Origin of the sequence: Falsiroseomonas sp., from assembly GCF_051859025.1 — a bacterium.
Taxonomy (GTDB): Bacteria; Pseudomonadota; Alphaproteobacteria; order Acetobacterales; family Acetobacteraceae; genus Falsiroseomonas.
This window is the reverse complement of the sequence record NZ_JBHYGL010000012.1, coordinates 119,201-173,633: the sequence shown is the minus strand read 5'-3', so window position 1 is coordinate 173,633 and position 54,433 is coordinate 119,201. Positions and strand designations below refer to the sequence as shown.

Genomic DNA, 54,433 nt, shown 5'->3' with positions numbered 1-54,433 from the left:
TGGCGGCGCCGGCGCCGATTCGCTGCTGGGCGGCGGCGGGGATGACCGGCTTCTGGGCGGGGCCGATGGCGATACGCTGGATGGCGGCGCGGGGCTGGACCTGCTGGCGGGTGGCGACGGCGCCGATTCGATCAGCGGCGGTGACGGCGTGGACCTCGGCTTCGGCGGCGCGGGCGCGGATTCGCTGCTGGGCGGCGCGGGCAATGATCTGCTGAGCGGCAATGACGGCGACGACTGGGCATCGGGCGGCACCGGGCGCGATGTCCTGTCGGGCGGCGCGGGCAATGACACGCTGGATGGGGCGGAAGGCGCCGACTGGCTGCAGGGCGATGCCGGCAACGACCTGCTGCTGGCCGGCACCGGCGGCGGGGACGAACTGCGCGGCGGCGCGGGGGCGGATACGCTGGATGGGCGGGCCGCGGATCGCCTCGGCTCGCTCCTCATCGGCGGCGCCGACAATGATGTGTACCTGATCGATTCGACGCGCGATGTCATCGTGGAGGAACCGGGGGGCGGCAATGACGGGGTGCATGCCGACCTGGTCGGCGGCGGCTACATCCTGCCCAGCCAGGTGGAGAATCTGCTGCTGCTCGGCACCCTCGTCTCCGGCACCGGGAATGCGCTGCCCAACATCATCCGCGGCAATGCGCTGGCGAACCTGCTGCTGGGGGCGGGCGGCGCGGATACGCTGCAGGGCGGCGGCGGCAACGATACGCTGGCGGGCGGCACGGGCGCCGACCTCTACCTGATGGAGGTCGCGGGCGGGCATGAGGTGGTGGAGGATTTCGCGCGGGGCGAGGATCGGATCGGCATACCGGCGGCGCTTTATGCCACGGCCGCCGCCGCGCTGGCGGCCTTCCAGTCGAGCGACGGCGGCGCGCTGCTGCCGCTCGGCACCGGGCACAGTGTGCTGCTGGCCGGGATCAGCCCCACCACGCTCGGTGCCGCGGACATCGTTTTGGTCTAGTCAGCGCACCAGGTCGCGATAGCAGTGCCAGGTCGCGTGCCCGATCAGCGGCAGCACAAGCGCGAGGCCGAAGAAGAACGGCACCAGCGCCATCGCCGTGAACACCACGATCAGCCCCGCCCACAGCGCCATGGCCCGCCAGTTGCGCAGGACGGCGGTGACGGAGACGGCGACCGCTTCGAAGGCGGAGATGTCGCGGTCGATGATCATCGGGATGGAGACGGCGGAGATGGCGAAGGACACGCAGGCGAGGACGAAGCCGAATCCGGTGCCGACAACCAGGAACGGCAGCAGGTTATCGGAGCGCAGCATGGCGATCGGCAGCGATTCGATGGCCGGGGAGAAGCCGAGCCCGAAGAACAGCGCGAAGAGCAGCCCCGCGATGCGGATCCAGAAGAGATGGATCAGCAGCAGCGCCGTGCCGATCAGCGCAAGCTGCGTGCCGTTGCGGCGGAAGGCGTAGGCGCAGGCGAGGAAGCCCGTCTCCTCCCCTGCCTCACGCCGGCGGCTGACCTCATAGAGGCCCGCGCCCAGCAGGGGCGCGACGACGAAGAAGCCCGCGGTGGCGGGCAGGATCGCCCAGGCGCTGCCGAGTTGCAGCAGCACCACCACCAGCGCCCATCCCGCGACGACGACCGCACCGCCATAGACGAAACCGAGATGCGGCACCGCCATCAGGTCCTGCCATCCGGCGGCGAGCCAGCGCCAGGGCCGGTCATTCGGCACCAGCGTGATGCTGGGCATCCCGGCCCTCACCTGTTCCGTCTTGGCCATGGGCGCGGTTTCGCCGTTCATCGGGGGGATTCCATCTTCCTGGTGCGGCTTCCTTGGACCGCAGCATAGGCACGGGACACCGCCGCGGTAATTGATCCGCATCAAGGACGCCCAGTCTGGGAAGGTGTCCTCTGCCCCGCATAGCGCCGGTCCGATCGCGACCGAGGCATGCGCAGGGGAGATCGATGCGATGGCTGTAGCAGGCTACGCCGCCAACCAGGCCGGAACGGCCGCGGTTGCACGGCACGAGGCCTATGTGGAGGCACCGATCCGTGCCTTCGCGATTGCGACCGTGTTCTGGGGGGTCGTCGGCTTCCTGGTGGGCGTCGTGATCGCGTCGCAGCTGGCCTGGCCGCTGCTGAACCTCGACCTGGAATGGACAACCTTCGGCCGCTTCCGGCCCGTCCATACCAGCGCGGTGATCTTCGCCTTCGGCGGCAACGCGCTGTTCTGCACCAGCCTCTACATCGTGCAGCGCACCTGCCGCGCGCGACTGTTCGGCGGGGAGCCGATGGGCTGGTTCCTGTTCTGGGGCTACCAGTTCATGATCGTCGCGGCGGCGCTGGGCTATGTGCTCGGCGTGACGCAGGGCAAGGAATACGCCGAGCCCGAGTGGTACGTCGATCTGTGGCTGACGGTGGTGTGGGTGCACTACCTCGTCGCCTTCGGCGGCACGATCCTGCGGCGGGAAGAGCCGCACATCTATGTGGCGAACTGGTTCTACCTGGCCTTCATCGTCACCGTCGCCATGCTGCATATCGGCAACAACCTGGCGCTGCCCATCAGCTTCGGCAGCGCCAAGAGCTACGGCCTGGCGTCCGGCGTCCAGGATGCGATGATCCAGTGGTGGTACGGCCACAACGCGGTGGGCTTCTTCCTGACCGCGGGCTTCCTCGGCATGATGTACTACATCATCCCGAAGCAGGCGGAACGGCCGGTCTATTCCTACCGGCTGTCGATCGTGCACTTCTGGTCGCTCATCTTCCTCTACATCTGGGCGGGCCCGCACCACCTGCACTACACCGCGCTGCCGGACTGGGCGCAGACGCTCGGGATGGTGTTCAGCATCATGCTGTGGATGCCGAGCTGGGGCGGGATGATCAACGGGATCATGACGCTGTCGGGGGCGTGGGACAAACTCCGCACCAACCCGGGGCTGCGCTTTTCCGTCACCGCCGTGGGCTTCTACGGCATGTCCACCTTCGAGGGACCGGTGATGTCCATCAAGGCGGTGAACGCGCTTTCGCACTACACCGACTGGACCATCGGCCATGTGCATAGCGGCGCCATGGGCTGGGTCGGCTTCATCACCTTCGGCGCGCTCTACTACCTGTTCCCGAAGCTCTGGGCGAAGAAGGGCGTGTACAGCGAGAAGCTGGTGTCGTGGCACTTCTGGATCGCGACGCTCGGCATCGTCCTCTACATCACCGCGATGTGGGTGTCGGGCATCCTGCAGGGCCTGATGTGGCGCGCCTATGACGAGCTGGGCTTCCTGCAATACAGCTTCATCGAGACGGTCGCCGCGATGCACCCCTACTACGTCATCCGGATGCTGGGCGGTGTGCTCTACCTCAGCGGTGCGCTGATCATGGCCTACAACCTCTGGATGACCGTGACCCGCGGCGAGAGCGAGGAGCCGGCCGCGCTGCCCGCCTTCGCCATGCCCGTCCCGGCGCCGGCTGAATAAGGAGGACCCGGCAATGCGCTGGTTCAATCATGGAATCATCGAAAAGAACCTGGTCCTGATGGGCGTGCTCACGCTCATCACGGTCTCCCTCGGCGGGCTCGCGCAGATCGTGCCGCTGTTCACGGTGGAGAGCACGATCGAGCGTGTGCAGGGCGTGCGCCCCTACACGCCGCTCGAGCTCATGGGCCGCAACATCTATGTGCGGGAGGGCTGCTACACCTGCCACAGCCAGATGGTGCGCCCCTTCCGGGACGAGCTGGAGCGCTACGGCCATTACAGCCTGGCGGCGGAGAGCATGTTCGACCATCCCTTCCAGTGGGGGTCGAAGCGCACCGGGCCGGACCTGGCGCGCGTCGGCGGCCGCTATTCGGATGACTGGCACGCGGCGCACCTCCGCAGCCCGCGCGCCGTGGTGCCGGAAAGCATCATGCCGCCCTACGCCTTCCTCGACCGGCCGCTGGCCTATGGGGACATCGCCGACCACCTGCGCGCCCAGCGCAATGTCGGCGTTCCCTACAGCGACGAGATGATCGCCAACGCCCGCGCCGACCTGGAGACCCAGGCCCGCCCGGACCGCGACGCGAGCGCCTTCGCCACCCGCTACGCCCGTGCCCGCCAGGGCGTCTTCGATGGCGATGCCGGCGTGGTGACGGAGATGGATGCGCTGGTTTCCTACCTGCAGATGCTCGGCACGCTCGTCCGCTTCAGCGACGTGACGCCCGACCAGCTGCGGCAGCAGTGAGGGGGCACGCCATCATGACGCTCACCGACCTGCAGCCGATCTTCTCCACCATCTGGGTCGTGTGGTTCTTCGTGCTGTTCACGGGAATCCTGTTCTACGCCCTGTCGCCCAAGCGGAAACGCCGGTTCGAGGAATCGGGAAACATCCCCTTCCGCGACGACCCGCGCGACCGCCTGTCCTGAGGAGTGTGACGCGATGCCTACCAAGATCGAGAAGGACAGCCTCACCGGCACCGACACCACGGGCCATGAGTGGGACGGGCTGAAGGAGCTGAACACGCCGCTGCCGCGGTGGTGGCTCTACACCATGTATGCCTGCATCGCCTTCGCCGCGGTCTGGGTCGTGCTGTATCCCGCCTTCCCCTTCCAGGGGGCGACGGGCGTCACGGGCTGGATCGCGCGGGAAGCGGTGGTCGGCGATGTGCGCGCCGCGCAATCGCGGATGGAGCCGATGCTGGCGCGCATCCGCGCATCCGATCCGCAGGCGATCGCGGCGGACCCGGAACTGCGTGGCTTTGCCGTGGCCGGTGGCCGCATCGCCTTCGCCAACAACTGCGCGGGCTGCCACGGCGCCGGCGGCCAGGGTGCCACGGGCGGCTTCCCGTCGCTGGCCGATGACGACTGGATCTGGGGCGGCACGTATGACGCGATCCGCCACACCATCGCCAACGGCATCCGCGCCGGCGAAAGCGACGACGAACGCACCAGCCAGATGCCGCGCTTTCTGGCCGATGGCGTGCTGACCCTGCCGCAGGTGAACGATACGGCGGAATTCGTGCTCTCCCTCACCAACCGCTCGACCGATGCGGCCGCGGCGGGGCGCGGTGCGACGCTCTACGCCGAGAATTGCGCGGCCTGCCACGGCGAGCGTGGCGAGGGCAACCGGGACGTCGGCGCGCCGCGCCTGTCGGACCAGATCTGGCTCTATGGCGGCGACAAGCCCTCCATCGCGCGCAGCATCGCCTATGCCCGCGCTGGCGTGATGCCGGCCTGGGGGCAGCGCCTGGACCCCGCGATCGTCAACATGCTCGCGGTCTATGTCCACGCGCTGGGCGGCGGCGAGAACTGAAGCAGCAGGGCCAGGACAATGAGCACGATCCAGGCGCCCGAGCGCCTCAAGCCAGACGCGACGCCGCCGCCATCCCTCTACGCGGATCGGGTGAAGGTCTATCCGAAGACCGTCAAGGGCCCGGTGCGACGCGTGAAGTGGGCCGTGCTCATCCTGTGCCTGGCGCTGTACTACGTGGTGCCGTGGCTGCGCTGGGACCGTGGTCCCGGCGCGCCGGACCAGGCGGTGCTGGTCGATATCACCAATGGCCGGCTGTTCTTCTTCTTCATCGAGATCTGGCCGCAGGAGGTCTATTTTCTCACCGGCCTGCTGGTGCTGGGCGCCATCGGGCTGTTCGTGGCCACCAGCCTCTTCGGCCGCGTCTGGTGCGGCTTCGCCTGCCCGCAGACGGTGTGGACGGACCTGTTCATGTGGGTGGAGCGCCTGGTGCAGGGCGACCGCAATGAACGCATGCGCCTCGACAAGCAGCCCTGGACGCTGGAGAAGCTGCGCAAGAAGGGCCTGACCCATGCGGCCTGGCTGGTGATCGCGGCGGCCACCGGCGGCGCCTGGATCATGTATTTCAACGATGCGCCGACCGTGACGGTGGATCTGCTCACCGGCGGCGCCTCGCTCGACGTCTATTTCTTCTTCGGCCTCTTCACCGCCACGACCTATGTGCTGGCCGGCTGGGCGCGGGAACAGGTCTGCACCTACATGTGCCCCTGGCCGCGCTTCCAGGCCGCGATGCTGGATGAGAATTCGCTGGTCGTGAGCTACCGCGACTGGCGCGGGGAGCCCCGCGGCAAGGCAAAGGCCGATGGCGTCGGCGATTGCGTGGATTGCCAGGCCTGCGTGAATGTCTGCCCGACCGGCATCGACATCCGCGATGGCCAGCAGCTGGAATGCATCGGCTGCGGCCTTTGCATCGATGCCTGCGACGACATCATGATGCGGCTCGATCGGCCCAAGGGCCTGATCGCCTTCGAGACGCTGTCGAACCTCGCCGCCTCCACCGCCGCGACGAAGGCCCTGCCGCCGTCCTCCGCGCGCTGCGGCACGGGCATGGAAGTGCGGCAGACGCCGCGCTTCATCCGGCCGCGGACATTGCTCTATGCCGGGATGCTGGGTGCCGTCGTCGCCATCATGCTCGGCGCCTGGCTGCTGCGGCAGACCGTGACGCTGTCGGTGCTGCGGGACCGCGCGCCGCTGTTCGTCACGCTGTCCGATGGCGGGGTGCGCAACGCCTATACGCTGAAGATCGCCAACAAGGACCGCGATATCGGCACCTACGCGCTGGTGCTGGACAGCCGCACGCCCCTGCTGATGCAGGTGCAGGAAGCGCCTGGCGAGCGCCCGATGGTCACGACGCGGCCGGACGGCATCACGCAATGGCGCGTGCTGCTGACGCAGCCGCCCGGCACGCCGACCCGCGCCTCCATCCCCGTCACCTTCCGCCTGGTCGATGGCCGGGGCCGGACGGTGATCAGCGAAAGCAGCATCTTCCTGGGACCCGAAGCACGATGAGCGACATGGTCATGAAGCCCGCCGCCCTGCCGCGCGGGCGCTGGATTCCCTGGGTCTTCGTTGGCGGCATGCTGCTCGTCGTCGTCGTGAACCTGGTGCTGGTGTTCTTCGCCCTCACCACCTTCACCGGCGTCACCACCGGGCGAGCCTTTGATCGTGGCCGCACCTACAACGACGTGATCGAGGCCGCGTCGCGCCAGGCGGCGCTGGGCTGGGCGGCCGATGTCCAGCTGCGCGGCGGCAGTGTGGTGGTGGTGGTGAAGGATCGCACCGGCATCGCCGTGCCGGGGCGGATCGAGGGCCGGCTGCTGCGGCCGCTGGAGGGCACGACGCTGCCGCTGGATTTCGTCGCCACCGCGACGGGCACCTTCCGCGCCGATACCGGAGCCCGCCAGCCCGGCCAGTGGGACGCGGTGCTGCGCTTCTTCGGGCCGAATGGCCAGGCGATCGACATCCGCCAGCGGATGATCCTGCCATGAACGCCAGCGTCGGCCTTCCGCGCCCCTTCACAGCGGGCCTGTCCCGCGCGCAGTGCGCGCATTGCAGCGCGGAACTGGCGCCAGGCCAGGGGGAGTTCTGCTGCCATGGCTGCGCCGCCGCGCATGCCCTGGTGCAGGGGCTCGGCCTTTCCGCCTTCTATGCGCGGCAGGAAGCGGTGGCCGGCGCGTTGCGGCCGGAGGATGTGCCCTCCGCCGTCGATTTCGCCTCCCTCGCGCAGCACGGCTCCGATGGCACGCAGTCTCTGGACCTCATGGTCAGCGGCCTGTCCTGCGGCGCCTGCGTCTGGCTGATCGAGCAGGCGCTGGCGACGGAACCCGATGTGCTGCGCGCGCGCGTCAACCTCACCGCCCGGCGGCTGTCGATCCGCTGGCGCGGCGATGCCGAACGGGCGCGGGCGCTGGCGGCGCTGGTGGCGCGGCTCGGTTTCCGCATCGCGCCCTGGTCCCCCGCCTGCCTGCGCGCGACGGAGGATGAGGAAGGGCGGCAGCTGATCCGCGCACTCGGCATCGCCGCCTTCGGGTCGATGAACGTCATGCTCGTTTCCGTCGCCGTCTGGGTCGGCGGCGACATGGGGGAGCATACCCGCGCGCTGATGCACTGGCTGGCGGCGCTGTTCGGCCTGCCGACGGTGCTGGTGGCGGGCATGCCCTTCTACCGATCGGCCTGGCACGCCATCCGCGCGGGACGCGCGAACATGGACCTCGCCGTGTCGCTCGGCGTGCTGGCGACCACGGCGATGAGCCTCAGCGAGGCGATCCGCAACGGCCCCTATACCTGGTTCGATGGCGCGACCGCGCTGCTCGCCTTGCTGCTGGCCGGCCGCGTGCTGGACAGGGGCATGCGCCGCCGCGCACGCCAGGCGGTGGCGGAACTGCTGGCGCTGCAGGAGGGCAGCGTGGAGCTGCGCCTGGCCGATGGATCGACGCGCGCCGTGCCGGTCGTCAGCGTCCGCGCCGGTGACATGCTGCTGGTCGCGACGGGTGATCGCCTGCGCCTCGATGGCGTGGCGGTGCAGGAGGTGCTGCTGGATACCAGCGCCACCACCGGAGAGGCGCTGCCACGTCGCATCGCGGCCGGGGACGCGCTGATGGCGGGCAGCGTCAACATGGGCAGCGCCTTCACGCTGCGCGTCACCGCCGCGGCGAAGGATGGCTCGCTCGCCGCGCTCGGCCTGCTGATCGAGAAGGCGGAACAGGGGCGCGGGCGCTTCGTTTCCATCGCCGATCGCGCGGCGCGCTGGTACGTGCCCATCATCCATGCGGTGGCGGCGGCGACCTTCCTCGGCTGGTGGCTCGGCATGGGCCTGGCGTGGCAGGCGGCGCTGGTGCCGGCCGTGGCGGCGCTGATCGTGACCTGCCCCTGCGGCCTGGCCATCGCGGTGCCGGCAGTGCAGGTGGCGACCGTGGGCGCGCTGTTCCGGCGCGGCGTGCTGGTGGCCTCCGCCACCGCGCTGGAGCGCCTGGCCTCCGCCGACCATGTGGTGCTGGACAAGACCGGCACGCTGACGATGGGCCATCCCACCTTGGTGGAGGATGCCGCGCGGGACCACGCGGCGCTGCGCCTGGCGGCCTCCATGGCGCATGGCAGCCGGCACCCGCTGGCGCAGGCCCTGGTGCGCGCCTGCCCGGATGCGCCGGCGCTGGAGGGTGTGGTGGAGGTCCCGGGCCAGGGGCTGCGGCACGGGGAGGTGCTGCTTGGCAGCGCCGTCTTCTGCGGGGTGCGGAATGCCGAGGATTCCGGCATGACGCTGTGCCTGTCATCGCCCGGCCAGGCGCCGGCGCTGTTCCGCTTCGCCGATGCGCTGCGCCCGGATACCGCGCGCGTCGTGGCGGAGTTGCAGGCGCTGGGCCTCACCACCGAATTGCTGTCCGGCGATGGCGCCGGGGCGGTAGAGGAAGCGGCGATCGCGACCGGCATCGGCCCCTGGCAGGCCCGCGCCACCCCCGCCGACAAGGCCGCGCGGATCGAGGCGCTGCGCCAGCAGGGTGCGCGGCCGCTGATGGTGGGCGATGGCATCAACGATGCCGCCGCGCTGGCGCTGGCGCATGTCTCCGCCAGCCCGGCCACGGGCACGGATATCGCGCAGGCGACATCGGATCTCGTGCTGCGCGGCGATGGGCTTTCCGCCCTGCCCGCCGCCATCCGCGCGGCGCGACGGGCGCAGAGGCTGGCGAAGCAGAACATCGCCTTCAGCCTGGCCTACAACATCATCGCCGTGCCGATGGCGGTGCTGGGCTTCGTCACGCCGCTGATCGCTGCCGTCGTGATGGCGAGCAGCTCCATCATCGTCATTCTGAACGCGCTTCGCGCGGGCAAGGAGACTTCCCAGTGAACGCCCTGGTCTTCCTGGTGCCGGCGGCCCTGTTCCTCGGCCTGCTGGCGCTCGCCCTGTTCCTCTGGACGCTGCGGAACCGTCAATACGACGACCTCGATGGCGCCGCGTCCCGCATCCTGTTCGACGATCAACCGCAGAAGGAGTCCCGCCGATGATCTACTTCCTGGTCTTCTCCGCCATCACCGCCGTGCTCGGCCTGGCCACCGCAGCGGCCGCGCATGACGCCGCCCTGGCCATCTTCGGCTATGGCCTGTTCGGCTTCGGCGTGATGTTCGCGCTGTTCCTGGTGAAGCGGCATTTCGACGAGGTCGACGCGGCACGCCACTGAGATGGTGGATGATCCCGCGCCACGGGGCGCGGGATCATCAGGCCGTCACGCCGCCGCGCGCTGTTCCGAGACGCCATAGGCGCCGCGTTCGCCGGCAACGGGCACCAGGCGGTTCGTCAGCCCCAGCACCGTTTCCGCACCGCCGAGGTAGAGGACGGCGTCAGGGTTCATACGCTTCGCCAGCGCGTCCAGCACCCGCGTCTTGGTCGGCGCGTCGAAATAGATCAGCACGTTCCGGCAGAAGATCGCGTCGAACTTGCCGACCGAGGACAGGTCCGCCAGCAGGTTCCGTTCCTCGAACCGCACCATGGCGCTGATATCGGGGTTGATGCGCCACTTCGCGCCATCCTGCTTGAAGTACTTCACCAGCGACCGGATCGGCAGGCCGCGCTGCACCTCGAACTGGGTGTAGACGCCCTGCTTCGCGCGGCCGATGACGTCGCCGGAGATGTCGGTGGCCAGGATCTCCACCTTCGGCCCCGGGCGTCCCGCCAGCGCATCCGCCACCAGCATCGCGATGGAATAGGGTTCCTGCCCCGTCGAACAGGCCGCGGACCAGATGCGCAGCGGCCCCGTGCGGCCAGGCGCCAGCATCCGTGGCAGCTGCTTCGCCAGATGGTCGAAGGGCTTGCCGTCCCGGAAGAAGGAGCTTTCGTGCGTGGTCAGCGCTTCCACCACCGCGCGTTCCAGCGTTTCATCCGGGCGCTGCCGCAGCTTCGCGCCGAGCGCGCCGATGGAGGCCAGCCCGAATTTCTGCAGAACCGGCCCCAGCCGCGTTTCCAGCAGATAGGCCTTGTCATCGGTCAGGACGATGCCCGAGCGGCGGCGAACCACGCCCGCGACGTCAGCGAATCCATCACTGCTCATGTGCGCCTTCCGTTTCCGCCAGCAGCGACAATGCGCTCCGCGATTTCATCGATACTCGTGATGGCGGCGGCGATCCCCGCCTTGGCGACCGCGCCTGGCATGCCCCAGACCACCGAACTCGCCTCGTCCTGCGCCAGCACCTGGCCGCCGGCGGCCACCAGGGCACGGCTGCCGGCCAGGCCGTCGCTGCCCATGCCGGTCAGGATCGCGGCCAGAACCTTGCCCTGGCAGGACGCCACCAGGCTGCGCAGCATCGGGTCCACGGCCGGGCGGCAGAAATTCTCCGGCGCCCCGTCCGACAGCTGCGCCACGAAGCCCTGCCCGGCCTGCTGGACCAGCAGGTGCCGGTCCCCGGGCGCCAGGTAGAAGCGGCCTGGCAGCAGCGCCTCCCCGTCCTTCGCCTCGCTGCAGGGCAGCGTGCCGATGCGGTTCAAATGGTCCGCCAGCAGGGTCGTGAACCCCGCCGGCATGTGCTGCACCGCCACCACCGGCACGGCGAGCGGCCGGTTCAGCTTCGCCACCAGCGCCGCCAACGCCTGCGGCCCGCCGGTGGAGGACCCGATGGCGATGACCCGCGGCTTCAGCGCCATGGCGCCCAGCGCCGAGACGGCGAGCGCCGGCGGCATCGCCGACGCCATCCGCATCGCGGGCATGGGCGCGGCGGTTGGGGCACGCCGGCGCATGCGCGCCCAGCCCTTCACCTTGGCCACCAGCTCCGCCTGGAACTGCCCGCCATTCATGCCGCCGGCGGCGGCGGAGGGCTTCGGCACATAGTCCACCGCGCCGGCGCGCAGCGCCTCCATCGTCGCCTTGGCGCCGCGCTGGCTCAGCGCGCTGGCCACGATGATGGAGGTCTCCGGCGCCACGCGCAGCAGATGCGGCAGGGCGGTCATGCCGTCCATGCGCGGCATTTCCAGGTCCAGCAGGATCACCTGCGGACGGTCCATCGCCTTCATCGCGGAAAGCTGGGCCACGGCCTCCGTGCCGTCGGTCGCCTTCGCGATGACCTCGATCGCGGGATCGGTGGCGAGCATCCGCGCCATGACAGCACGCGCCGCGGCGCTGTCATCGCAGAGCATCACCCGGACGGATGTCGCCAGCGTCACGCGGCCGCAGCCTGGATGAGGCCGAGCTGCGCCAGCTTGCCGCCGATGATCTCCGCGTCGAAGGGCTTCATCACGTATTCCTGCGCGCCGGCTTCCAGCGCCTCCAGGATCCGGTCGAAGCCGCATTCGGTGGTGCAGAGCACGATGATCGGCTCATTCGGGCCGAATTCGGCACGGGCGGCGCGCAGGAAGGTGATGCCGTCCATGACAGGCATGTTCCAGTCCAGCATCACCAGTTCCGGCATCGCCTCGCGGCAGGCCTCCAGCGCCTTGGAACCGTCCTCGGCCTCCCGCACCTCGAAGCCCAGGCTTTCCAGGATGCGGCGCGCGGCCTTGCGGACCACCTTGCTGTCATCCACCACCAGGCAGCCGCGCTTCGCCGGCATGGCGTTCGGCGCGCTCATCGGCCACCGCCGATCGTCAGCACGCGTTCGACATCCAGCACGATGAGGAGCTGGCCGTCGCGGCGGTGCACGCCGCGCGAGACCTCCCGCCACAGCGGGTCCAGCGTCGGCGGGTTGGGGGCGCTGTCCTCCGGGCGCAGCGGCACCACCTCTCCCACCCCGTCGGCCAGCATGCTGTAGAGCTCACCCGCCATCTCGACGACGATGCTCATCGGCTGCTGTTCCGCCGGGCGCGGCGCCAGGTTCAGGCGCCGCCGCAGGTCGATGGCGGTGACGATGCGGCCGCGCAGGTTGAGGCTGCCCGCCACCTCCGGCGGTGCCAGCGGGATGCGGGTGATGGTCTGCGGGCCGAGCACGTCGCGCACGACGAGGACCGGCACGCCACAGGTCTGCCCCGCCACCGTCAGTGTCAGGAACAGGTCGGCATCGGCGATGCTCGACTGGATCGACTGGGTTTGCACCGTTTCCTCCCCCGCCTCAGGCCGCGACCGGCACGTTGAAGCATTCCGCCAGGCTGCCGATCAGCGCTTCGCGGTCGAACTTGGCCACATAATCCGTGAAGCCGGCGGCACGGCCGCGCGCCACGGCGGCGGGTTCCACCCGCCCGGTCAGCGCGATCATCGGCAGGTCGGCCCAGGCGCCACCGGCGCGAACTTCCCTGGCGAAGCCGTAGCCGTCCATGTCCGGCATCTCGATGTCGGAGACGATGCCGTCGAAGACCTCGCCGCGTTCGCGCAGCTTCAGTGCCGTGGTGGCGCTTTCGACGGCGACGACCTCATACCCCTCCGCCGCCAGGGCGGGGACGACGAGTTCGCGGAAGAAGGCGCTGTCCTCCACCACCAGCAGGCGGCGCGTGATGGTCTGGGCAGGCGATGCGCGGAACCAGTCGCCGCCGGCCTGGCGCAGCCACCAGGCGGTATCGACCACATCCGTGACCTTGCCGGCGATGACGGCGGAACCCAGGAAGCCCGGGCGCCCTTGGCCGGCCTGCACGTTCAGCGATTCATCCACCACGTCCAGGATGGCATCGACCATCAGGCCCAGGCTGCGCTCGCCCTCGCTGAACACCAGCACCGTCTGGCGGCCGCGGCCATCCAGCGGCGGGCCGTAGTCGCCGGTCATGGACAGCAGCGGCATCAACTGGCCGCGATACTGCACCACCGGCGTGCCGCCGGATTGCTCGATATTCTCGACCGGGATGTCGTCGAGCCGCGCGATGAGGCCGAGCGGCACCGCCTTCGGCGTCCCGTCGCCAGCGCGGAACAGCAGCAGCGCCGTCTTGTCGTTGGACCGCACGCCGCCCGTCGCCTGGCCCGCCATCGCCCGCTGCTCCGCCCCGTCGCCGGCGACACCCGTGACGCGGGCGATGCCGTTGGGATCGAGGATCATGATGACGCTGCCATCGCCGAGGATGGTGTTGCCCGAAAACATGCCGATATGACGCAGGATCGGCGCCACCGGCTTGACGACGATTTCCTCCGTGTCGAACAGCCGGTCCACGATGATGCCGAAGACATGGGCACCCACCTGCGTGACGACGACGAAGCCCATGTCGCCGGAGGCGCCGCCCCCGCTGCCACTGATCGGCACCTCCTTCGGCTCCTCCAGCCCCAGCACGGCGCCGAGGGAGACGAGGGGCAGCAGCCGGTCTCGCAGACGCAGCACGGGCGCATCCTTGATGCGTTCCACCCGCGTATCCGCGCCGCCGCCGACCCGCACCAGTTCCAGCACGCCGATCTGCGGGATGGCGAAGCGTTCGCCCGCGACTTCGACGATCAGGGCGGAGACGATGGCCAGCGTCAGCGGGATCTTGATGGTGAAGCTGGTGCCCTTGCCCTCGGTGGAGGCGACGTCGATGGTGCCGCCGATCCGCTCCACATTCGTCTTCACCACATCCATGCCGACGCCGCGGCCGGAGACGGCGGTGACGGCGGCGGCGGTGGAGAAGCCGGCGCGGAAGATGAAGCGATGCACCTCCCGCTCGCTCATCGCCGCGATCTCGGCTTCCGTCGCGAGGCCCTGCGAAAGGGCCTTGGCGCGGATGCGGTCGGTGTGCAGGCCCTTCCCGTCATCGGCGATCTCGATGAGGATGTGGCCGCCTTCGTGATAGGCGTTCAGCATGATGCGGCCGGTCTCGGACTTGTTCGCCCGGCGACGGTCCTCCGGCATCTCCAGCCCATGGTCGCCGCTGTTGCGGACCATGTGGGTCAAGGGATCCTTGATCAGCTCGAGAACCTGGCGATCCAGCTCGGTATCCGCGCCGCGCATCTCCAGGTTGATCTTCTTGCCGAGTTCGATCGAGAGGTCGCGCACCAGGCGCGGCATCTTCGCCCAGGCATTGCCGATCGGCTGCATGCGCGTCTTCATCACGCCGTCCTGCAGATCGGAGGTGATGTGCGACAGGCGCTGCAACGGCACGGTATAGGCGCCATCGCCCCGCGCGCGGGCCAGCTGCATCAGCTGGTTGCGCGTCAGCACGAGTTCGCTGACCAGCATCATCAGGTCTTCCAGCACATCGACCGAGACGCGGATGCTCTGCGGCGGCGCGCGGCCGCCGGAGGAGGCTTCTTCCGCATGCAGCTCTGCCGGCGGCGCGGGCGGCGCGGCGGCGGCCCTGGGGGCCGGGGCTTCCGCGGCAACCGGCATGGCCACCTCAGCAGGCGCCTCCGCGGCCTTCGGCGCGGGCGCGGCTTCCGCCGTGATGGCGGCCATGTCGCCCGTCGCGGCCGCATCGAGGCGGCGGATCAGCTCGACATCGTCGCCGACCGGTTCCGTGCCGCCGGCCTCGAGCCCGCTCACGATCTCCTTGATGCGGTCGAGCGCGTTCAGGATCAGCGTGACGCCATCGGGCGTGACGGCGAGGACGCCGTCGCGGTACAGGCCGAGGACATTCTCCGCGGCATGGGCCACTTTCTCAAGCCGCCCGAGGCCGAGGAAGCCGCAGGTGCCCTTGATGGTGTGCACCAGGCGGAAGATCTCGGACAGGGTGGGCTTGTCCTGCGGCTGCTTTTCCAGCCGCAACAACGCGGCATCGAGCGCCACGAGGCCCTCATGCGTCTCAGTCAAGAAATCTGCGAGCAGATCGTCCATGGTGGCTCCGGCGCCTCTTCTCGCCCGGAGCTTGCGGCATCTGCCCGAATAATCGGTAAATGGCGGGCGGTGATTCGAACCGCCGCGCCTTTTGGTGCGGGATGCGCCTCAGTTGCGGGTGAAGGCCGTCATCAGCAGGGGCGCGGCGACGCCGGTGCGGCCGTGCAGCATCTCAAGCCGGATGCCGGAGCTGGCGGCGACGGAGACCAGCAGGGGCACGGACACGTTGCGCGCGGTGAACTGCATCGCCTCCCCCGCCAGGCCGGCGGAGAGGAGGGGCGGCCAGGCGGCGGAAGGCCCGTCCGGCCAGATGGAGATCCCGCCTTCAAGGTCGCCGCCGACGCGCACGGCGCCGCCGCGGGGCAGGCCCTCGATCGCGGTCCAGAGCGCCAGCAGCACCGCCTGCGCCACATGGGCGGGCAGCACGATGGTGGCTTCCAGGTCGTTGAAGTCGATGATGGCGCGGCGGCCGAGCGTCAGCCCCTCCGCCGCCTGGGCCAGTTCCTCCACCCGGCAATCGCCGGATCCCGCGCCCACCGCGGCGCGGTAGAATCGGATCCGCCGGTCCATGATGGTGGAGGCGTCGCGCGCGACATCCATCGCATCGCCCGGCGCGCCATCCATCAGGTCCAGCGCATTCGCCAGCGCCCCCACCGCGCCGCCCAGGTCATGGCAGAGGCGGGTGCATACCGCTTGGGCGAGGGCGATCTTGTCAGGCAGCATCCATTTCCTCCGACAAACGACGCGGCAATCCGGGCACGCGTCGGGAATGCCCTTGCCGGCCGGGCTTCCCGGGGGGGGTCGGTCCCCGGTTTCGCAGGCCGGCAAGGAAAAACGAGATTGCGCCCGGCAGGCTAGTCTTGAAGCCGTAAATCTTGGTAACGCTGGACCATGAACAGTGAGCTTTTCCCCGGCAGCCGGGTCATGAACCCGGCGAGGCCGGATTGGGGGGCCGGCCAGGTGCAATCCGTGGTCGGCAATCGCGTCACGGTGAATTTCGAAAACGCCGGCAAGATGATGGTCCATATCGACCACGTGACGCTAGAGCCCATCGATCGCGACCCAGAATGAGCGGGCTTCCGGCCGAGATGGCGGCGCTGCTGGGTGACTGGCGCTTCTACGCCGCGGCCCTTGTCACCGCCCTTGCCGGGCTGATGCGGGGCTATTCGGGCTTCGGCACCGCCGTGCTGCTGGCACCGGCCTATTCGGTGCTGTGGGGGCCGCGGATCGGCATTCCCGTCATGCTGCTGATGGAACTGGCCGTCTCCCTCCAGCTGCTGCCCAAGGCCTTCGGGGACGCCAACCGCCGCGTGATCCTGCCCATCGGCGCCGCCGCCTGCCTGGCCACGCCGGTCGGCGCCTTCATCCTGCTGACGGCGGACCAGGACCTGCTGCGCCGCTTCATCGGCGGGTTCGTGCTGGTCTTCGGCCTGCTGCTGATGTCCGGCTGGCGCTACACGGGGTCCCGCCCCCTGCCCCTCAATATCGGGATCGGCACGCTGGCGGGGCTGCTGAAGGGCGCGACGGGGATGAGCGGCCCGCCCGTCATCCTGTACCTCCTGGCGGGGCCTGAGGCCGCGAAGCAGCACCGGGCCAATTTGATCCTGTTCTTCGCCACCATCGCCGTCATCTCCGTCATCCCGCCCGCCATCGGCGGGCTGATGGGGTGGATGGTCTTCGCCAAGGCGCTGGTGCTGCTGCCGGTCCTGCTGTGCTGCGTGCCGATCGGCGCCCGGCTGTTCCATGTGATCCCGGATCGCTGGTACCGCCGCGCCGCCCTGACCTTCCTGGTCATCACCGGCACCATCACCCTGTTGATCTAAGGGGCGCCACCCCCCCCGGGGGGCTTGCACCACAAGGGGTCGGCGGACCAAATGGCCGGAAGCGCCCCGCCTGCGGCGCCTTCACCGTGCTCCTTGATGGGGGATTGGCCACATGATCGATCCGTTTGGCCGACGGGTCAGCTACCTGCGCGTCTCCGTCACCGACCGCTGCGACCTGCGCTGCGTCTACTGCATGGCGGAGGACATGACCTTCCTGCCCAAGGCGGAAGTGCTGAGCCTGGAGGAGCTGGACCGCCTCTGCGGGGCCTTCATCGGGCTCGGCGTGGACAAGATCCGCCTGACCGGGGGGGAGCCCCTGGTGCGCAAGAACGTCATCTCCCTGTTCCGCAACCTGGGCGCGCGCCTGGGTGCGGGAGGGCTGAAGGAGCTGACCGTCACCACCAACGGCACCCAGCTGACGAAGATGGCCGGGGACCTGGCTTCCGCCGGCGTCCGCCGCATCAATGTCAGCCTGGATACGCTGGACCCCGCGACCTTCGCCGCTGTCACCCGCTGGGGGAAGATCGAGCCGACGCTGGACGGCATCTTCGCCGCCAAGGCCGCCGGGCTGCATGTGAAGATCAACGCCGTCGCCATGAAGGGCGTGAATGAGGGCGAGTTCGACCGGATGATCGCCTGGTGCGGCGAACACGGGCTCGACCTCTGCCTGATCGAGACGATGCCGCTCGGCGAGATCGATGGCAGCCGCAACGACCAGTACCTGCCGCTGTCCACCGTCCGCGCGCAACTCCGGCAGAACTGGACGCTGGAGGAGACGGATTATTCGACCGGCGGCCCCGCCCGCTACTTCACGGTGAAGGAAACCGGCCAGCGGATCGGCTTCATCACGCCGCTGACCCATAATTTCTGCGAAAGCTGCAACCGCGTGCGCGTGACCTGCACCGGCACGCTCTACATGTGCCTCGGCCAGGACGATGCCGCGGACCTCCGCAAGCCGCTGCGCGACGACACGCTGGACGATGAGGGGCTGAAGGCGGCGATCCTGGAAGCGATCTCCCGCAAGCCCAAGGGGCATGACTTCGTGATCGACCGCCAGGCGCGGGCGCCCGCCGTGGCGCGACACATGAGCGTGACGGGCGGCTGATGCTTCAGGAGATCCTGGGGGCCCTGACCATCCCCGGCCTGCCCGACTGGGTGGGCCTGGTGCTGCTGGTCTGCCTGCTGCTGGTGGGGCTGGCCTATCTGCTGATGCCCTTCAGCGTCTTCGGCCTGAAGGGAAGGCTGGACGCCATCGAGGCCCAGCTGGACGAGATCCAGACGGAGCTTCGCGGCCTGGCCCTGCGCGCGCCGGAAGCCGGCCGCCGCCGCCCGGCGCTGGAGGAGGATTGGGTGGAGCCGCCCCCCTCCCTGCGGCCTGCGGTGGAGAATACCCACCCCCGCGCCGCCCCCCCCGCGCCACCGCCGCCGGTCTTCCCGGAGAGGGACCGCAACCTGGGCGGCAGCCGGGCCGAACCGCGCCTCGACTGGCCGCGGTCGCCGCGCTGAACGTTGAAGGATCAGGGGGGCTCGCCTTGCGGGGACCTCCCCGGCAGGGCTTGATGGTTCCTGGCATCGAGGAGTGCGGCCGGATGAGCCTGGCAAGGGCAAGCGCGACGACCGCCCATCGGCGCCGGCAATGACCGAGACTGAGGCCGCCGCGCTGGCCGGGCGCATCGCGCTGGTGGCCGCGCCGACGGACCAGGCGGCGGAGGCGCTCGCGAAGCTCGAAGCGGCCTATGGCAATGCGGCGCTGGACGATGCGCGCATCGTGGTGGCGCTGGGGGGCGATGGGCTGATGCTGGAGACCCAGCACCGGATGCTGGGTCGCAACCTGCCGGTCTATGGCATGAATTGTGGCAGCGTCGGCTTCCTGATGAATGACTTCCGGCTGGAGGGGCTGATGGAGCGCCTGGCCGCCGCCCAGGCCGCCAGCCTCCATCCCCTGCATATGCGGGCCTATGTGGGCGATGGCCCGCCGGTGGAGGCGCTGGCGATCAACGAGGTCTCCCTGCTGCGGGAAACCAGGCAGGCCGCCAAGATCCGCATCCTGGTGGATGGCAAGGAACGGCTTTCGGAGTTGATCTGCGACGGCGTGCTGGTCTCCACCCCCGCGGGCAGCACGGCCTACAACCTCTCCGCCCACGGCCCGATCATCCCGCTGGGCGCCAATCTGCTGCCGTTGACGCCGATTTCCGCCTTCCGCCCGCGGCGCTGGCGGGGCGCGCTGTTGCCGGCGGAGGCGGAGGTCGTGTTCGACGTGCTGGAACACGCCAAGCGCCCGGTGGCCGCGGTGGCCGACTACACGGAGGTGCGCGACGTGCGCCGCGTGGAGGTGCGGGAGAACCGGAGCGTGACCCTCACCATGCTCTTCGACCCCGACCACGGCCTGTCCGAGCGCATCATCGCCGAGCAGTTCACGGTCTGAAGACGGTCCAGGGGGGTCTCCCCCCCAAATCTTCCAGAGGGGGCGGGCAGGGTCTGGGAAAGGCAGCGCCTTTCCCAGGGGTCACCCGCGCGGCCCCGCCCGGTTGACGCCGCCCCCCTCATCTGCGATCCGCCCCGCGGTCGCACACCGCCCCCCGGCGCCCGACCCCGGCAACATCGAGTCCCGCGCGCCCATGACCGCCGCCCCCGCCCCCCTTGTGCTGGCCCTGCCGAAAGGCCGCATCCTCAAGGAACTGCGCCCGTTGCTGAGCCGCGCGGGGATCGAGCCCTGTGCCGATTTCCGGGACGAGGACAGCCGCCGCCTGCGGTTCGAGACGAACGACCCCACCCTTGATGTCGTGCGGGTCCGGTCCTTCGATGTCGCGACCTTCGTGGCGCATGGCGCGGCGCAGATCGGCGTTTGCGGCGCCGATGTGCTGATGGAATTCGACTACGACCAGATCTATGCGCCGCTCGACCTCGGCATCGGGCGGTGCCGGGTTTCGGTGGCGGAGCCCGTCGCCACGGCGGGGCAGCAGGATATGGGCGCCTGGTCCCGCGTCACGGTGGCGACGAAATACCCCACCATCGCCCATCGCCATTTCGCCGCGCGCGGCATCCAGGCGGAGGTGGTGCACCTGAACGGCGCGATGGAACTGGCACCTTCCCTCGGCCTGGCGCGGGTGATCGTTGACCTGGTGCAGACGGGGTCCACCTTGAAGGCGAATGGCCTGGTCGAGTCCGAAGTGATCGCATCCGTGACATCCCGCCTGATCGTGAACCGCACCGCCCTCAAGACCCAGCCGGAGGCGATCGGCGCCTGGATCGCCCGGTTCAGGGCGGCGCTGGCGGGAGGGCAGCCCGCATGAAGCGCCTTTCCACCACCGACACAGGCTTCGAGGCGTCGTTCGAGGCGCTGCTGGCCGAGGCGCGGGACACCACGGCGCGCGTCGATGCCGCCGTCGCCGGCATCATCCAGGCGATCCAGGCCGGGGGCGACGCCGCGCTGCTGGACCTGACCCGGCGCTTCGACCGCTGGTCCCCCGCCGATGCCACGGCGCTGCGGGTGACGGAGGCCGAGATCGACGCCGCCACCGCCGGTATCCCGGAAGACCGGCGGGATGCGCTCGCGGTCGCGGCCCAGCGGATTGAGGCTTTCCACGCCGCCCAGCTGCCGCGCGACATCACGCTGGATGACGGCGCGGGCATCGTGACGGGCATGCGCTGGGGCGCCATCGATGCCGTGGGCCTCTATGTGCCGGGCGGCAAGGCGGCCTATCCGTCTTCCGTCCTGATGAACGCGCTGCCGGCCCGGGTGGCGGGGGTGGGGCGGATCGCGATGTGCGTGCCGACGCCGGATGGGGTGCTGAACCCGCTGGTGCTGGCGGCCGCGCGGCTGGCCGGGGTCAGCGAGGTCTGGCGCATCGGCGGCGCCCAGGCCGTGGCCGCCATGGCCTGGGGCACTGCCTCCATCGCGCCGGTCGATCGCATCGTCGGCCCCGGCAACGCCTATGTGGCGGAGGCCAAGCGCCAGGCCTTCGGCAAGGTCGGCATCGACAGCATCGCCGGCCCGTCGGAGGTCGTGATCCTGGCCGATGGCACCAACAACCCGGACCATGTGGCGCTGGACCTGCTGGCCCAGGCCGAGCATGACGAGGCCGCGCAATCCATCCTCATCACCGATGACGCAGGCTTCGCTGACCGGGTGGTGGCGGCGGTGGACAAGGCGCTGGAAACCCTGCCCCGCGCCGCCATCGCGGCCGCGTCCTGGCGCGCCCATGGTGCCGTGATCACCGTGGAGTCCTGGGACCAGGCGGTGGAGCTGACGAACCGCCTGGCGCCGGAACACCTGCAGATCATGGTGGAGGCGCCCCGCGCGCTGTTCGCCCGCATCCGCCATGCCGGCGCCGCCTTCCTCGGCCGGCACTGCCCGGAGGCGCTGGGCGACTATGTGGCCGGGCCGAACCATGTGCTGCCCACGGGCCGCACGGCGCGCTTCGCCTCCGGCCTTTCGGTCTTCGACTTCATCAAGCGCACCACCTGGGTGGAGGCGACGGAAGCCGGCATCGCGGCCATCGGCCCGGCGGCGGTGACGCTGGCGCAGGCCGAGGGGCTGGACGCGCATGGGCTGAGTGTCGCAGCCCGTCTGCGCCTGAACGGCCCGGCCAGGCAGCGTCTCAACGGGCCCACCGCTTGACGAAACAGGACAACCGTCCTTGACCAAGGGCGCCGTGGCGCTCATGTTCCGCGCCGCCTTGCGCGCCCCCCCGCGCCGTGAACGGCCTTGTGCCTGATCCCCAGGGGTCGGTACTGGCCCCTACGACCATCCCGGCCCCTCGCGGGGCCTTACGACCCCCCCGAGGCCCGCATGGGTCCCGGCGACTCCGATGAAGGATCTGCATGTCGAAAGAGGACATGATCGAGTTCAGCGGCACCGTGGTGGAGCTGCTGCCCAACGCGATGTTCCGCGTGAAGCTCGACAACGACCACATGGTTCTCGCCCATACCAGCGGGAAGATGCGGAAGAACCGCATCCGCGTCCTGGCCGGTGACCGCGTGAACGTCGAAATGACGCCGTATGACCTGACCAAGGGGCGCATCACCTTCCGCTTCAAGTAGCGGCAGGCGGGCACTCCCGATGTCTCGCCCGCCTTTGGTCCTCGCCTCCGCCAGCCCGAGGCGGCTGGAATTGCTCGCCCGCATCGGCGCGACGCCGGACCGCGTGCTGCCCGCCGATATCGACGAGACGCCGCGCAAGGCGGAGCTTCCGCGCGCGCTGGCGGGCCGCCTGGCCGTGGCCAAGGCCGAAGCCGTTGCCGCGCAATGCCCGGATTGCCTGGTGCTGGCCGCCGATACGGTCGTCGGCGTGGGCCGCCGCATCCTGAACAAGCCGGCAGATGCCGCCGAGGCCGCGAAGTTCCTGGCGCTGCTGTCCGGCCGCCGCCACCGCGTGACCACCGGGCTCTGCCTGATCCGCCCCGATGGCAAGCGGTCGAAGCGGGAGGTCGTGACCATCCTCGGCTTCCAGCGCCTGACCGCGGCGCAGATCGAGGATTACGTCGCCTCCGGCGAATGGCAGGGGGCGGCGGGGGGCTACCAGATCCAGAAGCGGGCGGAATCCTTCGTGCGCTTCCTGTCGGGCAGCCATTCCAACGTCGTCGGATTGCCGCTGTTCGAAACGGCGCAGCTGCTGCGGGGCGCCGGCTGGCTCACGCCGTGAGGGGCGATCGCATCCTGGTCAGCGCCTCCCCGGGCGAACGCCGGGTGGCGGTGCTGCGGGATGGCGCATTGCAGGCGGCGGCGATCGACCGGCCGGACCTGCCTGATGGCGTCGGTGACCTTCACCTGGGCCGCGTCACTGCCGTCTCCGCGGCCATGAGCGGCGCCTTCGTCGAGATCGCGGGGGGCGAGGCCGCCTTCCTGCCGGAAAGCGAAACCCCTCCTCCCCGCCGCCCCATCGCCAAGGCGGTCAGCGAGGGCGATTGGGTGCTGGTGCGCGTGACGCGCGCCGCCCAGGGCGGCAAGGGCCCGCGCGTGACCATGCGGCTGGAGGATGCGCCGCCTTTGCCCGCGACCCGCAAGCCGCAGCTTCTGGCGCGCGGCCCTGGCGCCGCCGAACGCCTGGCGCGCGCCCTGCCGGACCTGCCGGTGGAGACCGACAGCGCCGCCGTGATGGCCCTGCTGGGCCGGGACCGCGCACGCCTGGCCCAGGGCAACGCCTTCGACGAGGCGACCGAATCGGCCTTCGCGGAACTGGCCGAGCCCATCGTCACGCTGCCCGGCGGGCTGCGCCTGCACATCCACCCGACGCCGGCTTTGGTCGCCATCGATGTCGATGCCGGCCGCGCCGCGGGGCTGGGGGACGCCAGCGCCCATGGACGGGTGAACGAGGCCGCCGCCGCGGAGGTCGTCCGCCAGATCGTCTTGAGAAACCTGTCCGGCGCCATCCTGGTGGATTTCGCGGGGCTGCCCATCCGCAAGCGCCCGACGGTCCTGCCGCCGCTGGAGAAGGCGCTGGCGGCGGACCTGCTGGCGCCGGCCCTGCTGGGCGTGACGCGAATCGGGCTGGTGGAGATCATGCGCCGCCGGGTGCACCCCCCCTTGCACGAGGTGCTGGGCAGCCCGACCTCCTCCGCAACGCATCTGCTGGCCGCACTCCGCGGCATGGCGCGGGATGCGGCCGCGCGGCCGCATGTGGCGCTGGCGCTGCGCGCGGCGCCGGAAGTGGTCGCCGCGGCCGCCGCCCTGCCCATCGCGCTGGCGGAATACCAGGCCACCACCGGGCGCCGGCTGGTGCTGCGCGCCGATCGCGCGCTGCGGCCCGGCGAGGCGCAGATCGAGGAGGATCGCCCATGATCCAGGACGTGCCCCACGCCCCGAAGGCCAAGCGCTGCCCCATCTGCAACCGGGCGGAGATCCGCCCCGGCAGTCGATTCTGTTCCGACCGCTGCCAGACCATCGACCTCGGCCGCTGGCTGAAGGGCGACTATGCCGTGCCGGTGAAGGCCGAGCCGGACCCGGACGCCGAGGACTGAATCCAGCGTGCCGGGGTGGGTGGACAGGTGAAAACGCTTCCGCTATCACCCGCCTCCTCTACGGTGGGCCGGCACAACCGGCCTCTCGCTTGGGCCCAGGTAGCTCAGTTGGTAGAGCATGCGACTGAAAATCGCAGTGTCGGTGGTTCGATTCCACTCCTGGGCACCATTCCCCCCTCGCCTCCAGCAGCCTCTTCAACAGCAGGGAATTTCCTTGCGCGGGCGCGACGCATCGCCGACCGTTCGGTGATCCGGGATAAGGACCAACCCCCTTGGCCTATGCGCTGCAACAGCTGATCAACGGTGTCAGCCTGGGGATGATCTACGGCCTGATCGCGGTCGGCTACACGATGGTCTACGGCATCATCGGCATGATCAACTTCGCCCATGGCGACATCTTCATGATCGGCGCCTTCGTCGCGCTGACCGCCATGGTGATGCTGGTCTCCGGCGGGCTGATGGAAGGCCCCGCCGCCATCCTGCTGGTGCTGGCGATCTCCATGACCTTCACCGCGCTGTATGGCTGGACGGTGGAGCGCATCGCCTATCGCCCGCTGCGCGGCAGCTTCCGCCTGGCGCCGCTGATCTCCGCCATCGGCATGTCGATCGTGCTGCAGAATTTCGTGCAGGTCAGCCAGGGCGCCCGCGTGAAGCCGCTGGAGCCCCAGCTGCCCGGGGGCATCGAGCTGATGCGGGAAGGCACCTTCGTCGTCCAGCTTTCCTACATGCAGATGCTCATCATCGTCTCGACGCTGACGGTGCTGGGCATCTTCACCTGGCTGGTGACGAAGACGCCGCTCGGCCGAGCCATGCGGGCCTGCGAGCAGGACCGGAAGATGGCGTCGCTCCTCGGCATCGACACGGACCGCACCATCAGCCTGACCTTCGTCATCGGCGCGTCGCTGGCCGCCGTGGCGGGCACGCTGTACCTGCTGCGCTATGGCGTGATCGATTTCTACATCGGCTTCCTGGCGGGGGTGAAAGCCTTCACCGCCGCCGTGCTGGGGGGCATTGGGTCGCTGCCTGGCGCCGTGCTGGGCGGGCTGCTGATCGGGCTGATCGAGACCTTCTGGTCAGCCTATTTCTCCGTCCAGTACAAGGATGTCGCGGCCTTCTCCATCCTGGCCATCGTCCTGATCTTCATGCCGACGGGCCTGCTCGGCCGGCAGGAGGTCGAGAAGGTATGAAGGCCCTCGGCCCCGCGCTGCGGGACGCCGCCAAGGCCACCGCCGTCGCCTTCGGGCTTTTCGTCGTGATGGTCGGGCTGCGCACCGATGTCAGCCCGACCGGCGCGCTGTTCCTGCGCACGCGATGGGCGGAGGTCGCGATGCTCTGCGGTGCCATCTTCGCCGCGCGGCTCGCCATCGGGCTCTGGGTCACGCCGCGATTCATGAAGACGGCGGGTTCGTCGATGGCCGGGCCGCTGGCGCGCATCGGCAGCTTCTTCGCCATCGGCCTGCTGGTGGTCGCCGTCATCCTGCCCGCCATCCCGGGGATCGACCGCGGGCAGATCGACCTCGCCATCCTCGTGCTGACCTACATCATGCTGGGCTGGGGGCTGAACATCGTGGTCGGCCTCGCGGGGCTGCTCGACCTCGGCTACGTCGCCTTCTACGCGGTCGGTGCCTATTCCTACGCGCTGCTGGCGCAGTATTTCGGCCTGTCCTTCTGGGCCTGCCTGCCGCTCGCCGGCATCCTCGCGGCCTTCTGGGGCATCCTGCTCGGCTTTCCCGTGCTGCGGCTGCGGGGCGACTACCTGGCGATCGTCACGCTGGCCTTCGGCGAGATCATCCGCATCATCCTGCTGAACTGGGTGGATTTGACGGGCGGGCCCAACGGCATCAGCGGCATCCCGCGCCCTACCTTCTTCGGCCTGCCCTTCAACATGTCGGGCGACCCCGGCACCTTCGCGCATTTCTTCGGGCTGGAACCCAGCCCGACGCATCGCGTGGTGTTCCTGTACTATCTCATCCTCTGCCTGGCGCTGCTGACCAACTGGGTCACGATCCGCATCCGCCGCCAACCCATCGGCCGGGCGTGGGAGGCACTGCGGGAGGATGAAGTCGCCTGCCGCGCGCTGGGCATCAACGTCACCACCACCAAGCTGACCGCCTTCGCGCTCGGCGCCATGTTTGGCGGCTTCGCCGGCGCCTTCTTCGCCACCCGCCAGGCCTTCATCAGCCCGGAGAGCTTCACCTTCATCGAAAGCGCCATGATCCTGGCGATCGTCGTGCTCGGCGGCCTCGGCAGCCAGTTGGGCGTCGCCGTCGCGGCCATCGTGATGATCGGGGGGTTCGAGCTGTTTCGCGACCTCGGCGAATGGCGGATGCTGGTCTTCGGCGCGGCCATGGTCGTCATCATGGTGCTGCGGCCGCGCGGCCTCGTCGGCTCTCGCACCCCCACCGTGGCGCTCGGCCAACGCCGTGCCATCGGCGCCGAATTCGTGGGCGAGGGTCGGGGATGAGCGTGACGACCGCCGACATCCTCCGCGTCGATGGCCTGACCATGCGCTTCGGCGGCCTGCTGGCCGTGGATGGCGTGAGCTTCGAGGTCCCCCGCGGCACCATCACCGCCCTGATCGGCCCGAACGGCGCCGGCAAGACCACGGTCTTCAACTGCATCACCGGCTTCTACCGCCCGACCGGCGGCGCCGTGCATCTGGCCACCACGGATGGCCGGGACGTCGTCCTGAACCGGCTGAAGGACCACAACATCGCCCGCGCCGGCGTCGCCCGCACCTTCCAGAACATCCGGCTTTTCGCCGGCATGACGGCGCTGGAGAATCTGCTGATCGCGCAGCACGGCCCGCTGCACAAGGCGACGGGCTTCGGCATCGGCGCGCTGCTCGGCATCTCCGGCTACAAGGCCGCCGAGGCCGCGGCCATCGAGCGTGCCGCCGGCTGGCTGCGCGCCATCGGCCTGCTGGCCCGCGCGGATGACCCCGCGGGATCCCTGCCCTATGGCGACCAGCGGCGGCTGGAGATCGCGCGCGCCATGTGCACAGGGCCCGCGCTTCTCTGCCTCGATGAACCCGCCGCCGGGCTGAACCCGCGCGAATCGGACGATTTGGCCAAGCTGCTGCTGGCGATCCGGGACGGCACGGCGACCGCGGCCGCCCCCACCTCCATCCTGCTGATCGAACACGACATGGGCATCGTCATGCGCATCTCGGACCATGTCGTCGTGCTCGACCACGGGAAGAAGATCGCGGAGGGCCGGCCCGCCGCCATCCGCCAGGACCCCCACGTCATCGCCGCCTATCTGGGGGAGGCGGAGGAGGAATGACGAGGTTCACCCACCTGTCGAACCTGCGGCCCGTAGGGCCGAGGCCGCGAATGCGGCCCGCGGCTTATGCGTCACGCCGCAGGCGTGCCTTCGGCACGACGAAGCCAAGGGCCGCGGATGCGGCCCGCGTCACGCCGCAGGCGTGCCTTCGGCACGACGCGTCTGAGGGGCACGAAGGCGAAGCCTTCGTGCAAGAGAAATGACCCCCGCCGCACCCATGCTGGAAATCCAGGACCTCCGCACCTTCTACGGCGCGGTGGAGGCGCTGAAGGGCGTCTCCCTCCATGTCGATCCCGGGGAGATCGTGACCCTGATCGGCGCCAATGGCGCGGGGAAATCCACGCTGCTGATGAGCCTCTGCGGCGATCCCCGCGCCAAATCCGGCCGCGTGCTGCTGGATGGCGACGACATCACGGCGATGCCCACCCACCAGATCATCCGCCGCGGCGTCGCGCAGTCCCCGGAAGGGCGGCGCATCTTCCCGCGCATGACCGTGCTGGAAAACCTCATCATGGGCGCCCAATCCATGGGCCACGACCCGGGGCCGGAACTGGCGCGCGTCTTTGCCCTGTTCCCGCGCCTGAACGAACGCCAGGCGCAACGTGGCGGCACGCTGTCCGGCGGCGAACAGCAGATGCTGGCGATCGGCCGCGCGCTGATGTCGAAGCCGCGCCTGCTGCTGCTGGACGAACCCTCGCTCGGCCTGGCGCCGCTGATCTCCCGCCAGATCTTCGCCGCCATCAAGCGGCTGAACGAGACCGAGGGGCTGACCGTGCTGCTGGTGGAGCAGAACGCCAACCAGGCCCTGCGCCTGGCCCATCGGGGCTACGTGCTGGTGACAGGGCGCATCACCATGAGCGGGACCGGGGCGGAACTGCTGGCGCGGCCGGAAATCAGGGACGCGTATCTGGGCGGGGGGCACTGACGGCCCGCGGGGGAACGCTGTTCCCCCGCACCCCCTTGCCAGGGGGGAGACCCCCCTGGACCATCTTCAAAAGCCCGCCATCGCCCTCACCTCGGCCGAAGACCGGCCAGCCTCGCGCAGCGCGCGGACGGCCAGGGCGCCGTCGCGCTTCGCCAGGCGGCGGCCCGTTTCATCCACAAGCAGGGGATGGTGACGATAGGCGGGCTCGGGCCAGCCCATCAGCGCCTGGATCAACCGGTGCAGGTCGGTCGCCGGCAGCAGATCCTCCCCCCGGGTCACCACCGTCACCCCATCCCGCGCATCATCATGCGTGACACACAGATGATAGCTCACCGGCACATCCTTCCGCGCCAGCACCACATCCCCGAACCGCGCGGGATCGCAGCGCAGGCGGCCGCGCCCCTCCTCCTCGAAATCCAGCACCCCCACCCGCGCCAGCGCCACCCCCATGTCGAGCCGCAGCGCGAAAGGATCGCCCCGCGCCACCCGCGCCGCGCGATCCTCCGACGACAGGCGCCGGCAGATGCCGGGATAGAGCGGCCCATCCGGGCCCTGGGGGGCCCCGCCACTCGCCGCGATCTCCCGTGCGATCTCCGCCCGCGTGCAGAAGCAGGGATAGAGCAGGCCCATCCCCGCCAGCCGGTCCAGTGACGCCCGGTAATCCGCGAAGTGCCGGGACTGCACCCGCACCGGCCCATCCCAGTCGATGCCGAGCCAGCGGAGGTCCTCCTCGATCGCCGCCGTGAATTCAGGCCGGCAGCGGGTCGAATCGATATCCTCGATCCTCAGGAGAAAGCGGCCACCGGCCGCCCGCGCCCGCTGCCAGCCGCAAAGCGCGGAATGGACGTGGCCCAGATGCAGGAACCCTGTGGGGCTGGGTGCGAAGCGCGTGACGATCCCGGTCATCCCCGCCATCCTGCCAAGCTTCCGACACAACGCGAACCGGGGCCGATGACATGAGGGATGAGGAGGAGGGCCCGCGCTGGGGCCCGGCGGCGGGCGGCGCGCCCACGGCGCTGGTGGTGCTGCTGCACGGCGTCGGCGCCGATGGCTTCGACCTGATCGACCTGGCCCCGGGCTGGGGCAAGGCCGTGCCCGGCGCCCTGTTCATCGCCCCCCACGCGCCCGAAGCCTGCGACCTGGCCCCCTATGGCCGCCAATGGTTCAGCCTGCAGGATCGCCGCCCCGTCGCGATCGCCGCCGGCGCCGATGCGGCCTCCGGCGCCCTCTTCCCCTGGATGGACGGGCAGCGCCTGGCGCTGGGCCTGGGCTGGGACCGCGTGGCGGTGATGGGCTTCAGCCAGGGGGCGATGATGGCGCTGCGGGTCGGCCTGCACCAGGCCCGCGCCTGCGCCGCCATCCTGGCCTATTCGGGCGCCCTGCCCTGCCCCGTGCCGCCAGGCCCAGGCCCGCAGGTGCTGATCCTGCATGGGGAGGAGGATGAGGTCGTGCCCCCCGGCGCCAGCCGCAACGCCCTGGCCGCGATCGAGGGCGCCGGGCTGCCGGTGGAAGCCATGTTCTGCCCTGGCCTAGGGCATGGAATCGACGAGGTCGGCATCTCGCTCGGGGCGCTGGCGCTGCAGAAGGCGCTGTCCGCTTCTGTGTGACGGCCCCCATGACACCCCGATGAAACCTCGGAGATCGCCCGTTGCGCCGGCCCCTTCGCACTGGCACAAATGGCCGGACAATGCAGCTGTGCCACAGGATATGGGGCCTTACTGTCGTTGACGGCCCCAGTGCTGGGCTAGCTGCCATTCAGAGGAGTGGCGCTTGCCTGATGGCGGACACTTCGTTCAAGGGCAGTCCTTTCCCGCGCTCGTTCTGAACGCGGATTTTCGGCCGCTGTCCTACTTCCCCCTGTCGGTCTGGGCCTGGCAGGATGCGGTGAAGGCTGTCTTCCTCGACCGCGTCTCGGTCCTGTCGGAATACGAGACCGAGGTCCATTCGCCCCGCATGACCATGCGGCTGCCGAGCGTCATCGCGCTGAAGGAATACATCCCCGCCGCCCGCCGCCCGGCCTTCACGCGGTTCAACGTCTTCCTGCGCGACAGCTTCGCCTGCCAGTATTGCGGCCACCCGAAGCCGACGCCGGACCTGACCTTCGACCACGTCATCCCCCGCAGCCGCGGCGGGAGGACGACATGGGAGAACGTCGTCACGGCCTGCGGGCCCTGCAACCTGCGCAAGGCCAACAAGCTGCCGCGCGAATGCCAGATGGTCCCCCGCCTTCCGCCCCGGCAGCCCACGAGTTGGGAATTGCAGGAGAACGGCCGGTCCTTCCCGCCGAACTACCTGCATGAGAGCTGGCGGGACTACCTGTACTGGGACAGCGAGTTGGAGAACTGAGCGGGCATCACACCCGCTCGCTCACCCTGATCGCCACCTTGCACCCCGCCTTGATCGCCGCGCTCAGCAGCTTGTAGGCGGGCGCAAGCTCGGCCTCGTTCTCCAGCCCGATGTCGCGGTGCTCCAGTTCTTCCGCCCGGAACCGCTCGATATCGGCGCGCAGCGGGGCCTCGTCATCGCCGAGCGTCTCTGCCTGGGCGCGGTAGTGTTCGTCGATCGCCTCCTCCACCGCCACGGTGCAGGCCATGGCGGCGCGGTGGCCCATCAGGGCGGTGGCGGCGCCCAGCGCGAAGCCCGCGACATGCCAGATCGGCAGCAGCGCGGTCGGCCGCACCCGGCGCTTGGCGATCAGCCCCGCGAAGGTGTCCAGGTGCACCTGCTCCTGCGCCTTCATGTGTTCCAGGATCGGGCCGTATTTCGTGCGCCCCAGCACGGCCAGCTGCCCCTGGTAGATCCGCTTGGCGCCGTATTCGCCGGCATGGTCCACACGGATGGTGCGCGCCACGTATTCGCGGGGTGTCGGGTCACCCGGCAGGCGTCGTTCCCCGGTCTCTCGGTTCGGCATCAGACCCTCCTACGCGCCTGGCGGAAGACAAAGGCCGCCAGGCCCGCCGCATAGATCAGGTTCATCATCGCCATGGAAAGGGGGAGGCCCGGAATCAGGTAGGCGGGCTCGTCGCATGGCTTGCTGGGCACGGGGTTCAGGCTGCGCAGCAGGTCGTCCACGCTGCCGCCCGCCACCACGGGCGGCGCCAGGCAGGCCGGCAGCGGCGATGGCCACCACCCCTGCTCCACGCCGACATGCAGCACCGCGATGGCGCCGGAGGCCAGCACCGCCAGCCCCGCCGCCCGCAGCGCCCAGACCCGCCACCTCTCCGGCAGCAGCGCCGCCGCCGCCGCCAGCCCCGCCGCCACCCAATAGGGCCAGCGTTGCCAGAGGCACAGCGCGCAGGGCGCCAGCCCCGGCCAGCGTTCGGTGCCGAGCGCGATCAGCGGCGCCGCGGCCGCCAGGCCCGCCACCATCAGGGAGGACATCATGCGCCGTTCATCCTCCAACCCGTCGCCCCCCGCAACTGGACCACCCCCGCGCCGCGCCGTAGCCTGCCCCGCACCGAAAGCGGGGAGACGCGGGATGCTGACCATCTGGGGCCGGGCGAGTTCGTCCAACGTCATGAAGGTGCTCTGGCTGTGCGAGGAACTCGCCATCCCCTTCACCCGCATCGATGCCGGCGGCGCCTTCGGCCGCACAAGGGACCCCGACTACCTCGCCAAGAACCCCAACGCGCTCGTGCCCACGATCGAGGAGCCGGACGGCTTCACGCTGTGGGAGAGCAACAGCATCTGCCGCTACCTCGTCCGCAAGCACGCGCCCGGCCATGCCCTGTACCCCGCCGACCCGCGCCTGGCCGCGGATGTGGAGCGCTGGATGGACTGGCAGCAGGCCTCCCTCAACCGGCCCATGACCACGGTCTTCTTCACCTATGTCCGCATCCCCGAAGCCGATCGCGACTGGCCCGCGACACACAAGGCGCGGGCGGAGGCGGAGGCGCTGTGGGCCATGGTCGATGCAGAGGTCGCGAAGCACCCGTTCCTGTGCGGCGATTCGCTGACCTTGGCCGACATCGCGCTCGGCCCCTATCTGCATCGCTGGTTCGCCATGCCGATCGAGCGCGCGCCCATGCCGGCGCTGCGCGCCTGGTACGACCGGTTGATGGAGCGGCCGGGGTTCAAGGCGCACCTGGCCGGCCCGCTGGTGTAGGTCCAGCCTCTGGCGAGGCGGTCAGGGGGAGCAGCGCCCCCCCTACCGCGTCGCCCCCGGCGTCCAGGTCACATCCCCCGACCCGTTCCCGTTCAGCCGGCGCGACAGCACGAACAGATGGTCCGACAGCCGGTTGAGGTAGCGGATCACCGCGGGGTTCACCGCGTCCTCCGCCGCCAGCGCCACGGCCTCGCGCTCCGCCCGCCGCGTCACCGTGCGCGCGAGGTGGGCATGGGCGGCGCCGGGCGATCCGCCGGGCAGGACGAAGCTCCGCAGCGGCGGGATATCCGCGTTCATGGCCGCGATCTCCCCCTCCAGGCGCAGGCACTGGCCATCCGTCACGCGCAGCCGGTCCGTGCCGAGGCCTGGCACGCAGAGATCGGCGCCCACATCGAACAAATCGTTCTGGATGCGGCCCAGCATCGCATCCGCCTGGCGGTCCCCGGCCAAATGCAGGCGCAGCAGGCCGATGGTGGCGTTCACCTCATCCACCGTCCCATAGGCCGCGACCCGCAGCGCATCCTTCCGCACGCGGGACCCGTCGCCCAGCGAGGTCTCCCCCGCATCGCCCCCCCGCGTCGTGATGACGTCCAGCTTCACCATCGGCGATCTCCTTCAAGGCGGAAGCTGATATCGACGGCGGCAACCGCAACGACCGGCTGCCCATCCCGTGCCGCGGGCTGGAAGCGCCAGTTGCGCACGGCGCGCAGCGCGGCCTGGTCCAGCGCCTGGAATCCGGCGGATTGGTCCACGGCCACATCGACCACGCGGCCCGCCTGGTCCACCCGCACCCGCAGCCGCACGCGCCCCTGTTCGCCCCGCATCCGGCTGGCATAGGGGTATTCGGGCGCGGGGTTGGAGGCACCCGCCAGGGGCTGCGGCGCCGTCACCGCCCCCAACGCCTGAGCGCCGGCAAGGGAGAGCGGCGCGCTCGCCTCCGCGCCTGTACCGGCCGGTGCCACCGGCGCGGGACGCGCCTCATTGGGCAATGCGGGACGCGCCTCGGTGGGCGACGCGGGACGCGCCTCGGTGGCCGGGGCGGCGCGGGGGCGGGGCGGGGAGGGCCGCTGCGGCGGCACGGCGAGTTGCAGCGGCCGGGGCGGCGGCAATTCGAAGGCGGGCGTGGGCTCCGGCCGCGGCGCCTCCGCCACCGGTTCCGGCGGCGGAGGTGCGGGCGGCGGAGGTGTGGGCAGGGCCTCCGCCACCATGACCGGCGCTTCCGGTGGCGGGGGGGGCGCCTCGGGCGGGGGTGGCGGCAAGGCGGCGATCGCGACGGGCGCGGGCGCCAGCGGCGGAGCCGGGGCCAAGGTCGGCGGCGGAGCCGGGGCCAGGGTCGGCGGCGGAGCCGGGGGCAGGATCGGCGGCGGCGCGGCCGGGGCCGCGACGGGTGACGGAACAGCCGGCGCGGCAGGCACCGCGACGGGCGGGGGGGCGGGCGGCTCCGCTACGGCCGGCATCGCGGGCAGCGCCGCCATCGAGGGCGGTCCCGGCGGTGCCGGGATGTTCACCGGTGGCGCCGGCACGCTCGCCGATGGGGACGCGGCCTCCGCATCCGCCGCGTCGCTGCTGCCTGGGGTATCCTCGCCCCAGACCAGCGTGACACCCTGCTCCAGCGGCCTCGGCGGTGCCTCCGCCCCGCGGTCCACCAGCAGCGCCCCGGCCAGCGCCGCATGGACGCCGAGCGACAGCAGCAGGGGCCAGGACCGCCCGCCAGTCACAGCACCAGCACACCCTGGTGCTTGGCCTTGCCCTCGGGCTCCACATGGATGGTGATGACGGCGGAATCGAGTTCCGCCTTCAGCGCGGCCTCCACCCGGTCGCAGATCTCATGCGCCTGCGTCACCGTCATGTCGCCCGGCACCACCAGGTGGAATTCCACGAAGGTGAAGCGGCCGGAATGGCGGGTGCGGAGGTCATGCGCCTCGATCGCGCCTTCGGCATGGGTCGCGACCAGGCTGCGGATGCGGCCCAGCGCCTCCGGCGGCACGGCTTCATCCATCAGCCCGCCGACGGATTCGCGCATCAGCTGCCAGCCGGAGAACAGGATGTTCACCGCCGTCAGCGCCGCCAGCGCCGCGTCGATCCAGGCGATGCCCGTCAGCGCCACCAGCGCCACGCCGACGATCACGCCGCCGGAGGTCACGACATCCGACAGCAGGTGCCGCGCATCCGCGATGAGGGCGGGGGAGCGGGAGGCCCGGCCCCGGCGGAACAGGAAGGCCGACCAGGCCGCGTTGATCCCCGTGGCAATGGCGGAGACGACGAGGCCGGAGGCCGCTTCCTCCAGCACCCGCGGTGCCTGCAAGGCCGACCAGGCCTCATGCAGGATCAGCACGGCGGCGACGATGATCAGCGCGCCTTCCAGCACGGCGGAGAAGTATTCCGCCTTGGCATGGCCATAGGGGTGCTGGGCGTCGGGCGGCCGGGCGGAGACGCGGATCGCCGCCAGCGCCGCCAGCGCCGCGGCCACATTCACCACGCTTTCCACAGCATCGGCGAAGAGCGCGACGCTGCCCGTCAGCCACCAGGCGCCGGCCTTCAGCCCGAGCACCGCCATCGCGATGCCCACGCTGGCGGCGGCGATGGTTTCAAGGCGCGTCATGCCCGGCATGAGGCACGCCGGCGCGACGGGTGAGCGGACAAGCGGCAATCTCCTGCGAGGCCCGATTGATGCCGCGCCGGGGTGCGCTTCCGCAACCCCGGACCGTTCATGCCAGACCCCAGCCTTACACGGAGAAGTATTTCGCCCGCGGATGGTGCAGGACGATCGCGCTGGTCGATTGCTCGGGATGCAACTGCCATTCATCGGACAGCGTCACGCCGACGCGATCCGCCTTCAGCAGCCGCAGCAGCCCCTCCTGGTCCTCCAGCCGCGGGCAGGCGGGGTAGCCGAAGGAATAGCGGCCGCCGCGGTAGCCCTGGCTCAACATCCTGTCCATGTCGCGGTCATCCTCCCCCGCGAAGCCGAGTTCGGCGCGGATGCGCTTGTGGACGTATTCCGCCATCGCCTCCGCCATCTCCACCGACAGGCCATGGAGGTAGAGGTAGTCCTGGTAGCGGTTGTCCTCGAACCAGTCGCGCGCGATGTCGGACGCCTTCTGGCCGACAGTCACGACCTGCAGGCCGATCACGTCACGCTTGTCCGGCCCGTCATCGATATCCCGCACGAAATCGGCGATGCATTCGCCATCGGCCTTGGGCTGGCGCGGCAGGGTGAAGCGCCAGGCTTCCGTGACGCCATCCTCCTCGAACAGCACCATCTCATTCCCCTGCCCCGCGCATTTCCAGTAGCCGTAGATGGCCTGGGGCTTGAGGATGTTGTCCGCCTCCGCCAGCGCCAGCATGCGCTTCAGCACCGGGCGCAGTTCCTGCTTGGCCCAGCCGAGGAAATCCTCCAGCGAACGCCCAGCCTTCTTGAACCCCCATTGGAATTGATAAAGGCTGCGTTCGTTGATGAAGGGCACGATCGCCTTGGGCGCGGATTCCATCACCCGCGGACCCCAGAAGGGCGGCACCGGCACGGCGCTTTCGGCGGCCACGCGGCGGCGGCGCTCCTGCGCGTATTTCACATCCACGGGCGCGAAGCCGCGCGGATCCGCCTGGCCCAGAACCCGCTTCTCGTTCTTCGACTTGCCGACGCGCTTGGTCTGCAGAGCCGCGAGGTAATCGTCGAAGCCGTTGCCCATCACCTTGTCCATGAGGTGAAGGCCATCGAAGGCATCCCGCGCATAGGCCACGCGCCCGCAGGCGTAGGACTTCACGCAGTCATCCTCGACATAGTTGCGCGTCAGTGCGGCGCCGCCCAGCATCACGGGAATGTCGATTCCCTGGCGGCTCATCTCCTCCAGATTCTCGCGCATCACCACGGTGGACTTCACCAGCAGCCCGGACATGCCGATGGCATGCGCCTTGTGCTGCTTCGCGGCGGCCACGATGTCGAGCAGCGGCACCTTGATGCCGAGGTTGACGACCTTGTAGCCGTTGTTGGTCAGGATGATGTCGACCAGGTTCTTGCCGATGTCGTGCACGTCGCCCTTGACGGTGCCGAGCACGATGGTCCCCTTCTCCTGCCCCTCGACCTTCTCCATGAAGGGCTCGAGGTAGGCGACGGCGGCCTTCATCGTCTCCGCGCTCTGGAGCACGAAGGGCAGCTGCATCTTGCCGGCGCCGAACAGCTCGCCGACCACCTTCATGCCGTCCAGCAGCACGTCGTTGATGATGGAGAGCGGCGTGTTGCCCTGGTCCAGCGCGGTCTGGAGCTCATCATCCAGGCCCTTGCGGTCGCCATCGACGATCCGGTCCTTGAGCCTGCCCTCCACCGTCTCCGCCCGCTTCTTCGCGGTGGTATCGGCGGCCTTGCGGCCGGAGAAGATCTCGAGCGTCTTCTGCAGCGGGTCGTAGCCTTCGCGGCGGCGGTCGAAGATCAGGTCCTCGATCACCTGCACTTCCTCGGCCGGGATCTGGTGCAGCGGCTTGATCTTGGAGACGTGGACGATGGCGCCCGTCATGCCGGCCTTCACGGCGTGGTCCAGGAACACGCTGTTCAGCACGTGGCGGGCGGCCGGGTTCAGGCCGAAGCTGATGTTGGAGAGACCCAGGATGATCTGGATGTCCGGGAATTCGTCCCGGATCATGCGGATGCCCTCCAGCGTCCAGACGCCGAGCTTGCGGTCATCCTCGTTGCCCGTCGCGATGGTGAAGGTCAGCGGGTCGATCATCAGGTCGGATTGCGGCAACCCGTGCTGGTTGCAGGCGAAATCGACCAGGCGACGCGCGATGCGCAGCTTGTCCTCCGCCGTCTTCGCCATGCCCACTTCGTCGATGGTCAGCGCGATGACCGCGGCGCCGAACTTCTTCGCCAGCAGCAGGCGATCCCGCGCCGCATCCTCGCCATCCTCGAAGTTGATCGAGTTGATGATCGGCTTGCCGCCATGCAGCTTCAGTGCGGCCTCGATGACCGGCGTTTCCGTCGAGTCGATGACCAGGGGCGAGTTCACGCTCGAGGTGAAGCGCCGGATCACCTCGTTCATCTCGCGAACCTCGTCGCGGCCGACGAAGGCCGTGCAGACATCGAGGCTGTTCGACCCCTCCGCCACCTGTTCACGGCCGATGGCAACGCAGCCATCCCAATCCTGCGCTTCCTGCCGCTGGCGCCAGACCTTGGACCCGTTGGCGTTGCAGCGCTCGCCGATGGAGAAGTAGCTGTTCTCCTGCCGCAGCGACGTCGCGCTGTAGAGGCTGGCGACGGAGGGCACCCAGACGGAATTGCGCTTCACCGGCGCCGGGCGCGTGCGCGCGCCGCCATGCTTCCGCAGCAGATCATCCAGCGCCTTGATGTGCGGCGTGGAGGTGCCGCAGCAGCCGCCGATCAGGTTCAGCCCATCCTCCAGGATGAAGCGCTCCATCCAGGATGCCAGCTCCTGCGGGCCGAGCGGGTAATGCGTCTTGCCGTCCACCAATTCCGGCAGGCCGGCATTGGGCTGCACGCTCAGCATTCCCGGCCAGTTCTGCGACAGCCAGCGCACATGCTCCGCCATTTCCTGCGGCCCCGTCGCGCAGTTCAGGCCGATCAGCGGCACATCCAGCGCATGCACCACCGTGGTCGCGGCGGCGATGTCCGGGCCGACCAGCAGCGTGCCCGTCGTCTCCACCGTCACCTGCACGAAGATCGGGATGTCCGACTTCGTCTCCGCCTTCGCGATCTTGCAGGCGTTGACGGCAGCCTTGATGAACAGCGTGTCCTGGTTCGTCTCCGTCAGCAGCGCATCCGCCCCGCCCGCGATCAGCCCGCGGCACTGCGCCACCAGCGCGGCCTCCAGCGTGTCGTAGTCGATATTGCCGAGGCTCGGCAGCTTGGTGCCCGGGCCGATATCGCCGATCACCCAGCGGTGGCGGCCATCGGCGAAGCTGTCAGCCGCTTCCCGCGCCAGTTCCACGCTGAGCTTGTTGATCTCGAAGGCCTTCTCCTCCAGCTCGAACTCGCCGAGCGTGATGGGGCTGCCGCCGAAGCTGTTGGTCAGCACCATGTCGGCGCCGGCCTCAAAGTAGCTGCGGTGGATGTCGCGCACGATGTCGGGGCGGGAGAGGTTCAGCACCTCCGTGCAGTTCTCCTTGCCCCAGAAATCCTTCTCGACCTCCAGCGTCATGGACTGGATGCGCGCGCCGAAGCCGCCGTCGCAAAGCAGCACCTGGTCCTTGAGGGCATCGAGCAGATGGGGGCGCGAGGTCATGCGGTATCTCTCAGCAAGGAAGGTCGGATCAGAGGGCGATGGCGTGGGTCGGCTGGGCGAAGCCGGCGACGCGCCGGGCAGGCCAGAGCCGGACGGCCAGCGGCCCCGGAACCTCGATGGGGGCGGCAAGCGTGCAGCCGGCGGCGCCGAGCCAGCCGGCGATCGCGGCATCGTCGAAGCCGGGCCAGCGATGGGCGTGGCGCTGCAACAGGTCGGCCCGCCCATGCGGCGCCAGATCGGCGATGATCAGCGTGCCCTCGGGATGCAGCACGCGGGCGGCTTCCGCCACGGCGGCGGCCGGGTCCTCGGCGTAGTGCAGCACCATCTGCAGCGCCACGGCATCGAAGGCGCCATCGGCGAAGGGCAGGCGGTACATATCCGCCTGGCGCACCGCGGCGCGATGCGCGATGCCGCGTTCCGCGATCCGCGCGCGGGCCAGCGCCAGCATGTCACGGCTCGCATCGACGCCGAGCGCCCGTTCGACCCGATCCGCCACCAGTTCCAGCAGCCGCCCCGTGCCCGTGCCGATATCCAGCAGCGCGGCCGCACTTGGCGGCAGCAGGCTGACGAGCGCCTGTTCGATGTCGCCGGCCGGCAGGCCTAGCGCGCGCAACTCGTCCCAATCCATGCCCCCCTCACGGAAGGCGTCGGAGGCCGCGCGGGCGCGTTCGGCGGCGATGCGCGCGGCGGCGCGGCGATCCGCGGCCAGGCGGGGGTCATCCTCCGGCAGCCGGGCCAGGATCATCCGCGCCACGCCGGCATCGCCGGGCAGCTGGAAATAGGCGTTGGCGCCTTCCGGCACCCTCTCCAGCAGCCCGGCTTCCACCAGCAGCTTGAGGTGGCGGGACAGGCGCGGCTGGCTCTGCCCCAGCACGTCGCAGAGGTCGCTGACGCACAGCGCACTGCGCGCGCAGAGCGCCAGCAGCCGCAGCCGGGTCGGCTCCGCCGCCGCGCGGAGTTGCATCAGAAGGTGATCCATGGCTTGCAAATGACATAAACATATCCTTATGTCCAGTGCATGGCATGGTCCCTCGACGCCCGAATCCCCCTGAGCCTCCTCCCCCCCGGGGGGGACCTGCCGGCGCTGCTCGCCATCGGCAAGCCCGCGGCCCTGCTGGCGGAAGCCCCGCCCGACCCACTGCCGCCCGGTGCGGTGGCCCAGGTGAGCTTCGACCCCACCGGCCCGTCCCACGCCGCGTCCTGCGCCTGCTGTGCCGGGCGCAGTGCGGCGGCGGATGCGCTGGACCGGCTGTTCCAGGCGCGGGTGCGGGGCCAGTGCGGGTGGTTCGACCGCGTGGTGGCGGTGGTGGAGACGGAGGCCGCCCGGGCGGAGGTCGAGGCCGCGCTGCGCGAGGATGCCGTGACGGTCGCACGCTTCCGTCGGGTGTAGAGGCTATCTGACGACGGTCCAGGGGCGCCACGCCCCTGGCGGATGGGGTTTGGGGAAGGCAGCGCCTTCCCCAATTCACCCGCGAATCTCTAGGAGACCACAGCCTCCGCCGCCCCCAGCCCGCTGATGGCCACGCGCAGCGCCCCTTCGGCGGCGATGCTCTCCCCCAGCCCCGCCACCACCAGCAGCGCCCCGGCCGGCAGCCCACCCCAGCCGCGCGCGACCTCCGCCGCTTCCGCGAACAGCGCCACCAGGTCAAAGTCATCCCCCCGCCGCCGGTGTCCCGCCGGCCCGATGGCGATCCGCACCGGGGCCGCGGGCATCGGCTTGCCGCGCCCCGCCACCACCAGGCCAAGCCGGGCCAGATCCGCCGTCAGCGCCAGGGCGTCGGCGGGTGCCTGGGTGAAGCGGGTGGAGGACAGGTCGATAGCGGGGTGGACCCGCGCCAGTACCGGCGGGCCCTCGCCCAGTTCTTCCGCCAGCACGCCGATGACGGCGGCGCTGGCCAGGCCGTGGCGCAGCATCCCGGAGGCGATGGGCGATCCGGAGGGCACCAGTCGCCCTTCCACCATCGGCCCCGCGATATCCAGGCCGCGCAGCACGCGCAGCCCGCAGGGGGTGATGGAGAGCGTGGCCAGGACGCCGGCCGCGATCTCCTCCGCCTCCGCGATCGTCGCCGGCGCCAGGCCCTCTGGCAGCACGGCCAGGGGGTTGCCGGTCTCCACCGCCTCCGCCAGCCAGCGGGCGGCGCCCTCGATATCGGTTGCCATCAGCGCGGTGCCATCAGTTCCCGGCCGTCAGTTCATCGAGGGCAGGCGGATTTCCTCTTCCTCCTGGAACCCGCCCGTGGGGGGCGCATCCAGGGCGGCGGGGACCGAGCCATCGGCCGGCCCGCCGGAATACAGCGTCTCCGGCAGCCAGGTGACGAGGCCCGGGAAAAGGTAGACCATGCCCATGCAGAAGACGACGATGTAGATGAAGGGCATGCAGCCCTTGAAGATGTCCTCCAGCTTCACGTGCGGCGGCGCCACGCCCTTCAGGTAGAAGGCGGCCATGGCGACGGGCGGGCTGAGGAAGCTGGTCTGCAGGTTCAGCGCCACCAGCACGCCGAAGAACAGCGGGCTGACGCCGAAATCATCCAGCAGCGGCAGGAAGATCGGCACGAAGATCACGATGATCTCCGTCCATTCCAGCGGCCAGCCCAGGATGAAGATGATGACCTGCGCCAGCAGCATGAAGGTGAAGGCGTTCAGCGGCAGGGACTTGATGAATTCCTCCACCACTGTCTGCCCGCCGAGGTAGCCGAAGACGGAGGAGAAGATGTAGCTGCCGACGAAGAGCCAGCAGACCATGGCGCTGGTCCGCGCCGTCAGGAACACGCTTTCCTTCAGCTTCTGGAAGGTGAAGGCGCGATAGATGATGGCGAGGATGATGGAGCCGAGCGAGCCCATCGCCGCCGCTTCCGATGGCGTGGCCAGGCCCGTCAGGATGGAGCCGAGCACGGAGGCGATCAGCAGCGCCAGCGGCAGGAAGGATTGCGCCAGCGCGATGAAGATCTTGAAGACGGGGACGTTCCGCTCCTCCGGCGGCAGGCGCGGCGCCATCTCCGGCTTGAAGATGCCGACGCCGATGGCATAGACGATGTAGAGCACCGCGAGCGAGATGCCGGGGATGAAGGCCGCGGCGTAGAGCTGCACGACGGACACGCCCGCCGTGGCGCCATAGAGGATCAGCATGATGGACGGCGGGATGAGGATGCCGAGGCACCCGCCTGCGCAGGTCACGCCGGCCGCCAGCTTCGGGTCGTAGCCCGCGCGCAGCATGGCGGGGAAGGCCAGCAGCCCCATCAGCGTGACCACCGCGCCGACGATGCCCGTGGCGGTGGCGAACAGCGCGCAGGTGATGAGGGTGGCGACCGCGAGGCTGCCCGGCACGCTGCCCGATGCCAGCTGCAAGGACCTGAACAACCGGTCCAGGATGTTCGCGCGTTCGATGATGTAGCCCATGAAGACGAACAACGGCACGGAGATCAGCACGTCATTCGCCATGACGGCGTAGGTGCGCTGCACCAGCAGGTCGAAGACCCGGTCCTGCATGCCGAGGTAGCCGAAGAACAACCCCATCGCCATCAGCGTGAAGGCGATCGGGAAGCCCAGCATGATGAAGAACAGGAACAGCAGAAGCTGCGTGAGCCCCAGCGCGGCGTCACTCATGGCGTGGTATCCCGGGGCTCAGGAATGGGGTTGACGCGGGGCGGCGGGTGCCTGCGCGGCGGCCTGCACGGCGCCGAGCATCGCGGCTTCTCCGCCGCGCGCCATCTCGGCAGCCAGCGCCTCGGCGCCCTTGGCTTCGGCGGCGGCGAGGATCTGCTTGTCCAGCTCCTCCACGTCGGAAAGCCGCTGCGGCCATTCGCCGGTCCGGATCGCCTGGATGCAGCGCACCACCTCCACCAGCCCCTGCAGCAGCAGCAGGAAGCCGACGATGGGAATCAGACCCTTGAACGGCCAGATGATGGGGCCGCTTGGGCTGAACATGCTGCGTTCATTCTGCGCCATGCTGACCGCGAAGAAGGTCCAGCCGGAGATCATGAAGGCGAAGATCGCGGGGAAGAAGAACAGGATGTACAGCGTCAGGTCGAACTTGGCCTGCAAGGCGGGGCTGAAGTTGCGGTACAGGAAGTCGCCGCGCACATGCCCGTTGCGCGACAGCGCATAGGCCCCCGCCATCATGAACAGCGTGCCGTACAGCATGTAGGACACGTCGTAGCCCCAGGTGGTCGGGGCGGCGAAGAAGCGCCGGGCGCAGACATCGTACACGATGACGCCTGTCAGCAGCAGGATGCACCACGAAAAGGTCTGGCCGACCAGCGTACTCAGCCGGTCGATGCCGAGGAGGATCTGCTGCACGCGCGCGCCTCTCCTGAAATGAAAAGCGCCCCGGCCTTGCGGCCGGGGCGCCGCCCGCTCAGCCGCGGGCGAAGAAGTGGTTGTAGGACACCGCCGGCGATGCGGTGGCGCGCAGGAAATACGCGCCGACGCGGCGGCACCAGTCGCGCTGGCTGTCGCAGACCTTCTTGAAGAAGGGATCGGCCTCGTAGCGCGTCAGCACGCCGTCCCAGGCGCGCAGCTGTGCGTCCAGGATGGAACGCGGGGTGGACCGCACCTGCACGCCCTGCTGGCTCGCCATCGCCTGCAGGTCGCGGGGGTAGCGATCCATCGCCTTCCACAGCATGTCGGACGAAGCCGCTTCCGCCGCGATCTTCAGGACCTGCTGCAGTTCCTGGGGCAGCGCTTCCGCCTTCTGGCGGTTGAACAGCACCTCGAAGGATTCGACGGGCTGGCCGAAGCTCTGCAGCATGTAGTTCTTGGCCACGTCCGGGAAGCCGAGCAGGCGGTCGGAGGACGGGTTGTTGAACTCCGCGCCGTCGATCACGCCGCGCTCCAGCGCCGGCACGATCTCACCACCCGGCAGCGACACCACGGCCATGCCGAGCGTCGTCGCAACGTCGGCGTTCAGGCCAACGGTGCGGTAGCGCAGGCCGCGCAGCTGTTCCGGGTTCTCGATGTTGTTGCGGAACCAGCCCAGCGGCTGGCAGGGCATCGGGCCGGTCAGGTAGCCGATCGCGTTGGCGCGGACGATGCCGTGCATCAGTTCACGGTACAGGGCCTCGCCGCCACCATGGTAGAACCAGCCGAGGAACTGGTTGGCATCGCCGAACCAGGGGGCGGAGGTGCCGAACAGGCTGAAGGCCGGGTTCTTGCCCCACCAATAGGCCGTGACGCCATGCCCGCCATCGAGCGTGCCGGCGGAGACCGCATCCAGCAGCTGGAAGGCGCCAACCACCGCACCCGCCGCCAGCAGTTCCAGCCGCAGCCGGCCGCCGGAGAGCGTGTTGACGCGGCTGACGTAATCCTGCGCGAATTCATGGAAGATGTCGCGCTGCGGCCAAGTGGACTGGAAGCGCCAGGTCACGGTCTGCGCCCGGCTGACACTCGGCGTCATCAGCACCGTGGTGCCCACCGCGCCGACGGCCGCAGCCTTGAGAAGCCCGCGACGTGCGGGCGTATGCGTCTCGGTCATTGTTCCCTCCAGCGGGGCGCCTCTCGCTCAGCGAGTCAGGCGCCCGGTTGCTCCCTGGATGTCCCATTACGGAAGCCGGGGGGAAACTGCAATGGTGGGTATACCCCTTGCTATTTCGTGACGAAGGCCTTCTCGACGACATAGGTGCCGGGGGCGCTGTTGGACCCTTCCTCGAAGCCGCGGGCTTCCAGCAGTGTCCGCATGTCGGCGTTCATCGCCTCGCTCCCGCAGAGCATCACGCGGTCCGTGGCGGGGGAGATGGGCGGCAGGCCGAGTTCCCGGCAGATCTGCCCGGATTCCAGCAGCGTGGTGATGCGGCCCTCGTGGATGAAGGGCTCCCTCGTCACGCTGGGGTAGTAGGTCAGCTTCTCCCGCACCAGTTCGCCCAGCAATTCGTGCTCGCCCAGGCCCTCGATCAGCTCCCGGTAGGCCAGCTCCGCCACCTGCCGCACCGTATGCGCCAGCACGACGCGGTCGAAGCGGTCATAGGTATCGGGGTCGCGCGCCAGGCTCATGAAGGGGGCGAGCCCCGTGCCCGTGCCGCAGAGCCACAGCGTGCCGCCCGGCGCCAGGTTGTCCGGCACCAGCGTGCCCACCGCCTTCCGCCCGATCAGCACGCGGTCGCCGGGCCTGATGTGCTGCAGGCGGGATGTCAGCGGCCCGTCCTGCACCTTGATGGACAGGAACTCCAGGTGCTCCTCCCAGGGCGGGCTCACCATGGAATAGGCGCGGACCAGCGGCTTGCCGTCCACCATCAGCCCGATCATCGCGAACTGGCCGGCGCCGAAGCGGAATTGCGGGCTGCGCGTGCAGGTGAAGGAGAACAGCCGGTCCGTCCAGTGATGAACGGTCAGGACCTCCTCCAGGTAGAAGCCGGGGGGGGCCGCCACCGTGCTGGCGGAGGCGGTGTCGGGGGCGGAATCGCGGATGCTCATGGCACCTAGATGCGCCGGACCGCGCAACCCTGCAACGTGAAAGCCCGGCCGCCGATGGCGCCTCGCAACCCGGCGGCGGCGGGGGCCGCGCCCCCGTATCCGCCCGCCACCGCCAGCCCGTTCAGGCCGCGCGGATCCCGGCCAGGAAGCCGTCGATATCCGTCCGGAGCGTCGCCGAATCGGCGGAAACCTGCTGGATCGTGCCCAGCATGTCCCCGGTCGCGCCCCCCATGGCGTTGGCCGCCGCGGTCACCGCCGCGGTCTCCCGGGATACGGCCTCGGTGCCGTTCGCGGTGCGCTGGATGCTCGCCGCGATCTCCTGCGTCGAGGCCCCCTGCTGTTCGACCGCCGCGGCGATGGTGGAGGAGACTTCGTTCATCTGGGAGATCCGCTGGACGATGCCCTGGATGGTGGCCACCGCCTCCCCGGTCGCGGCCTGGATCTCGCCGATCTGGCCACCGATCTCCTCGGTCGCCTTGGCGGTCTGGGCGGCCAGGCTCTTCACCTCGCTCGCCACCACGGCGAAGCCCTTGCCGGCCTCTCCGGCGCGCGCCGCCTCGATCGTCGCGTTCAGGGCCAGCAGGTTGGTCTGATTGGCGATCCCGCTGATCAGGCGCACCACTTCGCCGATCTTCTGCGCGGCCACCGCCAGGCCCTTCACCGTTTCATTCGCCGCCTCGGCCTCGTTCACCGCCTCGCCCGCCATCACGCTGGCATGCCGCACCTGGCGGGAGACCTCGGAGACGGAGGCTGTCAGTTCCTCCGTCGCCACCACGACGGTGCGGACCTCGCCACTCGCCTGGTCGGCGGCGGCGGCAACCCGGGCGGCAAGCTGGCGTGTCTCATCGCTCGCGCCCCCGACGGTGTCGGCGGCGCGCGTCATCGCCCCGGTCGAGCCGCCGACCCGGCCGAGCGTGGCGTTCACCGCGCTGTCGAAACGCTGGATCAGCGCCTCCATCGCCGCGACGCGCCGCTGCCGCGCCGCCTCGGCCGCCGCGCGTTCCTGCTGCAGGTCCACCGCCTGCTGCGCGTTGCGCTTGAACACCTCCAGCGCCCGGGCGAGTTCGCCCACCTCGTCCCGGCGGGTGGCGTGCGGCACCGTGGTATCCAGCTTCCCGCCCGCCACGTCACCCATCGCGACGGTGATTCGCTCCAGCGCCACCAGGACATGGCGGCGGAACAGCCAACCGCCGATCGCCAGCGCGGCCAGCGCGGCGGCGGCAAGGCCGGCGACGACGAACAGCCGCATCCGCGCCGCCTGCAGCGATTCCTGGCCGATCCGCCGCATCTCCACGATCGCAGCATCGCGCAGCCCGAACATGGCGCTGGCCGCCGAGACGCTGCGGTTCCAGCCCGCGACGTCGCCGGTGAAGCCGCGCCCGGCCCGCGCCTCGGTGCTGGTGGTCAGGAAGAAGCGCTTCGCCTCCATCACGCCACCGATCGATGTCTCGAAGGACTGGCGGATGGCGGGCGGGCGGGTCTCGGCCATCGCAGCGGCGCGCAGGCGGGCGAGCGTGAGGTCGAAGGCGCCGCGCCCGGCCTCGGACCGCGCGAGCTCGTCAGTCGTGATCTGGCGGTTCTGCCGCAGCGGCCCACCCACAGGGATGATGAAGCTCGACAGCGCCTCCCGCAGTTCGAGCACCGAGCGCGCGATTCCGGCCATGTCGCCGATCCGCGTATCGGCAGCGATGACGAGCTGCTCGACGATGTTCATTGCCTCGTTCAGCGGCGCCTGCATCTGCACGTTGCGGCCCGAGAGCACCGGCTGGGACGGCACGCGTTCCGCCGCCGGGCGGGGCATCATCGAATCCACCTCGCCCCGCCAGGTCTGCAGATTGCGCTGCAATTCCTCATAGACCGTCGCGACGCGGGGCGGGATCACCTCCCCCGCCGCCGCGATCCCGGCGCGCGCGGCCAGCACGCGTTCGTCCAGCGTGCGGCGCGCGGCGGCCAGCGCCGTGCGGTCGGCCGCCGCGGGCTCCGCCACGCCGAGCACGCGCGCCATGATCGAGCGCTCCTCGGACATCATCTCGGGCACGATCAGCATCGTGGCCAGCGCTTCTCCGACCGCCGAGGCGGTTCGGGTCCGCTCCAGGTCACGCCAGCTCGTCGCCAGGACGAAGGCGCTGACGCCGACGACCGTGACGGCAACGGCCGCCAGGGCACCCGCGACGATGTGGCGAATCTGCATGCCGGAAACCCCTCATGACGAAGCACGTCACCTGCTCCACGCCGGATGCCTTAAGGCAGGACGGTTAAGCCGCGGTTGAATGTGGCCGATTTTCAGGCACACCGCGGGCCCTTGCCTTCGGCCAGCCGCGCCCCGAGGCTGGGGCCATGGACAACACGCCCCTTCCCACCGGCCCCGCCGTGGATCCCACGCCCCGCCCCCTGCCCGCCCGCATCCCCCATGCGGGCCGCGCCGTGACGCTGGAGCCGCTGGCCGTGCGCCACGCGGCCGAATTGTGGGATGCCGCGCAGGCCGACCGTTCGGGCGATGGCTGGACCTATATGGGCTACGGCCCATTCGGGGACGCCGATGCCATGCGCCGCCACGTCGCCGCCTTCGCCGCCCAGCACGACCCCATGGCCTGGGCCATCCGCCCGCACAGCAGCGGCGCGGTGTCCGGCTGGCTGACGCTGATGGAAATCCAGCCCGCCAACGCGGCGATCGAGATCGGCCACATCTGGTTCTCACCCCGGCTGCAACGCACCCGCGCGGCGACGGAGGCGATGTTCCTCCTGATGCGCCATGCCATGGATGACCTCGGCTACCGGCGACTGGTCTGGAAGTGCAACGCCCTCAACGCACCCTCCCGCGCCGCCGCGGCGCGCCTTGGCTTCACGGAGGAAGGGACGCTCCGCGCCCATCTGGTGGTGAAGGGCAGGCGCCGCGACACCGCCTTCTATTCGATCCTCGACGATGAATGGCCCGACCGCCGCGCGCGCATCGGCGCCTGGCTGGACGATGCCAACTGGGACCATGCGGGAAGGCCGCGCGCCTCCCTCTCCGCCGCCATGCGGGGGGGTTGATCCACTTCCCGCTCGAAACCGGCGGGGCGGTCCTGTATCCTGAACAGGCCTGCAACCGGGGAGAACCGCCATGACCTCGCTATCCAGCGTGATCGATTTCGGTGATGTCGCCGCCTGGGGCCTCATCGTCGCGATCGCCGTCTTCGCGGTCGCCATCCGCCGCCTGCCGATGGGCGGCGCCGTCGCGCTGGCCGTTCTTGCCGCGCTCGCCGCCAAGTCGGTGATGATCCCGCTGATCTGACGGCCTGCCCACTGGTTGCCATACCGGCCAGCCTGCCGCACCCTCCGCCTGTTGCCCTATGGCTGCGGAGGCGCGTGATGGCGCGGGATATCGACGACAAGGTTGGCGCTTTCGTGCCGGGGCCGCGGCTTGAGATGCCTGGCGCGGCCGCCGGGCCGCTCGCCGGGCTCGATTTCGCGGTGAAGGATCTGTTCGACGTCGCCGGCGCCGGCACCGGCTACGGCAACCCGGACTGGGCCCGCACCCATGCCCCCGCCGCCGCCACCGCCCCTGTCGTGCTGGCGCTGCTCCAGGCCGGGGCCAGCCTGCGCGGCAAGACCAAGACCGTCGAACTCGCCTATGGGCTGACCGGCGAGAATGTCTGGCAGGGCACCCCCATCAACCCCGCGGCGCCGGACCGCTTCCCCGGCGGTTCATCGTGCGGTTCCGCCGCCGCGACCGCCGCGGGGCTCGTTGATTTCGCGCTGGGTTCGGATACCGGCGGTTCCGTCCGCATCCCCGCCAGCTATTGCGGGCTGTATGGCATCCGCCCCTCCTGGGGCGCGGTCAATCTGACGGGCGCCTGCCCGCTCGGCCCCAGCTTCGACACCGCCGGCTGGTTCGCCACCCGCGCCTCCATCCTCCGCCGCGTCGGCGACGTGCTGCTGCCCGGCGGCGGCGAAGGCGCGCTCGGCCCGCTGCTAAAGGTGCAGGAGGCCTGGGTGAACGCCGTGCCGCAGACCGCCACCGCGCTGGTCCCGGCGCTGGCCGGCGCCGAACGGGTGCTCGGCCACGCCCTGTCCATCCACCTGGCGCCCGAGGGGCTGGACCAGCTCTTCGAACATTTCCGCGCCGCCCAGGCGGAGGAAGCCTGGGCCAGCCTCGGTTCGTGGATCGAGGCGGTGAAGCCCGCCTTCGGCCCTGGCGTCGGCGAACGCTTCGCCGCGGCGAAGGCGACGGACCCCGCCCGCGCCGCCGCCGCCCGTGCCTTCAAGGATGTCTTCCGCACCCGCATCCGGGCGCTGCTCGATGGTGGTGCCGTGCTGGCCTACCCGACCTCCCCCATCCCCGCGCCGCACCTCAATGCCAGCGGCGAAGCGCAGCAGGCGGTGCGGGAGCGCACCATGGGCGTCACCGCCATCGCCGGCCTGGCGGGGCTGTGCGAGGTGACGATCCCCTGCGCGAAGGTGGATGGCGCGCCGGTCGGCCTTTCGCTGGCCGCCGCGCCGGGGCGGGACCGCGCGCTGCTGGCCCTGGCGGAGAAGGTCGCCGCCGCGCTGCACCTGCCCCTTTGACCTGTCATGGCTCGCTCTGGCCTGTCATGCCTCAGGCGCGGATGGCGGCGCCTTGCCGCGGCCGGGCGAGGCGCGTAATTCCAGCGGAGCCTTCTCAGACAGGTAAGCCGCGCCGCCATGCTGATCCGTGACGCCCAGCCGGCCGATGTGCCGGCCATCACCGCCATCTACGCGCATCACGTCGCCGTCGGCACCGGCACCTTCGAGGAACAGCCCCCGGCCGAGGCCGAGATGGCTGCCCGCATCGCCAAGGTGCAGGGCGCGGGCTGGGCCTGGCTGGTGGCGGAACTGGACGGCGCCGTCATCGGCTATGCCTATTTCAACCAGTTCCGCGACCGCTCCGCCTATCGTTTCGCGGCCGAGGATGCGATCTACATCCGCGACGATGTCCGCGGCCAGGGCGTCGGCAAGGCGCTGGTTGAGGCGCTGCTGGCCCGCGCCACGGATTGCGGCTTCCGCCAGATCTTCGCGGTGATCGGCGATTCCGAGAATGTCGGCTCCATCGGCCTGCACGTCTCGCTCGGCTTCCGCCAGGCCGGCGTGCTGAAGGCGGCGGGGCTGAAATTCGGCCGCTGGGTCGATGTGGTGTTCATGCAGCGCGCGCTGGGCGAGGGCGACCGCACCACCCCGGCCTGATCGCCCCGGCCTGATCGCCTCAGCCTGATCGCCTCAGCCTGATCGCCCCGGGCGCCGTCGCTACCGCAGGGCGGAAAACGCCAGCGCCAGGCCATCCAGCACCCAGAGCACCAGGGCCAGGGCCGCCACCCTTTCGGCGTGCCACAGCAGCCTGACGCGCATGATGGCGGCCATCATCGCGCCCCGGTCCTGGTCAGGCAGCCGGTCCGCCACCCCGTGGCCCGCGGCCAGCGCCCACAACTCGCTGTGCCGCATGTTGCTGCGGGGCACGCGATGCGCCTGGATCAGCAGGCCCACCAGCGTGGCCGCCGCCACCCAGGCGCCCATCCGCAACGCCAGCACGAGGTCGAAGGACAGGGCCAGCATCAGCGTCGCCGCCGCCAGGCCCGCGAAGCCGAGCGCCCTTCGGATCACGTAATCCGCCAATGCGACGAGCTGATCCATGCGTCCTGCCTCTCCTCCGGCGATCCTGCCATGCGGGGGGCACCGTGCGTCCAGGCGAAAACGCGCAGGCATCCGCCGCCGGGCGCCATCGTGGCGCCCCCGGCCAATGTGGCCGGATGATGCTGCCAAACCGATAATGCGCCACACGGTTCCGATGGGTGGTTCCGATGGGCGGGTACGGGGGCACGCGGCGTCGCAATTCGCGACGCCCTACCCCGCCCCTTCCTCCGCCCGCCAGGCCTGCAATTTGCGATAGATGGTGGAGGGGTTGATGCGCAGGATCGAAGCCGCGCGCGGCACGTCCTGCCCCAGCTGGTCCAGCGCCGCCAGGATGTAGCGCTTCTCCACCTCCGCCAGCGGCTGGAAATCCTCGATCCGCGGCGGCGGCACCCAGGGAAGCGCCGGCTCAGGCTCGGGTTCCGGCAGGTGCGGCATCGGCGCCATGGGCGGCGGCGGCGCCTCCTCCTCCGGCTCCGGCCAGGCCTGCGGTTCCAGCCGCGTCACCACCGCGACCGGCATCGGGGGCGCCACCGGCATAGGCGGCGGCGGCGGCGCGGCGGGCATGGGCGCGCGGCCGGACGCCGTGCGCGGCAGCATGGGCGGCAGCATCGCTGCCTCCACCCTTTCGCCGTCATGCAGCACGACGATGTTGCGGATCACGTTCTGCAACTGCCGGACATTGCCCGGCCAGGGATAGGAAGCCAGCGCCGCCTCCGCCTCCCGCGCGAAGGCCCGGAAGCGCTTGCCTTCCTCCTTCGCGAAGGCGGCCAGGAAATGGCGCGCCACCAGGGCCACGTCGGCGCCCCGGGCGCGCAGCGGCGGCATCTCCACCGGCACGACATAAAGACGGTAGTACAGATCCTCCCGGAACCGCCCGGCCTCGACCTCCGCCCAGGGGTCGCGGTTGGTGGCGGAGACGAAGCGGACATCCCCCTTCTCGGGCTTCGAGGCACCGACCGGCTGGTAGCTGCCCGTCTGCACGAAGCGCAGCAGCTTCACCTGCATGTCGAGGGGCAATTCGCCGATCTCGTCCAGGAACAGCGTGCCGCCATCGGCCAGCTTCGCGGCGCCCAGGCGGTTATCCGTCGCCCCGCTGAAGGCGCCCTTCACATGGCCGAAGATCTCGCTCTCCAGCAGGTCGCGCGGGATGGCGCCGCAGTTCAGCGCGATGAAGGGGCCGGCGCGGCGCGGGCTCGCGCGGTGCACCGCCTCCGCCGCCAGTTCCTTGCCGGTGCCGGACTCGCCGGTGATGAAGACATTGGCCTTGCTCGCCGCGACGCTTTCGATGGTGCGGTACACCGCCTGCATGGCAGGAGACCCGCCGATGAACCCCATGAAGCGATCGCGCGTCAGCTGCGCCTTCACCTGGCGCAGCTCGGTCGCCAGGGCGCGCTTCTCCAGCGCGTTCTGCAGCGTCACCGTCAGGCGCGTCTTGGCGTAGGGCTTGACGATGAAGTCGACCGCGCCTTCGCGCATCGCCTCCACCGCGTGGTTCACGCTGCCATGGGCGGTGACGACGATAATGGCGGTCTCGATGCCCGCGGCGCGCAGCCGGCGCATCGCCTCGAAGCCCGAGAAATCGGGCAGTTCGATATCCATCAGGATGGCGTCGGGCCGCCAGGCGAGGGTCTGTTCCACCGCCGCCGCGCCGGTTTCCGCCACGCGGATCTCGTGGCCCAGATCGCGCAGCAGCGCGCGGGCAACCTCGGCCTGGGTGGGCGTGTCCTCGACGATCAGGACGCGCGCGGCAGCCCCGGCCATGGGGGGCTAGGCGGAACCGGGGGGATTGTCGGCCAGCGCGGCAAGTTCGGCCAGCGCGGCCCGCGCCTCATGCTGCACATGCAGCGAGATGGTGCGGGGATCGACCTGCGTGCGGTGATCCATGCCGAGCCGCGCCACATGTTCCAGCCGACGCGCGCCGACAGCCGCCGCGGCGCCCGCCAGGCTGTGCGCGGCGCGGCGATAGCCGTCCTGGTCGCCATTCGCGACCGCGGCTTCAAGCTGGCCGGCCAGGCGGCCCAGGTCATCCTCGAAGGTCCGCACGATGCGCACGAAATCCTCGAGCGGTAGTTCGGCAGCCAGTTGTCCGGCGATTTCAGGGTCGATGGCGCTCACCTCGAACCTGTGGCACTCCGCGACGAGGCGGTCAACGACCTGCATGGCGGGGAAGGCGATGGCGGCCTGCATCATCACGACCCCCGCGCTTCCAGCGCCGCCTGGCGGCCGCGCAGGCGGAACAGATCCCAGGCGCCGGCCGTGTCGCGCCGGGGCTGGCTGGCGAAGGCGGACAGGCGCAGCAGCGCCGCCTGCACCCGGTGCCCGGCCAGCGCCGCGCCATCGGCATCCAGCGCCAGCAGGCTGCTGCGGCAGGCCTGGGGCGCGTCCTCATCCAGCAGCCCCGCAGGCGCGGCATAGGCCTGCGCCACCTGGCGCCGCGCCGCGCGGCGCAGCAGTGCCTCATGCCCATCGGGGTCCAACACCCGCACCAGCCGGTCGGCCAGCGGCTTCGGCAGGCAGCCCACCGGGCCGCAGGCCGCGAGGTGCAGCCACAGATCCCAATCCTCCGCCCGGCGCAGCTGTTCGTTGAAGCCGCCCACGGCGCGCAGCAAGGCGGTGCTTGCCATGACGGTGGAGGTCGCGACCAGCGGCTCGGCGTAGATCCGGGCCTGCGCGTCGCTGTCCATCACGAAACCCTCCCGCCGCATCGCATGGCGGGCGGAGAAGGCGGCGCAGCGGCCAAGGCCAGTGGCCAGCGCCGCCCCATCCTCCGCGAAGCGGCGATGATCGGTGAAGGAGAAAGCGAGGTCGGGATACAGCCGGTGCAACTCGAGCTGCGCCGCGATCTTGCCGCGGCGCCAGCGGTCATCGGCATCCAGGAAGGCCACCAGCGGCGCCTGCGCGGCGGCGATCCCCGTATTGCGCGCCGCCGCCGCGCCCTCTCCGGCCGAGACCAGCGGCCGGATGCGGAGGTCGGCCCGCGCGATGCCGCGCAGGTAGTCGGCCGTGCCATCCGTGGACCCGTCATCAATCACCAGGATCTCGATATCCGCGCGGCCACCGATGGAAGCGATGGCACCGGGCAGCCAGCGGATCGCGTTGCGGGCGGGGATGATGACGCTGAGCCTGGGGGTTGCGGACACGGGCGCCTCTCGAACTGCATCGCGGCGGACCGGGACAGGCCCGCCTGGAGGGGCCGTTGCAGGGGGCGTGCCGGAGGGTTGCGTTGCAGAATGCAAGAAGCCTGGGTCGGTGATGACGGGGGGGGCGGGCCCCCCCCCCCCCCCCCGGGGGGCGGGGGGGGGCGGGGCCCCGCGGGTTTTGCAAAGACGACCAAAACCCAGGGGAAGCCCGGGGGGTGGCGAAACCCCGCGGCACGGCGCCTGCGTAGAAGCAGGCGGCGCAGCCCCCAACCGCGCCGGAGGAGTCCGAACCATGCCGTTCGACGCCATGCCCCTGGGCCCGACCACCCCCACGGCCCCGCTTCTCTGCATCCTGCCCGCCGATGGCCAGGAACCCACGGAACTCGCCAGCCTCCGCCGGATGGGCTGCCAGATAGTGACCTTCGTCCTGACGGACGACGCCGCGCCATCATCCCTGGCCCGGACCAATCCCCTCGCTTTGGCCCGGGCAAATCCCCTCGCCCTGGCCCGGGCAAATCCCCTCGCCCTGGCCCGGGCAAATCCCCTCGCCCTGGCCCG

Annotated in this window: 59 protein-coding genes and 1 tRNA gene (1 of these 60 only partly in view); 35 read left to right on the top strand and 25 right to left on the bottom strand. The window is 70.2% G+C overall.

Features of this window, described 5'->3' with window-relative positions; genetic code table 11:
* A protein-coding gene (locus ACTIE5_RS12950) for a calcium-binding protein (protein WP_439550119.1) crosses the window boundary here: on the top strand, window positions 1-967 show its 3' end. It extends 1,463 nt beyond the left edge of the window; the window shows 967 of its 2,430 coding nt (coding positions 1,464-2,430); its start codon lies beyond the left edge, outside the window; its stop codon occupies window positions 965-967.
* On the opposite strand, the gene ACTIE5_RS12945 is transcribed toward ACTIE5_RS12950, so the two are convergent.
* A complete protein-coding gene (locus ACTIE5_RS12945; protein ID WP_439550118.1) occupies window positions 968-1,762 on the bottom strand; it encodes a DUF2189 domain-containing protein in 795 nt (264 codons plus the stop codon). It lies immediately after the preceding gene.
* A 169-nt stretch (window positions 1,763-1,931) separates the two neighbouring features.
* On the opposite strand from ACTIE5_RS12945, the gene ccoN reads away from it, so the two are divergent.
* From ccoN to ACTIE5_RS12900, 9 genes are read left to right on the top strand one after another with little or no spacing between them, the layout of a single operon-like run.
* A complete protein-coding gene (ccoN, locus tag ACTIE5_RS12940; RefSeq protein ID WP_439550117.1) occupies window positions 1,932-3,428 on the top strand; it encodes a cytochrome-c oxidase, cbb3-type subunit I in 1,497 nt (498 codons plus the stop codon).
* A gap of 13 nt (window positions 3,429-3,441) precedes the next feature.
* The gene (gene ccoO / locus ACTIE5_RS12935; protein WP_439550116.1) at window positions 3,442-4,170 is read left to right on the top strand and encodes a cytochrome-c oxidase, cbb3-type subunit II; all 729 of its coding nucleotides are present in this window, start codon (window positions 3,442-3,444) and stop codon (window positions 4,168-4,170) included.
* A gap of 14 nt (window positions 4,171-4,184) precedes the next feature.
* On the top strand, window positions 4,185-4,352 hold the full coding sequence (locus tag ACTIE5_RS12930; protein ID WP_439550115.1) for a cbb3-type cytochrome oxidase subunit 3: 168 nt from the start codon (window positions 4,185-4,187) through the stop codon (window positions 4,350-4,352).
* A 13-nt stretch (window positions 4,353-4,365) separates the two neighbouring features.
* On the top strand, window positions 4,366-5,238 hold the full coding sequence (ccoP, locus tag ACTIE5_RS12925) for a cytochrome-c oxidase, cbb3-type subunit III (RefSeq protein WP_439550114.1): 873 nt from the start codon (window positions 4,366-4,368) through the stop codon (window positions 5,236-5,238).
* 18 nt (window positions 5,239-5,256) lie between these two features.
* Window positions 5,257-6,744: a cytochrome c oxidase accessory protein CcoG gene (gene ccoG / locus ACTIE5_RS12920; protein ID WP_439550113.1), complete on the top strand. Its 1,488-nt coding sequence runs from the start codon at window positions 5,257-5,259 to the stop codon at window positions 6,742-6,744.
* The gene (locus ACTIE5_RS12915) at window positions 6,741-7,223 is read left to right on the top strand and encodes a FixH family protein (protein WP_439550112.1); all 483 of its coding nucleotides are present in this window, start codon (window positions 6,741-6,743) and stop codon (window positions 7,221-7,223) included. The genes ccoG and ACTIE5_RS12915 overlap by 4 nt, the downstream gene beginning before the upstream one ends.
* Complete coding sequence (locus ACTIE5_RS12910) at window positions 7,220-9,577, top strand: heavy metal translocating P-type ATPase (RefSeq protein WP_439550111.1); 2,358 nt, start codon at window positions 7,220-7,222, stop codon at window positions 9,575-9,577. Before ACTIE5_RS12915 ends, ACTIE5_RS12910 begins: the two co-directional genes overlap by 4 nt.
* On the top strand, window positions 9,574-9,735 hold the full coding sequence (ccoS, locus tag ACTIE5_RS12905; protein WP_092956893.1) for a cbb3-type cytochrome oxidase assembly protein CcoS: 162 nt from the start codon (window positions 9,574-9,576) through the stop codon (window positions 9,733-9,735). The genes ACTIE5_RS12910 and ccoS overlap by 4 nt, the downstream gene beginning before the upstream one ends.
* Window positions 9,732-9,908, top strand: a complete 177-nt coding sequence (locus tag ACTIE5_RS12900) for a hypothetical protein (protein ID WP_439550110.1) — start codon at window positions 9,732-9,734, stop codon at window positions 9,906-9,908. The genes ccoS and ACTIE5_RS12900 overlap by 4 nt, the downstream gene beginning before the upstream one ends.
* A 45-nt stretch (window positions 9,909-9,953) precedes the next feature.
* On the opposite strand, the gene ACTIE5_RS12895 is transcribed toward ACTIE5_RS12900, so the two are convergent.
* From ACTIE5_RS12895 to ACTIE5_RS12870, 6 genes are all read right to left on the bottom strand, one after another.
* A complete protein-coding gene (locus ACTIE5_RS12895; RefSeq protein ID WP_439550109.1) occupies window positions 9,954-10,775 on the bottom strand; it encodes a CheR family methyltransferase in 822 nt (273 codons plus the stop codon).
* Entirely contained in the window at window positions 10,772-11,881 is a 1,110-nt protein-coding gene (cheB, locus tag ACTIE5_RS12890; RefSeq protein ID WP_439550108.1) for a chemotaxis-specific protein-glutamate methyltransferase CheB, read from the bottom strand. Before cheB ends, ACTIE5_RS12895 begins: the two co-directional genes overlap by 4 nt.
* Window positions 11,878-12,285, bottom strand: coding sequence for a response regulator (locus ACTIE5_RS12885; protein ID WP_439550107.1), 408 nt, complete (start codon window positions 12,283-12,285; stop codon window positions 11,878-11,880). The genes cheB and ACTIE5_RS12885 overlap by 4 nt, the downstream gene beginning before the upstream one ends.
* Window positions 12,282-12,746, bottom strand: a complete 465-nt coding sequence (locus tag ACTIE5_RS12880) for a chemotaxis protein CheW (protein WP_439550106.1) — start codon at window positions 12,744-12,746, stop codon at window positions 12,282-12,284. The genes ACTIE5_RS12885 and ACTIE5_RS12880 overlap by 4 nt, the downstream gene beginning before the upstream one ends.
* Before the next feature lie 16 nt (window positions 12,747-12,762).
* The gene (locus ACTIE5_RS12875) at window positions 12,763-15,375 is read right to left on the bottom strand and encodes a chemotaxis protein CheW (RefSeq protein ID WP_439550105.1); all 2,613 of its coding nucleotides are present in this window, start codon (window positions 15,373-15,375) and stop codon (window positions 12,763-12,765) included.
* A 108-nt stretch (window positions 15,376-15,483) separates the two neighbouring features.
* Window positions 15,484-16,098: a histidine phosphotransferase family protein gene (locus tag ACTIE5_RS12870; protein WP_439550104.1), complete on the bottom strand. Its 615-nt coding sequence runs from the start codon at window positions 16,096-16,098 to the stop codon at window positions 15,484-15,486.
* Window positions 16,099-16,266: 168 nt separating this feature from the next.
* Between ACTIE5_RS12870 and ACTIE5_RS12865 the strand changes: the two genes are divergently transcribed.
* The 16 genes from ACTIE5_RS12865 to ACTIE5_RS12790 all read left to right on the top strand — a co-directional run bounded on the left by ACTIE5_RS12865 (window position 16,267) and on the right by ACTIE5_RS12790 (window position 28,367).
* Window positions 16,267-16,446, top strand: coding sequence for a DUF3553 domain-containing protein (locus tag ACTIE5_RS12865; protein WP_439550103.1), 180 nt, complete (start codon window positions 16,267-16,269; stop codon window positions 16,444-16,446).
* Window positions 16,443-17,198, top strand: coding sequence for a sulfite exporter TauE/SafE family protein (locus ACTIE5_RS12860; protein WP_439550102.1), 756 nt, complete (start codon window positions 16,443-16,445; stop codon window positions 17,196-17,198). Before ACTIE5_RS12865 ends, ACTIE5_RS12860 begins: the two co-directional genes overlap by 4 nt.
* Before the next feature lie 112 nt (window positions 17,199-17,310).
* Window positions 17,311-18,303, top strand: coding sequence for a GTP 3',8-cyclase MoaA (gene moaA, locus ACTIE5_RS12855; RefSeq protein ID WP_439550101.1), 993 nt, complete (start codon window positions 17,311-17,313; stop codon window positions 18,301-18,303).
* On the top strand, window positions 18,303-18,704 hold the full coding sequence (locus ACTIE5_RS12850) for a hypothetical protein (protein ID WP_439550100.1): 402 nt from the start codon (window positions 18,303-18,305) through the stop codon (window positions 18,702-18,704). The genes moaA and ACTIE5_RS12850 overlap by 1 nt, the downstream gene beginning before the upstream one ends.
* A 130-nt stretch (window positions 18,705-18,834) precedes the next feature.
* A complete protein-coding gene (locus ACTIE5_RS12845; RefSeq protein WP_439550099.1) occupies window positions 18,835-19,623 on the top strand; it encodes an NAD kinase in 789 nt (262 codons plus the stop codon).
* A gap of 193 nt (window positions 19,624-19,816) precedes the next feature.
* The gene (hisG, locus tag ACTIE5_RS12840; protein ID WP_439550098.1) at window positions 19,817-20,491 is read left to right on the top strand and encodes an ATP phosphoribosyltransferase; all 675 of its coding nucleotides are present in this window, start codon (window positions 19,817-19,819) and stop codon (window positions 20,489-20,491) included.
* Window positions 20,488-21,819 carry a histidinol dehydrogenase gene (hisD, locus tag ACTIE5_RS12835; protein ID WP_439550097.1) on the top strand — a complete coding sequence of 444 codons (1,332 nt, stop codon included), beginning with the start codon at window positions 20,488-20,490 and terminating at the stop codon, window positions 21,817-21,819. The genes hisG and hisD overlap by 4 nt, the downstream gene beginning before the upstream one ends.
* Window positions 21,820-22,022: 203 nt before the next feature.
* Complete coding sequence (gene infA / locus ACTIE5_RS12830; protein WP_092956859.1) at window positions 22,023-22,241, top strand: translation initiation factor IF-1; 219 nt, start codon at window positions 22,023-22,025, stop codon at window positions 22,239-22,241.
* A gap of 19 nt (window positions 22,242-22,260) precedes the next feature.
* Window positions 22,261-22,842, top strand: a complete 582-nt coding sequence (locus ACTIE5_RS12825) for a Maf family protein (protein WP_439550096.1) — start codon at window positions 22,261-22,263, stop codon at window positions 22,840-22,842.
* Window positions 22,839-23,978: a ribonuclease E/G gene (locus ACTIE5_RS12820; protein WP_439550095.1), complete on the top strand. Its 1,140-nt coding sequence runs from the start codon at window positions 22,839-22,841 to the stop codon at window positions 23,976-23,978. The genes ACTIE5_RS12825 and ACTIE5_RS12820 overlap by 4 nt, the downstream gene beginning before the upstream one ends.
* Window positions 23,975-24,157, top strand: a complete 183-nt coding sequence (locus tag ACTIE5_RS12815; RefSeq protein WP_439550094.1) for a DNA gyrase inhibitor YacG — start codon at window positions 23,975-23,977, stop codon at window positions 24,155-24,157. Before ACTIE5_RS12820 ends, ACTIE5_RS12815 begins: the two co-directional genes overlap by 4 nt.
* A 93-nt stretch (window positions 24,158-24,250) precedes the next feature.
* Window positions 24,251-24,326 (top strand) — tRNA-Phe (locus tag ACTIE5_RS12810).
* 103 nt (window positions 24,327-24,429) lie between these two features.
* On the top strand, window positions 24,430-25,344 hold the full coding sequence (locus tag ACTIE5_RS12805) for a branched-chain amino acid ABC transporter permease (RefSeq protein ID WP_439550093.1): 915 nt from the start codon (window positions 24,430-24,432) through the stop codon (window positions 25,342-25,344).
* Window positions 25,341-26,621, top strand: coding sequence for a high-affinity branched-chain amino acid ABC transporter permease LivM (livM, locus tag ACTIE5_RS12800; protein ID WP_439550092.1), 1,281 nt, complete (start codon window positions 25,341-25,343; stop codon window positions 26,619-26,621). The genes ACTIE5_RS12805 and livM overlap by 4 nt, the downstream gene beginning before the upstream one ends.
* Window positions 26,618-27,442, top strand: a complete 825-nt coding sequence (locus ACTIE5_RS12795) for an ABC transporter ATP-binding protein (protein ID WP_439550091.1) — start codon at window positions 26,618-26,620, stop codon at window positions 27,440-27,442. The genes livM and ACTIE5_RS12795 overlap by 4 nt, the downstream gene beginning before the upstream one ends.
* A gap of 199 nt (window positions 27,443-27,641) precedes the next feature.
* On the top strand, window positions 27,642-28,367 hold the full coding sequence (locus ACTIE5_RS12790; protein ID WP_439550090.1) for an ABC transporter ATP-binding protein: 726 nt from the start codon (window positions 27,642-27,644) through the stop codon (window positions 28,365-28,367).
* A gap of 66 nt (window positions 28,368-28,433) precedes the next feature.
* On the opposite strand, the gene gluQRS is transcribed toward ACTIE5_RS12790, so the two are convergent.
* A complete protein-coding gene (gluQRS, locus tag ACTIE5_RS12785) occupies window positions 28,434-29,273 on the bottom strand; it encodes a tRNA glutamyl-Q(34) synthetase GluQRS (protein WP_439550089.1) in 840 nt (279 codons plus the stop codon).
* A 50-nt stretch (window positions 29,274-29,323) separates the two neighbouring features.
* Between gluQRS and ACTIE5_RS12780 the strand changes: the two genes are divergently transcribed.
* Both ACTIE5_RS12780 and ACTIE5_RS12775 read left to right on the top strand, forming a co-directional pair.
* Window positions 29,324-29,974: an alpha/beta hydrolase gene (locus tag ACTIE5_RS12780; protein ID WP_439550088.1), complete on the top strand. Its 651-nt coding sequence runs from the start codon at window positions 29,324-29,326 to the stop codon at window positions 29,972-29,974.
* Window positions 29,975-30,137: 163 nt separating this feature from the next.
* Entirely contained in the window at window positions 30,138-30,713 is a 576-nt protein-coding gene (locus tag ACTIE5_RS12775; protein ID WP_092956832.1) for an HNH endonuclease, read from the top strand.
* Between the two features lie 7 nt (window positions 30,714-30,720).
* Here the strand turns inward: ACTIE5_RS12775 and ACTIE5_RS12770 are convergent, their stop codons facing one another.
* Both ACTIE5_RS12770 and ACTIE5_RS12765 read right to left on the bottom strand, forming a co-directional pair.
* The gene (locus ACTIE5_RS12770; protein WP_439550087.1) at window positions 30,721-31,278 is read right to left on the bottom strand and encodes a demethoxyubiquinone hydroxylase family protein; all 558 of its coding nucleotides are present in this window, start codon (window positions 31,276-31,278) and stop codon (window positions 30,721-30,723) included.
* Window positions 31,278-31,751: a disulfide bond formation protein B gene (locus ACTIE5_RS12765; protein ID WP_439550086.1), complete on the bottom strand. Its 474-nt coding sequence runs from the start codon at window positions 31,749-31,751 to the stop codon at window positions 31,278-31,280. Before ACTIE5_RS12765 ends, ACTIE5_RS12770 begins: the two co-directional genes overlap by 1 nt.
* Window positions 31,752-31,845: 94 nt before the next feature.
* Between ACTIE5_RS12765 and ACTIE5_RS12760 the strand changes: the two genes are divergently transcribed.
* Window positions 31,846-32,472 carry a glutathione S-transferase family protein gene (locus tag ACTIE5_RS12760; protein WP_439550085.1) on the top strand — a complete coding sequence of 209 codons (627 nt, stop codon included), beginning with the start codon at window positions 31,846-31,848 and terminating at the stop codon, window positions 32,470-32,472.
* Between the two features lie 42 nt (window positions 32,473-32,514).
* Here ACTIE5_RS12760 and ACTIE5_RS12755 read toward each other — a convergent pair whose 3' ends face one another.
* The 5 genes from ACTIE5_RS12755 to ACTIE5_RS12735 form a co-directional block, all read right to left on the bottom strand.
* Window positions 32,515-33,075, bottom strand: a complete 561-nt coding sequence (locus ACTIE5_RS12755; RefSeq protein WP_439550084.1) for a cob(I)yrinic acid a,c-diamide adenosyltransferase — start codon at window positions 33,073-33,075, stop codon at window positions 32,515-32,517.
* Window positions 33,069-34,190, bottom strand: coding sequence for an energy transducer TonB (locus tag ACTIE5_RS12750; RefSeq protein WP_439550083.1), 1,122 nt, complete (start codon window positions 34,188-34,190; stop codon window positions 33,069-33,071). Before ACTIE5_RS12750 ends, ACTIE5_RS12755 begins: the two co-directional genes overlap by 7 nt.
* A complete protein-coding gene (locus tag ACTIE5_RS12745) occupies window positions 34,187-35,074 on the bottom strand; it encodes a cation diffusion facilitator family transporter (RefSeq protein ID WP_439550082.1) in 888 nt (295 codons plus the stop codon). The genes ACTIE5_RS12750 and ACTIE5_RS12745 overlap by 4 nt, the downstream gene beginning before the upstream one ends.
* A gap of 124 nt (window positions 35,075-35,198) precedes the next feature.
* On the bottom strand, window positions 35,199-38,702 hold the full coding sequence (gene metH / locus ACTIE5_RS12740; protein ID WP_439550081.1) for a methionine synthase: 3,504 nt from the start codon (window positions 38,700-38,702) through the stop codon (window positions 35,199-35,201).
* Window positions 38,703-38,730: 28 nt separating this feature from the next.
* Window positions 38,731-39,666, bottom strand: coding sequence for an ArsR/SmtB family transcription factor (locus ACTIE5_RS12735; protein WP_439550080.1), 936 nt, complete (start codon window positions 39,664-39,666; stop codon window positions 38,731-38,733).
* A 54-nt stretch (window positions 39,667-39,720) separates the two neighbouring features.
* Between ACTIE5_RS12735 and ACTIE5_RS12730 the strand changes: the two genes are divergently transcribed.
* Window positions 39,721-40,092 carry a hypothetical protein gene (locus ACTIE5_RS12730; protein WP_439550079.1) on the top strand — a complete coding sequence of 124 codons (372 nt, stop codon included), beginning with the start codon at window positions 39,721-39,723 and terminating at the stop codon, window positions 40,090-40,092.
* Window positions 40,093-40,181: 89 nt separating this feature from the next.
* Here ACTIE5_RS12730 and ACTIE5_RS12725 read toward each other — a convergent pair whose 3' ends face one another.
* The 6 genes from ACTIE5_RS12725 to ACTIE5_RS12700 all read right to left on the bottom strand — a co-directional run bounded on the left by ACTIE5_RS12725 (window position 40,182) and on the right by ACTIE5_RS12700 (window position 47,298).
* Entirely contained in the window at window positions 40,182-40,862 is a 681-nt protein-coding gene (locus ACTIE5_RS12725) for a hypothetical protein (protein WP_439550078.1), read from the bottom strand.
* A 27-nt stretch (window positions 40,863-40,889) separates the two neighbouring features.
* Window positions 40,890-42,305, bottom strand: a complete 1,416-nt coding sequence (locus ACTIE5_RS12720; RefSeq protein WP_439550077.1) for a TRAP transporter large permease — start codon at window positions 42,303-42,305, stop codon at window positions 40,890-40,892.
* 18 nt (window positions 42,306-42,323) lie between these two features.
* Window positions 42,324-42,998 (bottom strand): TRAP transporter small permease subunit, encoded by a 675-nt coding sequence (locus ACTIE5_RS12715; RefSeq protein WP_439550076.1) that lies wholly within the window; start codon window positions 42,996-42,998, stop codon window positions 42,324-42,326.
* Between the two features lie 58 nt (window positions 42,999-43,056).
* Entirely contained in the window at window positions 43,057-44,172 is a 1,116-nt protein-coding gene (locus tag ACTIE5_RS12710) for a TRAP transporter substrate-binding protein (RefSeq protein ID WP_439550075.1), read from the bottom strand.
* Window positions 44,173-44,282: 110 nt separating this feature from the next.
* Window positions 44,283-45,107, bottom strand: coding sequence for a ferredoxin--NADP reductase (locus ACTIE5_RS12705; protein ID WP_439550074.1), 825 nt, complete (start codon window positions 45,105-45,107; stop codon window positions 44,283-44,285).
* A gap of 121 nt (window positions 45,108-45,228) precedes the next feature.
* Window positions 45,229-47,298: a methyl-accepting chemotaxis protein gene (locus ACTIE5_RS12700; protein WP_439550073.1), complete on the bottom strand. Its 2,070-nt coding sequence runs from the start codon at window positions 47,296-47,298 to the stop codon at window positions 45,229-45,231.
* Between the two features lie 146 nt (window positions 47,299-47,444).
* On the opposite strand from ACTIE5_RS12700, the gene ACTIE5_RS12695 reads away from it, so the two are divergent.
* The 4 genes from ACTIE5_RS12695 to ACTIE5_RS12680 all read left to right on the top strand — a co-directional run bounded on the left by ACTIE5_RS12695 (window position 47,445) and on the right by ACTIE5_RS12680 (window position 50,291).
* Window positions 47,445-48,140: a GNAT family N-acetyltransferase gene (locus ACTIE5_RS12695; protein ID WP_439550072.1), complete on the top strand. Its 696-nt coding sequence runs from the start codon at window positions 47,445-47,447 to the stop codon at window positions 48,138-48,140.
* Between the two features lie 70 nt (window positions 48,141-48,210).
* A complete protein-coding gene (locus ACTIE5_RS12690; RefSeq protein ID WP_439550071.1) occupies window positions 48,211-48,381 on the top strand; it encodes a hypothetical protein in 171 nt (56 codons plus the stop codon).
* Window positions 48,382-48,458: 77 nt separating this feature from the next.
* Window positions 48,459-49,655 carry an amidase gene (locus ACTIE5_RS12685; protein WP_439550070.1) on the top strand — a complete coding sequence of 399 codons (1,197 nt, stop codon included), beginning with the start codon at window positions 48,459-48,461 and terminating at the stop codon, window positions 49,653-49,655.
* Between the two features lie 117 nt (window positions 49,656-49,772).
* Window positions 49,773-50,291 carry a GNAT family N-acetyltransferase gene (locus tag ACTIE5_RS12680; protein ID WP_439550069.1) on the top strand — a complete coding sequence of 173 codons (519 nt, stop codon included), beginning with the start codon at window positions 49,773-49,775 and terminating at the stop codon, window positions 50,289-50,291.
* A gap of 60 nt (window positions 50,292-50,351) precedes the next feature.
* On the opposite strand, the gene ACTIE5_RS12675 is transcribed toward ACTIE5_RS12680, so the two are convergent.
* The 4 genes from ACTIE5_RS12675 to ACTIE5_RS12660 form a co-directional block, all read right to left on the bottom strand.
* Window positions 50,352-50,735, bottom strand: coding sequence for a hypothetical protein (locus ACTIE5_RS12675; protein WP_439550068.1), 384 nt, complete (start codon window positions 50,733-50,735; stop codon window positions 50,352-50,354).
* Window positions 50,736-50,945: 210 nt separating this feature from the next.
* On the bottom strand, window positions 50,946-52,496 hold the full coding sequence (locus ACTIE5_RS12670; protein WP_439550067.1) for a sigma-54-dependent transcriptional regulator: 1,551 nt from the start codon (window positions 52,494-52,496) through the stop codon (window positions 50,946-50,948).
* A gap of 6 nt (window positions 52,497-52,502) precedes the next feature.
* Window positions 52,503-52,925 (bottom strand): Hpt domain-containing protein, encoded by a 423-nt coding sequence (locus tag ACTIE5_RS12665; protein ID WP_439550066.1) that lies wholly within the window; start codon window positions 52,923-52,925, stop codon window positions 52,503-52,505.
* Window positions 52,925-53,875, bottom strand: a complete 951-nt coding sequence (locus tag ACTIE5_RS12660; protein WP_439550065.1) for a glycosyltransferase family 2 protein — start codon at window positions 53,873-53,875, stop codon at window positions 52,925-52,927. Before ACTIE5_RS12660 ends, ACTIE5_RS12665 begins: the two co-directional genes overlap by 1 nt.
* A gap of 292 nt (window positions 53,876-54,167) precedes the next feature.
* Between ACTIE5_RS12660 and ACTIE5_RS12655 the strand changes: the two genes are divergently transcribed.
* Window positions 54,168-54,433: hypothetical protein (locus ACTIE5_RS12655; RefSeq protein ID WP_439550064.1), on the top strand; the 266-nt coding region annotated here is incomplete at its 3' end.

Coding starts and splice junctions, on each gene's coding strand:
- ccoN (WP_439550117.1), top strand. CDS start 1,932: ATGGCTGTAGCAGGCTACGCCGCCAACCAGGCCGGAACGGCCGCGGTT.
- hisG (WP_439550098.1), top strand. CDS start 19,817: ATGACCGCCGCCCCCGCCCCCCTTGTGCTGGCCCTGCCGAAAGGCCGC.
- ACTIE5_RS12870 (WP_439550104.1), bottom strand. CDS start 16,098: ATGCTGCCTGACAAGATCGCCCTCGCCCAAGCGGTATGCACCCGCCTC.
- ACTIE5_RS12865 (WP_439550103.1), top strand. CDS start 16,267: ATGAACAGTGAGCTTTTCCCCGGCAGCCGGGTCATGAACCCGGCGAGG.
- ACTIE5_RS12945 (WP_439550118.1), bottom strand. CDS start 1,762: ATGAACGGCGAAACCGCGCCCATGGCCAAGACGGAACAGGTGAGGGCC.
- ACTIE5_RS12680 (WP_439550069.1), top strand. CDS start 49,773: ATGCTGATCCGTGACGCCCAGCCGGCCGATGTGCCGGCCATCACCGCC.
- gluQRS (WP_439550089.1), bottom strand. CDS start 29,273: ATGACCGGGATCGTCACGCGCTTCGCACCCAGCCCCACAGGGTTCCTG.
- ACTIE5_RS12710 (WP_439550075.1), bottom strand. CDS start 44,172: ATGACCGAGACGCATACGCCCGCACGTCGCGGGCTTCTCAAGGCTGCG.
- ACTIE5_RS12735 (WP_439550080.1), bottom strand. CDS start 39,666: ATGCAACTCCGCGCGGCGGCGGAGCCGACCCGGCTGCGGCTGCTGGCG.
- ACTIE5_RS12730 (WP_439550079.1), top strand. CDS start 39,721: ATGGCATGGTCCCTCGACGCCCGAATCCCCCTGAGCCTCCTCCCCCCC.
- ACTIE5_RS12910 (WP_439550111.1), top strand. CDS start 7,220: ATGAACGCCAGCGTCGGCCTTCCGCGCCCCTTCACAGCGGGCCTGTCC.
- ACTIE5_RS12900 (WP_439550110.1), top strand. CDS start 9,732: ATGATCTACTTCCTGGTCTTCTCCGCCATCACCGCCGTGCTCGGCCTG.
- ACTIE5_RS12825 (WP_439550096.1), top strand. CDS start 22,261: ATGTCTCGCCCGCCTTTGGTCCTCGCCTCCGCCAGCCCGAGGCGGCTG.
- ACTIE5_RS12745 (WP_439550082.1), bottom strand. CDS start 35,074: ATGACGCGCCTTGAAACCATCGCCGCCGCCAGCGTGGGCATCGCGATG.
- ACTIE5_RS12665 (WP_439550066.1), bottom strand. CDS start 52,925: ATGATGCAGGCCGCCATCGCCTTCCCCGCCATGCAGGTCGTTGACCGC.
- ACTIE5_RS12760 (WP_439550085.1), top strand. CDS start 31,846: ATGCTGACCATCTGGGGCCGGGCGAGTTCGTCCAACGTCATGAAGGTG.
- ACTIE5_RS12795 (WP_439550091.1), top strand. CDS start 26,618: ATGAGCGTGACGACCGCCGACATCCTCCGCGTCGATGGCCTGACCATG.
- ACTIE5_RS12885 (WP_439550107.1), bottom strand. CDS start 12,285: ATGAGCGCGCCGAACGCCATGCCGGCGAAGCGCGGCTGCCTGGTGGTG.
- ACTIE5_RS12755 (WP_439550084.1), bottom strand. CDS start 33,075: ATGGTGAAGCTGGACGTCATCACGACGCGGGGGGGCGATGCGGGGGAG.
- infA (WP_092956859.1), top strand. CDS start 22,023: ATGTCGAAAGAGGACATGATCGAGTTCAGCGGCACCGTGGTGGAGCTG.
- hisD (WP_439550097.1), top strand. CDS start 20,488: ATGAAGCGCCTTTCCACCACCGACACAGGCTTCGAGGCGTCGTTCGAG.
- ACTIE5_RS12895 (WP_439550109.1), bottom strand. CDS start 10,775: ATGAGCAGTGATGGATTCGCTGACGTCGCGGGCGTGGTTCGCCGCCGC.
- ACTIE5_RS12670 (WP_439550067.1), bottom strand. CDS start 52,496: ATGGCCGGGGCTGCCGCGCGCGTCCTGATCGTCGAGGACACGCCCACC.
- ACTIE5_RS12875 (WP_439550105.1), bottom strand. CDS start 15,375: ATGGACGATCTGCTCGCAGATTTCTTGACTGAGACGCATGAGGGCCTC.
- livM (WP_439550092.1), top strand. CDS start 25,341: ATGAAGGCCCTCGGCCCCGCGCTGCGGGACGCCGCCAAGGCCACCGCC.
- ACTIE5_RS12790 (WP_439550090.1), top strand. CDS start 27,642: ATGACCCCCGCCGCACCCATGCTGGAAATCCAGGACCTCCGCACCTTC.
- ACTIE5_RS12705 (WP_439550074.1), bottom strand. CDS start 45,107: ATGAGCATCCGCGATTCCGCCCCCGACACCGCCTCCGCCAGCACGGTG.
- ACTIE5_RS12765 (WP_439550086.1), bottom strand. CDS start 31,751: ATGATGTCCTCCCTGATGGTGGCGGGCCTGGCGGCCGCGGCGCCGCTG.
- ACTIE5_RS12815 (WP_439550094.1), top strand. CDS start 23,975: ATGATCCAGGACGTGCCCCACGCCCCGAAGGCCAAGCGCTGCCCCATC.
- ccoP (WP_439550114.1), top strand. CDS start 4,366: ATGCCTACCAAGATCGAGAAGGACAGCCTCACCGGCACCGACACCACG.
- ACTIE5_RS12685 (WP_439550070.1), top strand. CDS start 48,459: ATGGCGCGGGATATCGACGACAAGGTTGGCGCTTTCGTGCCGGGGCCG.
- ACTIE5_RS12860 (WP_439550102.1), top strand. CDS start 16,443: ATGAGCGGGCTTCCGGCCGAGATGGCGGCGCTGCTGGGTGACTGGCGC.
- ACTIE5_RS12700 (WP_439550073.1), bottom strand. CDS start 47,298: ATGCAGATTCGCCACATCGTCGCGGGTGCCCTGGCGGCCGTTGCCGTC.
- ACTIE5_RS12675 (WP_439550068.1), bottom strand. CDS start 50,735: ATGGATCAGCTCGTCGCATTGGCGGATTACGTGATCCGAAGGGCGCTC.
- ACTIE5_RS12850 (WP_439550100.1), top strand. CDS start 18,303: ATGCTTCAGGAGATCCTGGGGGCCCTGACCATCCCCGGCCTGCCCGAC.
- ACTIE5_RS12780 (WP_439550088.1), top strand. CDS start 29,324: ATGAGGGATGAGGAGGAGGGCCCGCGCTGGGGCCCGGCGGCGGGCGGC.
- ccoG (WP_439550113.1), top strand. CDS start 5,257: ATGAGCACGATCCAGGCGCCCGAGCGCCTCAAGCCAGACGCGACGCCG.
- ACTIE5_RS12690 (WP_439550071.1), top strand. CDS start 48,211: ATGACCTCGCTATCCAGCGTGATCGATTTCGGTGATGTCGCCGCCTGG.
- moaA (WP_439550101.1), top strand. CDS start 17,311: ATGATCGATCCGTTTGGCCGACGGGTCAGCTACCTGCGCGTCTCCGTC.
- ACTIE5_RS12725 (WP_439550078.1), bottom strand. CDS start 40,862: ATGGCAACCGATATCGAGGGCGCCGCCCGCTGGCTGGCGGAGGCGGTG.
- ccoO (WP_439550116.1), top strand. CDS start 3,442: ATGCGCTGGTTCAATCATGGAATCATCGAAAAGAACCTGGTCCTGATG.
- ACTIE5_RS12915 (WP_439550112.1), top strand. CDS start 6,741: ATGAGCGACATGGTCATGAAGCCCGCCGCCCTGCCGCGCGGGCGCTGG.
- ACTIE5_RS12770 (WP_439550087.1), bottom strand. CDS start 31,278: ATGCCGAACCGAGAGACCGGGGAACGACGCCTGCCGGGTGACCCGACA.
- ACTIE5_RS12930 (WP_439550115.1), top strand. CDS start 4,185: ATGACGCTCACCGACCTGCAGCCGATCTTCTCCACCATCTGGGTCGTG.
- ACTIE5_RS12695 (WP_439550072.1), top strand. CDS start 47,445: ATGGACAACACGCCCCTTCCCACCGGCCCCGCCGTGGATCCCACGCCC.
- ACTIE5_RS12720 (WP_439550077.1), bottom strand. CDS start 42,305: ATGAGTGACGCCGCGCTGGGGCTCACGCAGCTTCTGCTGTTCCTGTTC.
- metH (WP_439550081.1), bottom strand. CDS start 38,702: ATGACCTCGCGCCCCCATCTGCTCGATGCCCTCAAGGACCAGGTGCTG.
- ACTIE5_RS12845 (WP_439550099.1), top strand. CDS start 18,835: ATGACCGAGACTGAGGCCGCCGCGCTGGCCGGGCGCATCGCGCTGGTG.